Genomic DNA, 55,858 nt, shown 5'->3' on the forward strand with positions numbered 1-55,858 from the left:
GGAGGCGGCTGTTGCCACCTTGCTGGCCGGCGTGCACGATGGCCGCTTCAAGACGCAGGCACCGGCCATGTTCCGCCTGCGCATACAGTTGGCCGACGTGCTGCAGCAGGCACTGATGCTGGAACTGCAGGCGATGGGCGGGCGCGCCTACCTGAACGCGGAACAGCAGGGCTTTGCCCGCCGCTGGCGCGAATCGTCGTTCATCCCCATCGTCACCCCCAGCCTGACGCAATTGCAGGCAGCCTTGCAGCTGTTCGACAGCCAGCAGGCTGCCAAGGCAGCGGGAGCGCCGGCATGAACGTTGCTGATTGGGCCTTGCAGGCGCAGGACCTGAGCTACGCCTATCCGGGCACGGCACCCGTGTTCCAGCATGTCTCGCTGGGCGTGCGCAAGCGCGAAATCGTCTGCCTGCTGGGCGGCAGCGGCTGCGGGAAATCGAGCCTGCTGCGCGTGCTGGCCGGCTTGCAGCCGCCATCGACGGGCGCGATCCAGTTTCTCGACGCCCCCATGCGCGAACCGGACCCGCGCAGCGCCCTCGTCTTCCAGCAGGCCAGCCTGTTGCCGTGGCTGAACGTCACGGGCAATACCGGTTTCGGCCTGGACTTCAAGCACCAGCCGCAGCTCACGCGCGAAGCGCACCAGGCGCGCGTGGCGCAAGCCATCGAAGCGGTCGGTTTGAAGGGCCGCGAAAAGCTGTATCCGTCCGCGCTGTCGGGCGGCATGGCGCAGCGCGTGGCCTTGGCCCGTGCGCTGGCGCGCGAACCGGAACTGCTATTCGCCGACGAACCGTTTTCCGCGCTCGACGCCATCACGCGCGCCGAGATGCAGTCGCTGCTGGTCGACGTGGTGCACCGCTGGCATACGGCCGTGCTGCTCGTCACGCACGATATCGATGAAGCGATCCTGGTGGCCGACCGCATCTTGCTGATGGGCGGCAAACCGGGCAACATCGTGCGCGAATGGCCCGTGGCCATCGCCCAGCCGCGCATCGGCCACAGCGCCGAGGTGATCGCCCTCAAGATGGACATCCTCGACGCCCTGCAGGCGCTGCAAAAGCAGGATCAAACGCCCGCCTTTGCTCCCCACTAATCGACCGGAACTTTCCCATGACATTCGAAGATCAAAACAAACCCCTGCATATCTGCGCCTCGTCCGATTGCGACTGCGGCCTGACACGGCGCGACTTCCTGCGCATGTCGGCCCTGGCCACGGCCAGCGTCGCTTCGCCGCTGCTGTTCGCCGGCGACGCCATGGCCCAGCAAGGTCCGAAAGGCGACGACCAGCCGGTGAAAATCGGCTACCTGCCGATTACCGACGCCACCCCGCTGCTCGTCGCCCACGCCCGCAAGCTGTTTGAAGCGGAAGGCTTGCAGGCGGAAACGCCGCGCCTGTTCCGTAGCTGGGCGCAGATCATCGAAGCCTTCGTCGCCGGCCAGGTCAACGTCATCCATTTGCTGTCGCCGGCCACCCTGTGGGTGCGCTACGGCGCCAAGTTCCCCGCCAAAGTCGTCGCCTGGAACCATGTCAACGGCTCCGCGCTGACGGTGGCCAACGAGATCAACAAGGTCTCCGAGCTGGGTGGGCGCACGGTCGCCATCCCGTTCTGGTACTCGATCCACAACATCCTGCTGCAGCAAATCCTGTCCTCGAATGGCCTGACCCCGGTCACGCGCGCGCGCAACGCCACCATCAAATCGAATGAAGTCAACCTGATCGTGCTGGCGCCGGCTGAAATGGTCTCGGCCCTGGCCAGCAAGTCGATTGCCGGCTACATCGTGGCCGAGCCGTTCAATGCGGCGGCGGAAAACGCCGGCATCGGCAAAATCCTGCGCTTCTCGGGCGACGTGTGGAAAAACCATGCGTGCTGCGTCACGTTCCTGTCCGAGCGCGACATCAACACGCGTCCCGAATGGGCGCAGAAGGTGACCAACGCCATCGTCAAGGCGCAGCTGTGGACGCGCTCGAACCAGGTCGACACGGCCAAGCTGCTGTCGAACGTGGGCGAGCACCGCTACACGCCGCATCCGCTACAGGTGCTGACCAAGGTGCTGGCCACCACCGATTACGCGAGCTACGAAAAGCAGGGCCTGATCGTGCACAAGAACTGGCAGCAGCGCTGCATCGACTTCCAGCCCTATCCATTCGCCTCGTACACGGAAGAACTGGTGCGCGCCATCGGCCGTACCAAGGTCGAAGGCGACACGCGCTTCCTGGCCAATCTCGATCCGAAATTCGCCGCGCGCGACCTGGTCGATGACCGCTTCGTGCGCAAGGCCATCACCGCCGTGGGCGGCCCGGCTGCCTTCGGCTTGCCGGCCAACCTGCTGCGCAGCGAAACCGTGGCGGTCTGACGATGGCAAAGAAGTTGTTCACGAAGTTCGGCCTGCCCCTGGTGGGGTTGGCCTGTGCCTTGCTGTTGTGGTCCATGGGCGTGACGGCACTGGAGAAATCCACGCCCATCGCCACCGCCTTCGCGCCGCTGCCCACGGCGCTGGCGTTCCGGGAAATGCTGGGCGGTTCGGATATCTGGCTGCACGTGGTACTGAGCCTGCAAAGGGTAGCTGTCGGCCTGGGACTGGCGATCATCATCGGCGTGCCGCTGGGTGTGCTGGTGGCCATGTCGAAAAGCTTTTCCGGCGCGGCCATGCCGCTGTTCCAGCTGCTGCGCATGATTTCGCCGTTGTCGTGGATGCCGATTGCCGTGATGGTGCTGGGCGTCGGTGACGCGCCCGTGTACTTCCTGCTGACGTTTGCGGCCGTCTGGCCGATCCTGCTCAATACGGCGGCCGGCGTGGCGCGCCTCGATCCGAACTGGCTGCTGCTGGCGCGCAGCCTGTCGGCCACGCGCAGCGAGATCGTCTTCAAGGTGATTTTGCCGGGCATTACGGCCGATATTCTGACGGGCGTGCGCCTGGCCATCGGCATCATCTGGATCGTGCTGGTACCGGCGGAAATGCTGGGCGTCTCGGCCGGCCTCGGCTACTTCATCCTCGACACGCGCGACCGCCTGGCGTATTCGGAACTGATGGCCGCCATCGTGCTGATCGGCATACTCGGTTTCATCCTCGACTACCTGGCCCGCGCCGCGCACGCGCGCTGGCTGCATGTGAAGAACTAAGCGGCCTTGTCCAGCGGCAGCGCAGCGGCCACCGCCGCCTGCGTTGCCGCAGCCAGTTCGCGCCGGTGCGCGTCGGCCGTAGCAACGCAAGCCAGGCAGGTCAGACGCGCCGTGATGGGCGGGCCGCTCAAGATCGCCACCATGCTTTGCGCAAAGCTCATCTCGCCGATGAAATCGACGGCGTGATGCAAGGCCCCCTTGTCATCCACATATACGAGCGCGAACGGCTGCACCGGCACTTGCGCGTCGATGGCCGCCTCGAACAGGTTGGCGTGAAACGGCAAAATCTGCCCTTGCGCGGCGGTGGTACCCTCGGGGAAGAACGCAATGCGCTCGCCCGCCGTCAATTTATCCACCAGGCCCTGGAAGATCAGACGCAGGTCACGCTTGCTGCCGCGCGAAATGAAGATGGTGCCGGCGCGACCCGCCAGCCAGCCGAGGATCGGCCAGGCGCGGATTTCGGCCTTGGCGACGAAACGGCAGGGATGGACGGCATTGATGACGAAGATGTCGAGCCACGAAACGTGGTTCGCCACCACCATCGCATGCGCGAGGGCCGGCACGCTGTCGGCAGGCTGCTCCACGTGCACGCCGCAGATGTCGAGCAGCTGCGTCGACCAGCGGCGGATGCGCCGGTTGCGCCCGTCCAGGTCCAGCCAGGGGAACAGCACCGCGCTCTTGGCCATGCCGCAGCCCAGGTGAATGGCGATGCGCGCGAGGCGGTAGGTAAGCAGAAGTTTCAAATGACACCAAGAAATTAAATAAGGCTCTCAACCCCAAGCAAAATCTGGGGTCAGACCCGGCGGGTCTGACCCCGGCTTCGACACCTTCGCTGGTGCACTAGCTACAATTAGCGTTGAAACGCCACCTGTCCGGCCACGATGGTCGCCTTGACGATGCCGCTCAGCTCATAGCCGAGGAAAGGCGTGTGCTTGCCCTGGCTGGCCAGCGACGCCGACGACACGGTCCAGCGCGCGGCGGGATCGAAGACGCAGATGTCGGCCGCTTCGCCCACGGCCAGGCTGCCGGCCGGAATACCGGCGACACGCGCCGCATCGGACGTCACCTTGGCCACGGCGCGCGCAAGCGGACGGGCGCCCGCTTGTGGCTGCGCCAGCGCATAGTCGTCGACCCATTTCAGGGCCAGCGACAGCAGCAGTTCCAGGCCCGTGGCGCCCGGCGACGCTTCGCCGAACGGCAGCAGTTTTTCATCATCGTCGACGGGCGTATGGTCCGAGCACATGGCGTCCACCGTGCCGTCGAGCAGACCGGCGCGGATCGCATCGCGGTCGCGCTGGCTGCGGAACGGCGGCGTGACGCGCGCGTTCGAATCGAAAAAGCCGATATCGGCGTCCGTCAGGTGCACATGGTGCACGCCCACGTCGCAGGTGACGGGCAAGCCTTCGGCCTTGGCAGCGCGGATCAGTTCCAGGCCCGCGCTTGAGGAGATGCGGCACAGGTGCACGCGCGCGCGGCTGGCGCGCATCAATTCAAAGATCGTGTGCAGGGCGATGGTTTCGGACATCACGGGCACGCCGGACAGGCCCAGGCGCGAGGCCAGCGGACCACTGTGGGCGATGCCGCCACGGCCGATATGCGGATCTTGCGGGCGCAGCCAAACGGTGTAGCCGAAGGTGTTCGCGTACTGCATCGCGCGCAGCAGCACGGTGGTGTCTTCGATTGGTTCCTCCGCCTGCGCGAAGCCGATGCAGCCCGCTTCCGTCAGTTCCGCCATTTCCGTCAGCGACTTGCCTTTCAAGCCCATGGTCAGCGCGCCCAGCGGGTGCACGTGGGCCTTGTTCTGCGTCTTGGCGCGGTATTTCAGCATTTCCACCAGGCCAGGCTCATCTAACACCGGGTCGGTGTCCGGCGGGCACACCAGGCTCGTGACGCCACCTTGCAGCGCCGCCTGCAATTCCGATTCCAGCGTCGCCTTGTATTCGTAGCCCGGCTCGCGCAGGCGCGCGGACAGGTCGACCAGGCCGGGGGACACCACCAGGCCAGTCGCGTCAAAGGTGGTATCAGCCTTGAAACCGGCCGGGGCGCTGCCCACGGCCAGTACTTTGCCGTCGGCGATAAACAGGTCTTGCAAGCCATCGATGCCGTTGGCAGGGTCGATCAGGTGGCCGTTCTTGATATGTAGTGTCGTCATGCTCGCTTACTCGTCCTTGGGCTATCAGCCCTGATTACCAGCCAAAATACTCATCACCGCCATGCGCACGGCGATACCGAACGTCACCTGCGGCAGGATCACCGCCTGCGGACCGTCGGCCACGGCCGAATCGATCTCCACGCCGCGGTTCATCGGGCCCGGATGCATGACGATGGCGTCCGGTTTCGCCAGCGCCAGGCGCTCGGGCGTCAGGCCATAGCTCTTGAAATATTCCTGCGCCGAGGGCAGCAGCGCACCGCTCATGCGTTCATTCTGCAGGCGCAGCATGATGATCACGTCCACGCCCTTGAGGCCTTCATCCATGTTGGTGAAGGTGCGCACGCCCATTTGTTCCAGGCCGCCCGGCAGCAAAGTGTGCGGGCCGATGGCGCGCACTTCCGGCACGCCCAGCGTGGTCAGCGCGTGGATGTCGGAACGCGCCACGCGGCTGTGCAGGATATCGCCCACGATGGCCACCGTCAGGTTGGTGAAATCCTTCTTGTAGTGGCGGATCGTGTACATGTCGAGCAAGCCCTGGGTCGGGTGCGCATGGCGTCCGTCACCCGCGTTGACGACGTGGACGTGCGGCTGCTTGGTGTCGATCAGGTGCTTGGCGATCAGGTAGGGCGCGCCCGACTGCGCATGGCGCACGACGAACATGTCGGCATGCATGGCCGACAGGTTGTCGATGGTGTCGAGCAGGGACTCGCCCTTGCTGGCCGACGAGGCCTGGATATTGAGGTTGATGACATCGGCCGACAGGCGCTTCGAGGCGATCTCGAAGGTGGTGCGGGTGCGCGTGGAGTTTTCAAAGAACAGATTGAAAACGCTCTTGCCGCGCATCAGCGGCACCTTTTTCACATCGCGGTCGGAAATGCCGACGAACGAGGAAGCGGTATCGAGGATGTGGTTGACGATAGACTTCGGCAGGCCTTCAATCGTCAGCAGATGTTGCAGTTCGCCGTGTTTATTCAGTTGCGGATTAAGCATGGTGGGTATCTAGGGTGAGCGTGAATTTTCCATCGTCGGTTTGCTTCAGGACCAGGGCCTGGCCCGCCGACACGGCAGTGAAGGCAGCCACGAAATCGGCGGCTACCGGCAGCTGGCGCTCGCCGCGGTCGACCAGGGCGGCCAGCATGATCTTGGCCGGACGGCCATAGTCGAACAATTCATTGATGGCCGCGCGCGTGGTGCGGCCCGTGTACAGCACATCGTCGACCAGCAGGATGGTGGCGCCGGCCACGTCAAAACTGATTTGCGTCGGCTTGACGTCGGCATGCAGGCCCTTCTGGGCGAAGTCGTCGCGATAGAACGACACATCGAGCACGCCCAGGCGGTCGACCAAGTTCAGGTCACGCGCCAGGCGTTCGGCCAGCCAGGCGCCGCCCGAGTGGATGCCGACGATGGCCACATTGGGGATGCCCGCCAGGCCGCTCTGCACCTGCTGCAGCAAGACCGCGTACAGGGCCTCGGCGTCGAGTTGGGAAGGATTCGTAGGATGCGGCATAGAGTTCTTAATCATTCAGGATTGGAGGCTAAGGTCAGATTAATAATTCGCGTCGAAATACTGTTGCAGGATAATGGCGGCGGCGCGGTCATCGATGACTTCGCCGCGTTTGGCGGCGATGACGGCCGAGGAATAACGTTCGTCGACCAGTTCCACGGGCAGGTTGAAGCGGCCATGCACCTGGTTGGCGAAACGGCGGCAACGCGCGCTCATCTCGTGTTCGGTGCCATCCGGATGGCTGGGCAAACCCACCACGATGCGGCTCGCGCCCCACTCCTTGATCAGGCTATCGATGGCGGCAAACTTCGGCTCATTCGCCGTGGCCGTGATCACGCTGAGCGGCTTGGCCTGGCAAATCATGCTATTGCCGATGGCCACGCCGATGCGTTTCAAGCCGAAATCGAAGGCGAGGATGGTGTCGATGGCGTCACCGCTCATGCGTGTCCGGCTTCCGACGCCAGCATGAGAGGATCGATGCCGAGCAGCTTGATGGCCGCCACGTAACGCTGCTCGATAGGGAAGTCGAACAGGATGTCGGCCGAGGCACCCACCGTCAGCCAGCCGTTGCGGCCGATCTCGTCTTCCAGCTGGCCCGGGCTCCAGCCCGAGTAGCCGATCGAGACCAGCATGCGCTCGGGACCATCGCCCTTGGCGACGGCTTCGAGCACGTCGATCGAGGTGGTAAACGCGATTTCATCGGTCACCGTCAGCGACGAGGAATAGTGCGCGCCCGGCGTATGCAGCACGAAGCCGCGGTCGTCCTGCACGGGACCGCCGAACATGATCGGCTCGTTGATGATGGGCGTGTCGCTGCCAGCCGCCAGTTTCAGGTCGATGCGGTCGAACAGCACTTCCATGGTCATGTCGGTGGGTTTATTGATGACGACGCCCAGCACGCCGTTTTCATTATGTTCACAAACGTACACGACCGTACCGCCGAAGATCGGATCTTGCATGGCCGGCATCGCAATCAGGAAATGGTTGGCCAGATTCAAGGTGGATGAACCGGTCGCAGCCGGCTCTCCCATACCCTGCATCAAACGATGCCCTGGTAGAGTCTGGTCGATTTTACTCTTTTTCATACGCGATGCTCTCTCTGTGGGCTTGCTGGCAAGTCTCGCTTACCCCGCTATCGTACGCCTGGCGCAAGCGGCCGCGAATGCTGGGCGGCGCGCACCGTGTTGCCAGGCGCTATTCTTGTTATGTTGTAAATTAATGATCAATTCGCTTTGCCTGCCGACGCATTTCAATGCCAATTGTAAAATTGATTGCACAATCGCTGTCGCACATAAACCACCACGAACATACCCGCTAGTTTACACTGAATTGCCGCCGCAGCGACGCCAAAGGCGCGACGCGCGCGGCCATAAAGCCCTGTTGGCGGCAAAAAATGGCCTATCTTTGACCCTGAACACGCAAAATAATGACAATCAAGACTTCCCTGGTGTGGTTCCGGCGCGATCTGCGCGCATTTGACCATGCTGCATTGCATCACGCCCTGCGCCAGAGCCAGGCCGTACATTGTGTCTTCGTATACGACACCGCCATCCTGGCAATGCTGCCGCGCCGCGACCGGCGGGTCGATTTCATCCATGCCAGCGTGGCCGAACTGGCCGACGAGCTGCGCCAACTGGGCGGCGACCTGATCGTGCTGCACGCGGACGCCGCCGAAGCCATCCCACGCCTGGCCGCCGAGCTGAACGCCGACGCCGTGTTTGCCAACCACGACTACGAACCGCAAGCGATCACCCGCGACACCAGGGTGGCCGCCGCGCTCACGCACGAAACGCGCCTGTGGTTCAGTTTCAAGGATCAGGTCATCTTTGAAAAGGACGAAGTGCTGACGCTCTCCGCAAAGCCGTACACCGTCTACACGCCGTACAAGAATGCCTGGCTGAAGAAAATGCGCGCCGAACCGGGCTGCCTGGCGCCGCTCGATATCGAACCGCACGCGGCCAGCCTGGCGCCGCCGCGCAGCGGCACGCCGGCCCCGCTGCCCACCTTGGGCGAGCTGGGTTTCGAGGCCAGCAACCTGGCCGAACTGGCTATTCCCACCGGCATGTCGGGCGCCAGCCGACTGTTCGAGGATTTCCTGCCGCGCCTGGCCCGCTATGACGTGGCGCGCGATTTCCCTGCCCTGAAGGGGCCGTCCTACCTGTCCATGCATCTGCGCTTCGGCACCGTATCGCTGCGCTACCTGGTGCGCACCATCGTCGACCTGATGGACCGGGGCGGTGGCGGCGACGGCGCGCCCGTGTGGCTGGCCGAACTGATCTGGCGCGATTTCTACGCCATGATTTTGTACCAGAACCCGCATGTGGAAGGCGGCGCCTTCAAGCCGGCCTACGACGCGATCGCCTGGGAAACAGGACCCGAGGCCGATGCCGCCTTTGCTGCCTGGTGCGAGGGACGCACCGGCTATCCGCTGGTGGACGCGGCCATGGCGCAGCTGAACCAGACGGGCTATATGCACAACCGCCTGCGCATGGTCACGGCCTGCTTTTTGATCAAGGATCTGGGCATCGACTGGCGCCGCGGCGAAGCGTATTTCGCGCTGCACCTGAATGACTTCGACCTGGCCTCGAACAATGGCGGCTGGCAATGGGCCTCGTCGTCCGGCTGCGACGCCCAGCCCTACTTCCGCATCTTCAACCCCATCACGCAATCGGAAAAATTCGATGCCGGCGGGCGCTTCATCCGCCGCTACCTGCCACAGTTGAAGGCGCTGGGCGACAAGGAAATCCACGCGCCCTGGCTGGTGCCGCGCATGCTGCTCGAGCAAAAAAACATCGTGCTGGGACGCGACTATCCGGAGCCGCTGGTGCAGCACGACGAGGCGCGCAAGGAGACGCTGGCGCGCTATGCGGTGGTGAAGGTGGTGGCGTAATCCGGCCGGTGGTGGCGCCGGGTTACGCCACGCCGTCGGCCAGCAAGCGCCCCACTTCCGCCAGCAATTCCTCTTCCTGGAACGGCTTGCCGAAATACGCATTCACGCCCAGCTCGAACGCGTGCGCGCGGTGCTTGTCGGCGCTGCGCGAGGTGATCATGATGACGGGGATGGCGCGTGTCTTGTCGTCGCTGCGCACATTGCGTGTCAGGTCGAAACCGTCCATGCGCGGCATCTCCACGTCGACCAGCAGCAGGGCCGGCATGGCAGCCGGTTCCAGTGCATGCAACTGCTCCAGCGCATCGAGGCCATCCTTGGCCAGCAGCACCTGGTAGCCTTCGCGCTCGAACAAACGCTGCATCACGCGGCGCACCGTCAGCGAATCGTCGACCACCATCACGCGCACGGCTGGCACGGCCAGCGCGCTGGAGGCGGCATGCTGCTCGCTGCTGGCCAGCGCGTATTGCGACAGCAGTTCCGGATGGTGTTCCAGGTGCTGCGCCAGCGCCACCGGATTGAGGATCAGCACGATGTCGCCCGTGCCCAGCACTGTGGCGCCGGCGATGCCCGGCATGCGCGCCAACTGCGGCCCCACATGCTTGACCACGACTTCGCGGTTACCCACCACGTCATCGACCTGCAGCGCCAGCCTGTCATTGCCATTCCTCAGCAGCAGCACCGGCGCATGGCGCTGCGTGGCCTGCGCCGCCGGCGTCTCGCCCAGCATGGTTGACAGGTGGTGCAGCGCCAGCGACTGCCCGTGCGACTCGACGCACCCGGCTGCCCGCACCTGCTCCAGCTGCTCGCCTTTCAGGTGCAGCACCTGCTCCACCAGCACCGATGGCAAGGCATACGTCTTGCCGTTCGCCGCCAGCAGCACCACTTGGGTCACGGCCAGGGTCAGCGGCAAGTGGATGGTGAAGCGCATGCCCTGGCCCGCCTGCGTCAGCGTTTCCACACGCCCGCCCAGGGCCAGCGCTTCGGAGCGCACGATGTCCATGCCGAAACCGCGCCCTGCCAGTTCGGTCAGGCTGTCGGCGGTGGAAAAGCCGGGCGTGAAAATCAGTTCGGCCGCCTGCGCGTCGGTCAAAGGTGCATCCGTCGCCACCAGGCCGGCGCCGTGCGCCTTGGCGCGGATACGCTCCAGGTCCAGCCCCGCGCCGTCGTCGGAAAAGGCGATTGCCACTTCATTGCCCTGCTGGCTGACCTGCACCAGCAGCTCGCCCGTCTCGCTCTTGCCCGCAGCCAGGCGCGCCTCGCGCGGCTCGACGCCGTGCACGATGGCGTTGCGCAGCAGGTGCTCGAACGGTGCCGCCATGCGTTCGAGCACGCTGCGGTCGATTTCCACGCCGCCGCCGCGGATGTCGAGGTTGACGCGCTTGTCGACTTCCTTGGCGCTTTGCCGCGCCACGCGGAACAGCCGTTCGGCGATGCTGGCAAACGGCACCATGCGGATCTGCATCAGGTCGCGCTGCAGCTCGCGCGTCAGGCGTGCCTGCAGCACCAGGTCGTCCGTCACCGCGTCGACACTGAGGCTGAGGTTTTCATGGAACGAGGCCACGTCGTTGACGCTTTCGGCCATCATGCGCGTGAGTTCCTGCAGGCGCGTAAAACGATCGAATTCGAGCGGATCGAATTCGCGCTCGCTGCCGACGGCCATGCGCGAGGCGATCTGCGATTCAGCCTGCATTTCCACTTCGCGCAGCTGGCGCCGCAGACGCGCCAGGTTGTCGGAAAACTCGGACAACGAAGCGCCCAGCACGCCCACTTCATTTTCCATTTTAGAGCGCGTGATCGACACTTCGCCGGCCTGGTTCACCAGGCGGTCGAGGATGTCGGCGCGCACGCGCACCAGCGCAGCCTTCGGTTCGGCGGCCGGCGTATCCTCCATGCCCGGCAAGGGCAGCAAGGGCTGCTGCAGCTGTTCGAACAGGTGCAGCGCATGGTCGTAGTGGGCCAGCAATTCCTCGAAGGCCTGCGGCGTGGCGGTGCCAGCGTGCAGCATGTTTTCGATATGCGTCTCGATTTCATGCGCATGCTGGCCCAGGCGCATGGCGCCGGCCATGCGTGCGCTGCCCTTGACCGTGTGCAGGGTACGCAGCAGCATCTGCGCCTGGCCGCTGTCGTGCGGCTGTTGCTGCCAGCTGCGTAGCGCCTCGCCGATCTGCGGCAGCAGGTCGGCGCCCTCTTCCAGAAAGACGGACAATAAATCGAGGTCGAGTTCATCGCTGATGCCGGCGCTGGCCGCCAGCAGCGCGGCCGCATCGGCCGGGAGGATGGCGGGCGCCGGCGCTTCCGGCGCCGCGTGTTCCAGCTGCGGTGCGTGCTCGAAACCGGCGTCGAACAGGTCGTCGCTGGCACCGCTGTCCTGCATGGGCGCCGGCACTTCAGCCGCAGCGGGCTGCAGCGCGTCGGCGACGATGCTCGCATACGCCGCCTCGAACAAGGTCTCGAGCTGCGGCAGAGGGACTTCGGCGAGCTGCTCGGCAGGTTGCGCCGGCGTGCCGACGATGCTGGCGTAAGCGGCGGAAAACAGGGCGTCGAGCCGCTCTTCCGGGCTCTCGCCGGGCGGCGCCGTCAATGCACGCCACAGGGTATTGAGCGCTTCGATCAAGTCTGGCTGCGATGGCGCCAGGTCGCCCAGTGCAAACGCCTGCAGCATTTGCGCGATGCGCTGCGTGGCTTGCTCCAGCACGTCGTGCTGTTCGGCGCGCAGGCCGGCCAGCGGCGGCACCACCGTTTCGATCACGGTTTCCAGCGCGTGCGCCAGGTCGCGCAGGGACTGGAAACCCACCGTGCCCGACGTTCCCGCCAGCGTATGCACGGCTTGCAGCGCCTCCGCGCTGACGGCACGCTGCTCATGGCGCCATTCACCGAAGTCGCGCGTCAGCACGCGCAGCAATTCATCCGTCTCGGCCAGGTAAATGTTGTACAAGGGCAGGCTGATGCGCAGTTCACCAACGTGCTTGAGGTTATCGTCAGGCGCATCGTGGGCGGCGGGCGCCGTGGCGGACGGAAAGCCGATCACATTGCCGTTGCTGGCCAGCGGTGCCGCAGCAGCAGCAGCAGCAGCAGGGCGAGGCTTGCGCAGTTCGAACGGACCGCCTTCGCGCACGCGCTCGGCCGCCGCCAGCAGCATGCCGGCCTCGCGCTCGCGCCCTGCGCCGCCTTCCAGTTCGGCCACCCATTCGCTGAGCTGGTACCAGCCGTAATTGAGCAAGGTAAACAGGTCATCGCTGACAGGGCGCGCTTCTGCCAGCCAGGTATTCATGACACGCTCGATGGCGCCGGCCGCCTCGGCAAACTGTGCCAGGCCGATCATGCGGCTGCTGCCTTTCAAGGTATGGAAAGAGCGGCGCAGCATGGCCAGGTGGTCGCCGCTGGCGGCCTGCTCGCGCGGCAGGGCCAGGGTGGTGTCGATAAAGGCCAGCACCTCGCGCGCTTCGGCCATAAAAATGTCGAGCATCTCCGCGTCGACATCGGTCGCGGCCGGCGCGGCATCCATGCCGGCAGGCGCGGCGGGCGCCAGGGCCTGGTCGAGCAAGGGCACCGGCACGGCGCCGGCGGCGGCGACTTTTTCAAATGGCAGCGCGCGGAAGGTGCCGGCGGCGGCATCGAAGTGGAAACGCCCGCTGGCCGCTTGCGCGTTGCGGCCCAGCATATCGACAAAAAATCCCAGCGCGCTGACATTTTGCGCGATCTCGTCAAGCGCCCCGGCGTGCGCCTCCGCCTTGGCTGCCGTATTGGCGTCGCCAGAGGCCAGCTGCCGCACAGCCGCATCGACCTGCAGCACGGCGGCGCGGGCGTCTTCCTGTCCCAGTCCCGCCAGCTGCTGCTGCAACTGTTCCAGCATGGGCGCGACGCCATCCAGGGCCCCCGCCGTCCCAGCACCCGCTGCACCCGCTGCATCCGCGTAGTATGCGTTGAGCACCTTTTCCACCTGGCGCAGGCCCGTCTTCATGTCCTCGGCCAGCGCGGCGATGGTCTGGCCCTGCTCGATCTGGCGCGACAACTCGCCAGCGGTGACGGGCGGCGGTGCTTCGCCAGCGAGCAGCGCCTGCAGGCGCGCAGCGATGGTTTCCGCATTGCCGGCGAAATCGTCGGGCAGGCGGCGCACCTGCTCCAGCCCCGTATCGGCAAACAGCAGCGCCATGCCGATTTCATTCTCCAGCGCCGCACTGCGCCCGCTGGCCACGGCTAGCCGCGCCACGGCCGCGCATTCGCGCAGCAGGCTGGCCAGGGCTGGCTGCCGCAGAATGTCGGTCTGTGCCGCCACCTGCTGCAAGGACTGTTCGAATGCGTCGCCCAGGGCGGGATCGAGGTCGGCTTGCGCCAGACGGCTCCAGCTGGCGCGCGCCTGCGCCAGGGCCGTGCGTGCGCCTTGCAAGGCTTCCTGGTCGACCTGGCCGTAACGCCGTGCCTCCACGTCGGCGGGCACCATGCCTTCCAGCGCGAAGGCGGCACGCAGCTGGCGTGCCTCCGGCGTCGGCTCGGTGGCGGCGGCGATGAAGTACAGGGCGTCGCGCAGCATCGCTTCGGGCAGGCTGGCCGTGCCCTGCGCCAGGCGGCGCAATTGCAGGTTGATCAGGCCGAACAGCTGTTTGACGTTGAGCGTGCCCATGCCCTCGCCGCTGGCCGCCAGTCCCGCAAACGCCTGCATGGCGAACCAGAAGGTACGCGCCGGCGCTTCCTGCTGCGCGTCGGCCACCAGAGTCAAGGTGGCATGCAAGTCACTGGCGTGCTGGCGCCGCGCCGCCTCATCCTGCGCTTTCAGAAAGGGCAGCAAAGACTTTTCAAAGCGCCCGCGCCAGGCTGGATAATCGGCTGCCGGCGGCGATTCCGCCAGCGCGATGGCATGCCCTTCCAGCATCGCTGCAGGCGGGAAAAACAGGTCGGCCGGGTGGATGCGCTCGGCGCCCAGCATGGTTTGCAGGTCGCGGTAATAGGGAAACAAACGCGTCGGCTGCGGCGGCGTGCCGGCCACCAGGTCTTCCAGGTATTCGGTCAGGGCCTGATACAACCGGGCGACGATCTGCGCATGGTCGAGCGTGTATTCCAGGCTGCCGTCGCGAAAGCGCGCCAGCGCCTGTTCCGCGCCATCCGTCAGCAGGCTGGCACCGGCCACGTCCACCATCACCAGCGCACCATGCGCCTGGTGCAGATGCGAGCGCGCATGCTGCAGGGCCGTGGCGCGTTCCTCGCGCTCGCGGCCACCCGCCTCGAACAGCGCTGTTTTCGAGCGGCCCAGCGCTTCGCGGATTTCCACCATCACCCACGACAAAGGTTCGCTGTCGAACGGCTTGAACTGCTGCGGACTATCAGGTGTGCTCATGCATGCCTCGGTAAAGAAATCGTAGCGCAAAAATCGGTACGCACAACACGCAGCGCCAGGACTGGCGCTGCGTTCAGGCGGCGACGCGGAAGCGCGACACCGAGTTTTTCAGTTCCTGCGCCAGCATCGACAACTTGTGGATCGACTGCGCTGTTTGCTGCGTGCAATCCTGGGTCTGCTCCGTCACGCTCAGGATATGCTGGATATTCAAGGCCACGCCGCTGGCCGAACCGGCCTGCGTGCCGGTGGCAAACGAGATGCCCTGAATCAGTTCAGCCAGGTGTTTCGACACCTGGCTGATGTCGTTCAAGGCAGCGCCGGCCGCGTCGGACAAGTGTGCGCCCTCGACCACGCCGTGCGTGGATTTTTCCATCGCGCGGGTGGCGTCCTGGGTATCGGCCTGGATGGTACGCACCAGCGCGCCGATCTGCTTGGCGGCCGCCGCCGAGCGTTCGGCCAGGCGCTGCACTTCCTCGGCGACGACGGAAAAGCCGCGCCCCGCTTCGCCGGCCGAGGCGGCCTGGATGGCGGCGTTCAGCGCCAGCACGTTAGTCTGCTCGGTGATGTCGGAAATGAGCTCGGTGATTTCGCCGATTTCCTGCGACGATTCGCCCAGGCGCTTGATGCGCTTGGAGGTATCCTGGATCTGCTCGCGGATTTCATGCATGCCCTTGATGGCGTTTTCCACTGCCGTCGCCCCCTGCTGCGCCGCCGCCACCGACTGGCGCGCCACGTCGGCCGAGACACTGGCCGACTTCGACACGTCGGTAATCGCATTGGCCATCTTGACCACGGTGGCGCTGACGCCCTGGATTTCACGCGACTGCTGCTGCGAAGCGATCAACAGCTTGCTGGAGATGCTTTGCGCCTGCGTCGAGGCGCGGTTGACCTGTTCGGCCGTCGCCGTCACCCGCCCCACCAGGCCGCGCAATTCCTCCACCGTGTAGTTGACGGAATCGGCGATGGCGCCCGTGATGTCTTCCGACACGGTGGCCTGCACCGTCAGGTCACCGTCGGCGACCTTCTGCAATTCGTTCATCAGGCGCAGAATGGCCGCCTGGTTCTGCTCATTCCTGGCCTTCGCCACTTCCTCTTTTTCCTGCGACTGCAGGCGCAGGATTTCCGCTTCCTGGCGCCGCCGCTCGGCGTCGCGCGTGCGGTTGACGGAGTCCTGCAGCAGCACGCGGCCGATACCGGCCGCAGCGATCAGGGTCAGCAACACGCCGCCGACCATCATCCAGAAGGCCGTACCCAGCGTTTCCTGGTTCACGTGGTACATCTGCTGCAGCAGGGTCAAGCGCTGGCGCAGGTCTTCGTTCTCGTTGAAGATCAGCTGTTCGGCGCTTTTCGCCGAACTGAATTTGTCCAGGCGGTCGAGTATCGACGAGACCAGCTTTTGGTAAGTGTCAAAACTGCCCTTCAGCGCGACGAGCCGGTCGCGCAGTTCGGCATCGCGCGTGGGCGCCAATTGCAGCGCCACGCTGCCATTGAGCAAGCCTTCGACAGCAGTGCGGAAATACGTCGTGTCGCGCCCCAGAGAAAATGCCGTTTCCGAGCTGATGCTGCCCGACGACAGGAACTCGCTGGCACTGCGGCTCATGCGCTGGCTCAGCATCATCAGGCGGCCGATGACGGCCAGGTCGCGCGCGTTGCCGCCGCGCTGCACCTTGAGCGCCGCGATTTCCTCCGTCTGCGCCAGCAGCGCCGGCGACAGCGCGTTCAATTGCTGCAAGGTCTTGTCGAATTCACCCAGCTCCGTTTTCAGGCGCAAGATGGTGCTGGCCGCACGGTCGCTGCTGGCCCACTTCTTGCGCGCGTCGGCGACCGCCGCCAGCAGGCCGGAACGCGACTCGCCGATATCGCGGCCGTGATACGTCCCGCCGCGCAGCATCAGGCGGAAATCCTGGTTCAGTTCATTGCGGCTTTCCTCGAGCTGGCGGAAGGCTTCCGGATTGCCTTGCACGGCGTTCGGCGCAGCCTTGCCGAGGCGCTGCGAATGCATCAGCGCGTCGCTGGCCAGCTGCGTCTGCGCCGAGGCGATATTGCCGCTGCGCGTATTGAGGCCGACGAACAGCAGGCTGGCGGCCAGGCTCAGGGCCATCACCGTCGACAGGATGCTCAGCTGCTTTTGCAGCGGCAAATGGCCGATCAGCGGCAGCTTCAAGTCGCTGACGGGTGCTTGGGCCAGCGACTTGCGCCGTCCCAGCGCGTCGCGCAGGCGCAGCGGCAGGTCGGCCGCCGCCGCTGGCTCGCCGGCAGCATGTTCCGCCTCAGGCATGCTGGCGGCCAGGATAGGGGAATTGGCACCCATCAGCAAATATCCTTGTGGTCGGCGAGGCCGCCAAAACCGGCATCGAGGAAGCGCTCCGTTTGCGCCAGCTGCGCCAGGTCCAGGCGCAGCCACTGCTGCCCTTCGCTGTCGCGCAGCGTTTGCGCCGCCCACGATGGGAGCACACCCTGCGCCGCATCGTGAACGCGCACCGATTGCAGCGTGCGCAGCTGCCGCAAGCCCAGCACGCGTTCGACCAGCACAGCGCAATTGAGGCCCAGGCGGGGAGAAAAGGTGATGATGCGGCAGTGATTGCCAGGCGTGCAGGCCGGTTCGCCCATGTAGCGGGCCAGGTCGACGACCCCCGTCAGGCGTCCGCGCATGGCCGCCAGGCCCAGGTACCAATCCTGCGCCAGCGGCACGCCCTGGATCTGCACCCCGGCAGCGATGACGATTTCACCGAGCTGCGTCAGGTCGAGCAGGCACGGCCTGCCTCCGAGCATTACGCCCAGTTCCTTGCGCGCTGCCAGCGCGCCGCTGCGCGCGGCCTGTATCCGCTCGATCAATTGCAGCTGATACTGGCGCAAGCGCCCCTGCCGCGCGCCCGTCTCGAAGGAGGACATGGCGGCAGCGGCAGGCGAAAAGGCCGCGGTGGACACGCCGTTACCTGGCATCGTTTGCATTCTCAGGAAAGCGCGGCGATCTTGGCCAGCAGCTCGGCTTCGAGCACCGGCTTGACCAGGTAATCGCGCGCGCCCTGGCGCAAGCCCCAGATGCGGTCCGTTTCCTGGCTCTTGCTGGAGCAGATAATCACCGGCACGTCCTGCAGTTCGGGATCGCGCGCAATCGCGCGCGTGATCTGGAAGCCATTCGCACCGGGCATCACCACATCCATCAGGATCAGGTCGGGCCTGGCCTGCTTCAGTTGCGCCAGCGCGTCGGCGCCGTCCTGCGCCGTAAAGACGGCATAACCGGCACGCACCAGCATCTCGCTCAGGTAGTAGCGTTCTGTCGCCGAGTCATCGACGATCAGAATTGTGTGTATGGCCATCTGCTTCCTTGCTGCGTTGTCAATCAATAAAAACACTTACTCAAAATGCCTGGCCAGGTGCAGCCGCACGGCCTCCAGCAGCGCCTCGCGCGCCAGCGGCTTGGCCAGGCAGGCGCTGGCGCCTGCCATGGCGCCGCGCGCGCGGTCGAACAAGCCTTCCTTCGACGACAGCATCAGCACCGGCGTGGCGTGATACGCCGCGCTGGCCTTGATCAGCGCGCAGGTGCGGTAGCCGTCCAGGCGTGGCATCACAATGTCGCACACGATCAGCGCCGGCTGGCAATCGGCGATCTTGGCCAGGGCCTCGAAGCCGTTTTCCGCCACCACCACGCGATAACCTGCCTCGCGCAAGACCTTTTCGGCCGCGCTGCGGCTGGTGGCGCTGTCGTCGATGACCAGTATTATGGCGCCGGCGCACACGGCATCGGACGCTGCCTCGGGCAGGATTGGACACGACATGTAATTATTCGACAATCTTTCATACCATAGCACAGGCTGCCGCGATACCTGCGTGCGGCAGCACCATCCCGGGGATCTGGATTAAATTAAAGCGCCACCATCTCGAAATCATCCTTGCGCGCACCGCATTCAGGACAGGTCCAGTTCATCGGAACATCGGCCCAACGCGTGCCGGGAGCGATGTCTTCGTCGGGAAGGCCGGCCGCTTCATCATAAACCCAGCCGCAAATTAGACACATCCACGTTTGGAATTGCTGCGTTGTTTCGTTGCTACTCACGTTCTGCCACCCTTCAATCAAGTAAAATGCTGAATTAGGTATCTTAATCTACCCGCCGTGCAAAACCAAACTTCTCCTCTCATATTAAGCTTCGGCGTGTCCGATCCGGTCGGCGCGATCGGCATCCAGGCCGACCTGGCCACGTTTTCAGCCTTCGGCTGCCATGGCCTGTCGGTCACCACGGGCCTGTTGATCAGCGATACGGCCCGCGTGGAAGACGTGCAAGCGGTCGACCCGGACTGGGTTTCCGACCAGGCGCGCGTGCTGCTGGAAGACATGTCCGTCTCGGCCATCAAGATCGGCGCCCTGGGCAGCGTGGAAAACGTCACTGCCATCGCCGAAATCGTCTCCGACTATCCGAACGTGCCGCTGATCCTCGATCCCTTCATTTCGGCGCTGCCGGAACAGGGCATGGACGACGAAGACATCCTCACCGCCGTGCGCCAGCTATTGATTCCGCAAACGACCTTGCTGGTGCTCTCGCCGGTGGAGCTGGAGCGCCTGGCCGAAACCTGGCGCGACGCCGACCCGGACGACACCCTGCAAAACGACGTCGATTACCTGGTAGCCTTGGGCTGCGAATACGTGCTCGTCACCGGCATGCCGGCCGACGCCAGCAAGTCCGGCACGGGTGAAGGCAAGCTGCGCGCCAATACCCTGTTCGGCGAGGACGGCGTGGTGCGCCACGACCAATGGCAGCACCTGCCGGGCATCTTCAACGGCGCCGGCAGCACCCTGTCGGCCGCGGCCACCGCCCTGCTGGCCCTGGCGCAAAACGAAGACGATGTGCCGCAGGTGGTCGTGGCGGCGCAGGAATTTACCACCGGCGCGCTGGCCCACGCGCAGCGCCACGGCATGGGCAAGCTGGTACCGAACCGGCTGTTCCGGCAGCAGCGCCAGCGCGACGCCCAATAATTCTGTAGCAGACCAGACAGACGACACAGGCAACGATCCACTTTCAAGGCACGATTATCATGACGACGACTTCACAGAACGACATCCTGTTTGCCCGCGCACAAAAAACCACGCCAGGCGGCGTCAATTCGCCCGTGCGCGCCTTCCGCTCCGTCGGCGGCACACCGCGCTTCATCACGCGCGCCGAAGGCCCGTATTTCTGGGATGCGGACGGCAAGCGCTATATCGACTACATCGGCTCGTGGGGCCCGGCCATCGTCGGCCACGCCCATCCGGAAGTGGTGAAAGCGGTACAGGATGCGGCCGCGCTGGGCCTGTCGTTCGGCGCGCCGACCGAAGGCGAAGTGCTGATGGCCGAGGAAATCACGCGCCTGGTGCCGTCGATCGAGCAGGTGCGCCTGGTGTCGTCGGGCACGGAAGCGACCATGAGCGCCCTGCGCCTGGCGCGCGGCGCCACGGGACGCGACAAGATCGTCAAGTTCGAAGGCTGCTACCACGGCCACGCCGATTCGCTGCTGGTGAAAGCGGGCAGCGGCCTGCTCACCTTCGGCAACCCGACCTCGGCCGGCGTGCCGGAAGATTTCGTAAAACACACCCTGGTGCTCGACTATAACAACGTGAAGCAGCTGAAGGACGCCTTCGACAGCTTCGGCGCCGAGATCGCCTGCGTGATCGTCGAACCGGTGGCCGGCAACATGAACCTGGTCAAAGCCACGCCAGAATTCCTGCAGGCGATGCGCGAGCTGTGCACGCAGCATGGCGCCCTGCTCATTTTCGATGAAGTCATGTGCGGCTTGCGCGTGGCCCTGGGCGGCGCGCAGGCGCTGTACGGCATCAAGCCCGACCTCACGGCGCTGGGCAAGGTAATCGGCGGCGGCATGCCGGTGGCGGCCTTCGGCGGCAGCGCCGCGCTGATGCACCACATGGCGCCACTGGGCGCCGTCTACCAGGCCGGCACCCTGTCGGGCAACCCGGTCGCCGTGGCGGCCGGCATGGCCACCTTGAAACTGATCCAGCAGCCAGGCTTCTACGAGCAGCTGGGCGCCACCGCCAAGCGCCTGGCCGAAGGCTTGACAAGCGCGGCGAAGGAAGCGGGCGTGGTCTTCTGCGCCGACTACATCGGCGGCATGTTCGGCATTTATTTCAGCGCCACGCCACCGACCAGCTACGCGGAAATGATGGCGGGCGACCGCAGCAAGTTCAACGCCTTCTTCCACGCCATGCTGGACGAAGGCGTGTACTTCGCGCCCGCCGCCTTCGAGGCCGGCTTCGTCTCGGCACAGCACGATGATGCCGTCATCGACGCCACCATCGCCGCTGCGCGCAAGGTGTTTGCTAAATTAGCTTAAGCGCAGTCAGACGGTCGCGGTGTCCAGCACCGCGGCCACCAGAGCCGGCAGCTTGGCCATGTCGTTGAACACGGCATGCGCGCCGGCCGCCTTCAGGCGCGCTTCCTGGCCGGCGGCGATATGCCCGCCGCCGATGAATCCCAATACCGTCATGCCCGCCGCCACGGCGGCCGTCACGCCCGTGACGCTGTCTTCCAGCACCAGGCACTGGCCCGGTGGCACGCCAAAGGCGCTCGCCGCCGCCAGATATACGCCCGGATGCGGCTTGGCGTGACCGACCAGGTCAGGCGTAAATACGCGTTGATGGAACAGCGGCGCCATGCCAGTGCGCTCAAGCGCCGACAGCACGCGCGCGCTGACGCTGTTCGAGGCCACGGCCTTGGGTAAGGGGATGGCGGCCAGCGCCTGGGCCACGCCCGGCACGGCGCGCAATTGCGCATCGCAGGCCGCATCGACGGCGTTGCCGATGGCCATGATCTCGTCGGCCGGCAATTGCGGCAAGCCCAGCTCCTTGTAGATATCCTGCATCAGCGGCACCAGGCGCTGGCCCAGGCGCGGCTCGATCAAGCCTTGCAGGGTAACGCCCTGAGGCAGATTCGGCAGGCGTGGTGCCAGCAATTCCAGCAGCGCTTGCAGGGCCACGGCTTCGCTGTCGATCAGCACGCCATCGCAGTCGCTGATCAGATGGGTAAAGCGCAGTGGGGTGGTGGCGGTATCAGGCATGGACTCTCCAGAAGACAACGGTGACGGGAAATGCGGCGGCCAGCCGGCCAAGGCAGGCATCGCAACGATCATAGGTGGAACAGGCGGACGCTACCACGCAGAAAACGTCTGCATGACGATACTTTTCTGCAAAGGGCAAACTACGGGGGAAAGAATGGGGCGCCAGGCAAGCGGCTACGCGCAAATACCAATTCAATACCACGCAATACCAATGATTATCGCTGATTTTTGAATTTGCTGCGCTCGCCTTGAAATCCGGGACGCGGGAGCGTCCCGGCAAGAGGGCTTATTTCAGCCAGCCACGGTGGCGGAAGTACAGGAACGGTGCGATGGCGCTGGTGATCATCAAGCCCCAGGCCCACGGATAGCCGAACGACCACTCCAGTTCGGGCATCAGCTTGAAGTTCATGCCGTACACGCTGGCGATCAGCGTTGGCGGCAGGAAGGCCACGCTGGCCACCGAGAAGATCTTGATGATCTTGTTCTGGTTGATGTTGATGAAACCGACGGTGGCATCCATCAGGAAGTTGATCTTGTCGAACAGGAAAGAGGTATGGCCATCGAGCGATTCGATATCGCGCAAAATCTGCCGTGCTTCCTCGAACTGCTCGGAATTCAATAAGCGGCCACGCATCAAAAAGCTCACGGCGCGGCGCGTATCCATCATGTTGCGGCGGATACGGCCATTCAAATCTTCCTCATGGGCAATCGCGTTCAGCGCTTCGGCCGCGTGCGCATCAGTAAATTCCTTTTGCAGCACGCGCGTGCTGACTTCTTCCAGGTTCTGGTAGATGCCTTCGAGCACGTCGGCCGAATATTCTGCATCGGTGGCGTACAGGTCGAGCAGCACGTCCATGTAGTCGGCAATCGAGCCTGGCCGCGAGCGGGCGCGCATGCGCACCAGGCGGAACACGGGCAGGTCGTCCGTATGCATGGAAAACAGAATCTTGCGCGCCAGAATGAAGGCCACGGTGATGACGCGCGAGGGACCGTCGTCTTCTTCACGCAGAAAGTCGGTGCGCAGATGCAAGTCGCCGTTTTCCGCTTCGTAATAGCGGGCCGACGCTTCAATATCCTTGACTTCGTCTTCGCCCGGCAGGGTGACGTTGTAGATGGCCTTGACCCAGGCCCGTTCATCATCGGTGGGGTCGGTCAGGTCGACCCACACCGGTTCGGCATTTTCGAGGTCTGCGCGGCTGTCGATCGGCACCTGGTTGAGCCGGCCATTCTGTAATACAAAGACATTGATCATGCGCGCTCTCAGCCGGATGTGGGGTTATCGTGATGTGCTGGCGCTGGCGCCAAAAATGAAAACAGCGCAAGTGTACCCGCAAAGGCCTTTTCACGACCACCCCCGGCAGCGCTTTTTCACGGAAAAAGTGCGGCGTTGCACCAAGGGAGACGATTAAGATGCTGCGCCGCAATAGTGCCAATCAGGCAGCTTTGACTTTATGCAAATAAAGCCGGCTGCCATCAAGGCAATTCCGCCGCCCCCATGCGGCGCAGGATGACACTGGTACGCCGGTTCAGATAGCCCGTATCGCGGTGACGGTCGTAAAAGCGGGGATTCGGCAACATCACGGCCAGTTTCGCCGCCTGCGCCGTACTCAGGCCCGCCGCGCTGACATGGTAGTAGTGGCGCGCGGCCGCTTCGGCGCCGAAGATGCCCGTGCCAAACTCCACCACATTCAAATAAATTTCAAAGATGCGCTGCTTCTCCATCAGGCTTTCCAGCATATACGTGATGATCAGTTCCTGGCCCTTGCGCACATAGCTGCGTGAACCGGACAGGAACAGATTCTTCGCCAGTTGCTGCGTGATGGTCGAACCGCCCGCCACGACCTTTTGTTTTTTGCTATTTTTCTCATATGCCTTTTGCAAGGCTTCCCAGTCCACGCCTTCGTGTTCGGAAAAATTCGCGTCTTCCGAAGCGATGATGGCCCGTTTCAGGTTGTTCGAGATGCGGTTGTATGGCACCCACGTCTGCTTGATCGTGGCATTCGGATTCTTGTCCTGCAAGACGGACAACTGTTCGCGCATGAAGGCCGTGCTGGATGGATTGTGGTCGATCCACCACCAGATTTGCAGGAAGAAATACAGTTGCACGACGACAAAGGCCAGCACGGGCACGATGAACAGCCACTTGATCCAGCCGTAGCGGCTGCCGCCTCTACCTTTTTGCGCGCCCTTCTTGCCGCCGCTCACAGGCTGCCCCGCAATTGCGCCAGCAAGTCCTGCGTCTGCGGCCGCACGCCGCGCCACACGTAAAATGCTTCGGCCGCCTGCTCTACCAGCATGCCCAGGCCATCGCGCACCTGCGCGCCATGCTGCGCGGCAAAGTCCATGAAGACGGTGGGCTGGGCGCCATACATCATGTCCAGCGCCAGCGTGCCACTGCCAAAAACACTGGGCGGCACGGGCGGCAAGTCACCCGCCAGGCTGGCCGAGGTGGCATTGATGACGATATCGAAGACGCCGTCCGCCTGCGCGAAGCTACCTGCGCGCAGCTGGGCAGCGTGACTCGCCGCATCCGCGAACTGCGCCACCAGCGCCTCGGCCGTGGCCACTGTGCGGTTGGCAATGAACACTTCCTGCGGCGCCTGCTCCAGCAAGGGCAGCACCGCGCCGCGCGCTGCGCCGCCCGCGCCCAGCAGCAAAATGCGCTTGCCGGCGATGGCCACACAAGCGTTGCGCACGATGTCGGCCACCAGGCCCGCGCCATCGGTATTGTCGCCAAGAATGGTCTCGCCCTCGAAACGCAGGGTATTGACGGCACCGGCCGCTTGCGCGCGCGGCGTCAGGACGGTGGCCAGCGCACACGCATCGAGTTTGAAGGGCACCGTCACATTCGCGCCCTTGCCGCCCTCGGCAGCAAACGTGCGGGCCGCCAGGGCAAAGCCATCGAGCGGCGCCAGCCGGCGTTCGTAGACGATGGGCTCGCCCGTCTGCAGGGCAAACGCGGCGTGGATCAGGGGGACTTGCTGTGGGCGATGGGATTGCCGAAGACGCAATATTGATCAGGATTCATTTCTTGCTTGTTCAATTGCTGCCGCCAGTCAGGTTAGCTTCCATTTTTTCTTCGCGCGTAAATTTGAAACGGGTGATGACGACCCACAGATCATCTTTATCACTTGACAACATATTCGGTGGGAAACGGCCGAACGGCGCCGAACGGCGCACGATGGCCAGGGCGGCCGCGTCCAGCGCCGGGTTGCCCGAGCTTTTCTCCACGCGGGCGCCGCCTTCCTTCTGGTAAATCGTGCCATCCTGGAAGATAGGGATGTAGACGACCAGTTCGCCATATATCTTGCGGCCATTCTTTTGCGGGAAATTCAGGGTGCCGATTTCCTCGATACGCTTTTGCAGGGTCTTGTAATACATGGCATAGCCGACCTCCTGCGTGCTGGGCGTAATAAAAGTCTTGCGCGGACGTTTATTCTGGTCTTCCACGGTCTGGCTGATCTCGGCCGCCATGCGCGCGATGGCCTTGCTGCTTTCCATCAAGTCCGAACCGGACGCCAGCGGATTGGGTTTGTCCTGTTCCGTGACGGGCGCGGCGCGGTAGGGCGTCGGCCTGGCCGCCTGTGTCAGCAATTCCTGCTGTTTTTGTTCCAGTTCGGCAATGCGCCGGGCGCTGGCCTTGACGCTGTCGCCCTCTTCCACCTTGCGCATGTCGGGCAAGGGCGACTTGGCGCGGCCCTTGTCGGCCTGGCCACCGCCATCGAGGTTGGCTTGCGCCAGAGCATCGGCCTTCAGCGGTTTGTTCGCATGCTTGGCGTTGACCAGGATCACTTCCAGGCCGGGATCGGTGGCGACGGCGCGCTGCGGCGCCGGGGCGACAAAATGCATCGCCAGCAAGGCGCCGTGCGCCAGCAGCGATACCGCCACGGCAATCATCAGGAAACGATACTCTCGGAAAGACTTCACGCGCAACCCAGTTCCTTACAACACACGATACAAGATGGCTGAATTCTACGTCAAAGGGCGTTGCCGGCAACAGTTTTCAGCACCGCCCTGGTGGCCTGCCTGGCGCCTTACTTGACCTCGGGCTCGCTGACCACGTCTTCACTGGCCAGTTCCGCCACTTCCGCATCGGCATCGCTGACCTGGTTCGCCGCTTCCGGCGCCGCTTCCACCGCGCCGGCGTCACCCGCATCTTCTTCGTAGTCGAGCTCGGCATCGGCCGCCGCATCGGGCACGGCGGCGATTTCCAACAGGCGCGCTTCAATGCTCAGGTCGACTTCATCCCAGCGCAGCAAGTCCAGTTTCACCTGGGCGCCGCGCGCCACCGATGGCATGCCCGGCAGCTTGATGACGAGCGGAATGTCGACCAGGCGCAGGATTTCATCTTTCAAGACGACGGCATCGACCTGGCGCGCGTTTTCCTGGTGCAGCCAGCGCAAGCACCAGTAGCGTTCCATGTTCGACTGGAAATCGCCATACGCGGCATACGCGGCGTCGAAGGCCGAAACGATGGCGAACAAATTCGCATCGCGCGGCTTGAATGGCGCCACCAGCGGCGCCGTCACGCCATGCTCGGCGCAGGCGATGATTTGCCACTGGTTCACCAGATCCGTGTAGCGGCGCAAGGGCGAGGTGCTCCACGCATATTGATCCACACCCAGGCCCTGGTGCGGCGCCGCATGGGTCACCATGCGCACCTGCATCTTGGCCGCCCAGCTATTGCCGCTGCCGCCGCCCTGGCTGCGGTAGATGCCCGGCACGCCATGGTCGTGCAGCATCTTGCCCCAGGTACTGTTGGCAAAGATCATCAGTTCGGCGACGATCTTGTCCAGCGGCGCGCCACGCTTGCGGCGCGCCACGGTGACGATATCGTTTTCCACATAAAAGTTGAAATCGACGCGGTTATTCTGTTCCGGCTTCAGGCCGAACGCTTCGCGCTTCTTCATGCGGCCCTGTTCCAGCTGCTGCGCCCATTGCCACAGCACGGCAAAATCGGCCTTGTGCGGATACTCGCCTTCGCCGCTGGCCAGGGTTTCCTCGTTGACCAGGTCGTCTAACTGGTTATGCCGCAAATTGCTGGCGATCGGCACCAGTTCGGCGCGCGTCTGCGTGCTGATGACCGCCCAGTCGGCTTTCGGGTCCAGGGTGGCGTACAGCGACAGGGCCGGGCACGTCGTGCCTTCCGCCAGCGTGAAAGCATTCACGATTTCGTCCGGCAGCATGGTGATCTTGTCGCCCGGCATGTAGACGGTCGACATGCGCTGGCGCGCCATCTTGTCGATCACGTCTTCCGGGCGGATGCCCAGGCCCGGCGCGGCGATGTGGATACCCACTTTCACGGTGCCATCGGGCAACGGCTGCACGGAGAAGGCATCGTCGATCTCGGTGGTGGTCACGTCGTCGATCGAGAAGGCGGCCACCTCGGCCAGCGGCAGCTTGGCCGTCACGGCGGGCACGGGCACGCTGGGGAAGCCGGCACCTTTCGGGAAATTTTCAAAGAGGAATTTCGACAGGTGCAAGTCTTTCGGCGAAGCAATACCGCCAACGGCCAGCATCAGGCGCGGTGGCGTCGTGTGCAATTCTGTGCACGCCGCTTCCAGCGCCTTGTATTCGATGGTGTTCTTGTCCGGTTTGAACAGCAGTTGCAGCACCATGGGCTGCATCGAGGCAGGCAAGCGGTTCTGTTTCAGCTCTTCCACATAGCTTGCCTGCACCAGCGCCTGCTGCTTTTTCTTTTCGATGCCGGCCAGGGCCGCCTTCAGCGACGCTTCCGGCGCCGCCTTGTAGCGGCCACGGCCCTTCTTGTAGAAATACACGGGCGCCGAATGCAGGGCCAGGATCAGGCCGGCCGCTTCCGGCGGCAACGGTGCGTGGCCGAAATACTCGGCGCCCAGCTCGGCAAAGCCGAACTCGTCTTCGCCCGCCACTTCCCACAGGAAATCGAGGTCGATCTCGGCGGCAATGCTCTTGGCCTGTTCCAGCAGCTCGGCCGGGGCCGGCTTTTCATACTGCAGCAGCACATCCTTGACCTTGACCTTGGTGCGCTTGCCGCTGGCCATTTCCACTTGATACGCTTCACCCGCTTGCGACAGGACCGTGCCGACCTTGAAATCGCCGGATTCTTCAAAAAATAGATTCATTGTTATGCTTTGTTTATTAATGTGTCGGTTGTAACGGTGCGAGCGAAGGACGTCAACTCCAGCACCGCCGGCAAAAATACTTCGGTTACCAGCAGCAATCCCTGGTGACGCTGATACAGGCAGCGGCGGGCAAAAAACAGCGCCTGTTCGTCGACCCGCTGCCCTTCCCGTGCCAGCGCTGTCTGCGCCCGCTGCACCAGCGGGTGGCCGGCGCGCAAGCGGGCAAATTCAAGGGTACCGCGCCGCACCATGCGGTCACCGAACAGGGTCGTGCCCAGCGATCGCTCGCCCAGCGCGGAAAACAAGGGCCAGTCCGTGGCCGTCGCCTGCATGGGCACGACGGTATGGCCAAACACGGCCGGTTTGTTATCACAACGCAACAGCACTTCGCGTTCCCATACCCGGCCCGCGCGGTGCAAACCAATGATGGCAGCCTCGTCGTTCAAACAACGTGCCGTTTCCTGATGCAAACATTGCACGCGAAATGCCTGGCTATGCGCTTTCAGCTTGGCCGTCAGCGAACCGCCGCCCGTCAGCCAGTGACGCAAGGCCGGTGGTGCATTGACGGCATTTACGTGCGCATGCCATTGCGCCTGGCGTAGCGAACCCGGCCTCACTGGGCGGCGTCCGCATCGATGCCGCAAAAGGCCAGCACGGGCGCCAGGTAGTCGGCAAATTCGCTGATGCCATGGTCGCTGCCGTCGATGACGCACTGTTGCGCCCCCTGATAATGCGCCAGCATGTCGCGGTAGTCGAGCACTTCATCGCCGGTGGCGGCAATCAGAAAGTAACGTTGCGGCTCAGTAATTTTCGCTACGGCAAACGCACGCAGTTCGTCGATATACTCGCGCTTGAACTCGAATGGCTGGTCCGAATGGAACTCGGTCGTCACGCCCACATGCTGTTCCAGGTCGATCAGCGGCACGATGGCAGGGTTCAGCAGCACGGCGCGGCAACCGAGCTGCTCGGCCAGCCAGGTGGCGTAATAACCGCCCAGGGATGAGCCGATAATCGTCAGCTCGGCCGGCGCCACGTCTTTCACCAAAGACAGGGCCAGCTCGATGGCCAGCTTGGGCGAGGCCGGCAATTGCGGGCACAGCCATTCATCTGCGCGGCCCAGCGCCTGCATCTGCGCGGCCAGCAGGCGCGACTTCATCGACAGCGGCGACGAGCGGAATCCATGCAGGTACAGAATCATCGGCCCAGCGCCTCCAGCAACTTCTGGTGCACGCCGCCAAAGCCGCCGTTGCTCATGACGACGATCTGGTCGCCGGGACGGGCGCTGGCGGCCACGGCGGCCACCAGGGTATCGATGTCTTCATACGCGCTGGCAATCTTGCCCAGCGGCGCCAGCGCGTCGCCCAGGCTCCAGCCCAGCGCCGCATGGCTGCCGTAACCGAAGACCAGGTCGGCATCCTTCAGGCTGCCGGGCAGCGCATCTTTCATGGCGCCCAGCTTCATGGTGTTCGAACGCGGTTCCAGCACGGCCAGGATGCGGGCGCTGCTGCCGATTTTTTGCCGCAGGCCGCCCACGGTGGTGGCAATGGCCGTCGGGTGATGCGCGAAATCGTCGTACACGGTAATGTCGTTGACCACGCCGCGTACTTCCATGCGCCGCTTGACGCTCTCGAACGTGGCCAGCGACGCGCAGGCCTGGGCCATCGGTACGCCCACATGGCGCGCGGCGGCGATGGCCGCCAGCGCATTGCTGCGGTTGTGCTTGCCCGTCAGCGCCCACGCCACATGGCCTTCCTGCTGGCCATTGAAATATACGTCGAAGCTGCCATCGGCGTGCTCTTGCAGTTGCCAGTTAGCATCTTGGCCAAAACTTTCCTTTTCACTCCAGCAACCACGCGCCAGCACGCGCTGCAGCGACGCTTCGTCGCCATTGAACACCAGGCGGCCGATGCCGGGCACCGTGCGCACCAGATGGTGGAATTGCGTCTCGATCGCGTGCAGATCGGGGAAGATGTCGGCGTGATCATATTCCAGGTTATTCATGATGGCCGTCTTCGCGTGGTAATGCACGAACTTGCTGCGCTTGTCGAAGAAGGCCGTGTCGTATTCATCGGCTTCGATGACGAAGAAGTCCGACTCGGCGCTCTTGCCGTCGACTTTGCCGCTGAGACGGGCGGAAATGCCAAAGTTCATCGGCACGCCACCGATCAGGAAGCCCGGCGCATAGCCCGCGTCTTCGAGTATCCAGGCCAGCATGGCCGAGGTGGTCGTCTTGCCATGCGTGCCGGCCACGGCCAGTACCCACTTGTTGCGCAAGATGTGTTCGCCGATCCACTGCGGGCCGGACACGTACGGCAGGCTGCGGTTGAGGATTTCTTCCACCAGCGGGTTGCCGCGCGAGACGACATTGCCAATCACATACAAATCCGGGTTCAGCTTGGTTTGTTCGGGATCAAAGCCCTGGATCAGTTCGATTCCCTGCGATTCCAGCTGGGTGCTCATCGGCGGATACACGTTGGCATCGCAACCAGTAACTTTATGGCCGGCTTCCTTGGCCAGCACGGCCAGGCCGCCCATGAAGGTACCGCAAATGCCGAGAATATGAATATGCATGTGATCAGTGCGAAAGGTGCACGCTTAAGTAAGTAAGACGGTGAGATAAAAAAGAGCAAGTGTGGGATTTTACCTGACGCCATGACTTTTTCCGCTTCGGAGTATCATCTCGCTCATGACGAACGATGCATTTGACGATAGCGCGCAGCTGCGCCAGGAAATCGCCGCCGCTGCCGCGCGCCTGGTGGCGCAGGATGGCGCCGACTATGGCAGCGCCAAGCGCAAGGCGGCGCGGCAAGTCCTGGGCGACGCGCCCAGCCCGCCCAACGTATTGCCCGATAACGACATGATCGAGGAACAGGTGCGGCAATACAATGCCCTGTTCCTGCCCGACAGCCAGCCGGCGCGCCTGTTCCAGCTGCGCACGATCGCGCTGCAGGTCATGGAAGCGTTGCAACAGTTTCATCCCCTGCTCAGCGGCCCCGTGCTCAACGGCACGGCCGGCCCCCACGACGAGATCTATTTGCAGCTGTTTGCCGAGAGCGCCAAGGAAATCCACATCTTTCTGCTGAATAAAAATGTCGTGCTCGACATGTCGGAAAGCCCGCATTTCAAGGGAGCGCGTTATGATGCGGTCGAGACAGCCAGTTTCTTGTGGAGAAACGAAGGCGTGCACGCGGCCATGTATGAGCTCGACGATATGCGCGGTGCACTGAAAGCCAAGGCGGACGGCAAAGTGCTGCGCACCGACATCGCCGGGCTGCGCAGCCTGCTGGCCGCCAGCCTCGCCGATGGCGTGCCGGCTGCCGACTAACATTGATATAGATAAAGTTATGACAAAAAAGAATTGGATCGGCTGCGCCATCGTGGCGCTGATGTTCGGCGGCATGGGCGCCTACGTGGGCTTGAGCAAGGAAAAAGCGAAAGCAGCGGGACCGCTGACGACCACCATCGCGCCCGGCGCGACGGGTCCCGTCAACGAGCTGTATGCGCTGTCCCTGCCGGACGCGGCGGGCATCACGCAAGCCTTGTCGCAATGGAAAGGCAAGAATTTGCTGGTGAATTTCTGGGCGCCGTGGTGTCCGCCTTGCGTGGAAGAAATGCCGGAGTTATCTGAAGTACAAGGCCACTATGCGGCAAAAAACCTGCAAGTGATCGGTATCGGTATCGATTCGGCCAGTAATATTGCCACTTTTGCCAGCAAGGTCAAGATCGCCTATCCTGTGTATGTGTCCGGTCTGAGCGGCACCGACCTGTCGCGTCATTTTGGCAATGCCACCGGCGGTTTGCCCTTTACGGTGCTGATCGGCGCCGATGGCGAAGTCAAAAAGACCTATCTGGGCCGCTTGAAATTTGATCAGTTGCGCGCCGATCTGGATAAATTGTAAATTCGGAGCGTGCTTTTTTCTCTTGCCAATGCGTATCTTTGGCGGCAAAATGCGGAACTTTCGCTAAAACGGTCTTCCATACATGGCAAAAAACCTCCTTCTGCTCAACGGTCCCAACCTGAATTTGCTGGGAACGCGCGAGCCAGAGGTCTACGGCGCCAGCACCTTGGCCGATATCGAGCAGGCAGCAATGGCGCAAGCCATGGCGGCCGGTGCCGACCTGATCTGCTTTCAAAGCAACCATGAAGGCGCACTGATCGACCGCATCCATGCCGCGCGAGCGGAAGGGATCGATGCCATCGTCATCAATCCGGGCGGCCTGACCCATACCAGCGTTGCCTTGCGCGATGCGCTGGCCGGGGTCGCCATCCCGTTCGTGGAAGTCCATATCTCGAATATTTATCAACGCGAAACGTTTCGACATCACTCATTTCTCAGCGCGATCGCGCAGGGGACGATCTGCGGGCTAGGTATCGATGGATATCGGCTTGCCATCGACTTTGCACTTAAAAAACGTTAATCTACGCGATCTGCACGTATTTAGCGCGGCGATAGGTTCTGGACATCACCGCATCACTCATAAAACAAACTACATTCCTAGGGGTTTTACATGGATCTACGAAAACTCAAGACCTTGATCGACCTGGTCGCCGAATCGGATATCGCAGAGCTGGAAGTGACCGAAGGCGAAAGCAAGGTTCGCATCGTCAAATCGTCGGCCATGCCGCAAAACCAGATGGTCATGATGCAGCCGCAAGGCATGCAAGCCCACTACCAGCCAGCCGCACCAGCCGCGCCTGCGCCAGCGGCCGCAGTCGTCGCCGCCGAGCCTACGGGCTATGTGGTCAAGTCGCCCATGGTTGGCACCTTCTACCGCTCCTCCGCTCCTGGCAGCGCCGCCTATGTTGAAGTGGGCTCGGCCGTCAAGGAAGGTGATACCCTGTGCATCATCGAAGCGATGAAGCTCCTGAATGAAATCGACTCCGATAAAGCCGGTGTCGTGACCCAGATCCTGGTCGAAAACGGCCAGCCGGTCGAATTCGGTCAACCCTTGTTTGTGATCGGCTAAAACCCAGTCCACACGGCCGGCAACGGCCGTTTGCAGTTTTAGCCCCTCACACTTGTTGTTTCGCCGGCTCGCCGGCTCTCACAGACATACGCGAACCTACCATGTTTGAAAAAATCCTGATTGCCAACCGTGGTGAAATTGCCCTCCGTATTCAGCGCGCCTGCCGCGAAATGGGCATTAAAACGGTTGTAGTCCACTCCGAAGCCGACAAGGACGCAAAATACGTCAAGCTGGCCGACGAATCCGTTTGTATCGGCCCGGCACAGTCGGCCCTGAGCTACCTGAACATGCCCGCCATTATCAGCGCCGCTGAAGTGACGGATGCACAAGCGATTCACCCAGGCTATGGCTTCCTGTCGGAAAACGCCGACTTTGCCGAACGCGTCGAGAAATCGGGCTTCGTCTTCATCGGCCCGCGCTCCGAATCGATCCGTTTGATGGGCGACAAAGTGTCGGCCAAGCAAACCATGATCAAGGCCGGCGTACCGTGCGTGCCCGGCTCGGAAGGCGCGCTGCCGGACGATCCGAAAGCGATCGTCCAAATTGCCCGCAAAGTCGGCTACCCGGTCATCATCAAGGCTGCCGGCGGCGGTGGCGGACGCGGCATGCGCGTGGTGCACACGGAAGCTGCCCTGATCAACGCCGTGTCGATGACCAAGACGGAAGCCGGTACGGCTTTCGGCAACCCTGAAGTGTATATGGAGAAGTACCTGGAAAATCCGCGCCACGTGGAAATCCAGATCCTCGCCGACGAACACAAGAACGCCGTCTGGCTGGGCGAGCGCGACTGCTCCATGCAGCGCCGCCACCAGAAAGTCATCGAAGAAGCACCAGCGCCAGGCATCCCGCGTAAACTCATCGAGAAAATCGGCGACCGTTGCGCCGAAGCCTGCCGCAAGATCGGCTACCGCGGCGCCGGCACGTTTGAATTCCTGTACGAAAACGGCGAGTTCTATTTCATTGAAATGAATACCCGCGTGCAAGTGGAACATCCCGTCACCGAGATGATCACCGGCATCGACATCGTGCAAGAGCAGATCCGCATCGCCGCCGGCGAAAAACTGCGTTTCCGCCAGCGCGACGTCTTGCTGTCGGGCCACGCCATCGAGTGCCGCATCAATGCCGAAGATCCGTTCAAGTTCACGCCATCGCCAGGCAAGATCGTCTCGTGGCATGCGCCGGGCGGCCCTGGCATCCGCGTCGACTCGCACGCCTACGCCGGTTACTACGTGCCGCCGCACTACGACTCGATGATCGGCAAAGTGATCGCTTACGGCGCCACGCGCGAGCAAGCGATCCGCCGCATGCAGATCGCCCTGTCCGAAATGGTGGTCGAAGGCATCAACACGAACATCGCCTTGCACCGCGAACTGATGATCGACGCGCGCTTCATCGAAGGCGGCACCAACATTCACTATCTGGAACAGAAACTGGCCGACATGCCGGACCTGGGCAAGAACCTGAATGGCGGCAGCCCCAGCATCGCCAAGAAATCCGAAATCAAGGCGGACGCATGAGCTGGACAGAAATCGTCATCGAAATCGCCCGTGACAACGCCGAGGCCATGTCCGACGCGTTGATGGAAGCGGGTGCCCTGTCGGTCTCGGTGGAAGACGCCGATGAAGGCACGGATGCCGAGCAGCCTCTGTTTGGCGAGCCCGGCATGGAACCGAAGGAAGCGGCGTGGGAACGCAGCCGCGTGGTGGCGCTGACCGACGTCGATGCCGACCAGGCCGCCATCGTGGCTGCCGCCGCCGCAGCGGTCGGCATGGTGGAAGTTCCCGCCTTTACCATGCGCCCCGTGGAAGAGCAGGACTGGGTGCGCCTGACCCAGTCGCAATTCGCGCCGATTCACATCGGCAAGAATATCTGGGTCGTGCCCAGCTGGCACGAGGCACCGGATCCTGACGGCCTGATCCTGGAACTGGACCCGGGCCTGGCCTTCGGCACGGGCAGCCATCCGACCACGCGTTTGTGCATGGAATGGCTGGAAGCCAATCCCGCTCCTGGCAAGAGCGTGCTCGACTACGGTTGCGGCTCCGGCATCCTGGCCATGGTGGCCAAGAAGCTGGACGCGCAAACCGTGGTCGGTGTCGATATCGACCCGCAAGCGATCGAATCGGCTGGCTTGAATGCCGAACGCAACCAGTGCGAGATCGAATATTTCTTGCCAGACACGTTTGCCACGTCGGCACACGCCACGGCCAAGTTTGACATCGTCGTCGCCAATATCCTGTCGAGCCCATTGATGCTGATGGCGCCCATGCTGTCGGGCCGTGTTGCCGCCGGCGGCGCCCTGATCCTGTCCGGCGTGCTGGCACGCCAGGCGGAAGAAGTGGCCGCAGCCTACGCACCGTTCATCGAACTGGGTGTGTGGGCCGAGCAAGATGGCTGGGTGGCCCTGCATGGCCGCCTGGGCAGCACGCAAGCGCCTGCGCCCCGCGCGGAAGGTGCATAAGCACAGCAATGGCCCTCGCCACCAAATGCCCCCATTGCAACACGATATTTCGGGTCGCTGCTGACCAGTTGAAGTTACGTGGGGGCATCGTGCGCTGTGGCACGTGCAGGGAAGTCTTTGACGGCAATGCCGCGCTGGTCGATCCAGCTGCGGCATCGCCGTTTTTAACGTCCGGCCCCAGCGCTGCCGCCGCGCTGTCGACCACGTATCCGGCCGACACCAGCCTGCCGTCCGCCACGGACGACGAACCCATCTATTCCCTCGACTTCGACACCTCGTTCGACCCGTTCGGCATCTTGCCGGCAACGGCGCAGCTCAAGGATGATGCAGACGATGGCGACCACATCGAGCTGGACCTCGACGTCAGCCTGCCTGCCGAAGCGCTGGCTGACGCGCCTGTCGCCGCCCCTGTCATGCCACCGGCCGAGCCGCCCGAAGCGCCGCTGCCCCAGCCGATGGCGCCGTTCAAGCGCCGCCAGGTCGATGACGCCCCCGCCTTCGCCACGTATTTGCGTGACAGCCGCCGCGAACCGAGCCTGGAAACGGTGGCAGCCCCAGTAGTCCCAGCCGAAAAAGTCAGCCTGGACAAGCCCACCCCCGCGCGCCGGGAACCCACGCTGGCCGACCACTCTTTTGACGCGCTGCCCGCCGCCCCCGTTGCGCCGGAGCCAGCCGAAGAGCAGGACGACTGCGTCCTGCCGCCGGCCGACGACGAACCGGCCTTTGTGATCCAGGGCCGGCGCCGCGAACAGAGCGGCAAGGCCTTGCGCGCGGCCATGGCCATCGGCTCGGTGCTGCTGCTCCTCCTGTTATTGCTGCAAGTGATGACCACCTTCCGCAATCCGCTGGCGGCGCAGTTTCCGCAGTGGAAGCCGACCCTGGTCGCGCTGTGCAAGCTCAGTGGCTGCCAGGTCGACTTGCCGGCGCAGATCGAGGCGCTGTCCATCGAACAGGGTGAATTGCAAACCATCAAGGAACACACTTTTTCCTACGTCTCGCTGCTGCGCAACCAGAGCCGCAGCGTGCAGGCCTGGCCCAGCATCGAACTGATCCTCAATGATGCGGACGACAAGCCCGTGCTGCGCCGCGTCATCGCGCCGCGCGACTACCTGCCGGCCACGATCGATGTGAGCAAGGGCTTTTCTCCCCGCTCGGAACAAACCATCAAACTGTATTTCACCTTGGACCAACTCACGGCGTCTGGCTACCATATCGCCATCTTTTACCCTTAACCGACACTATCATGACCAAAACATCGCTGATCTGCGGCTCGCTCGCCACCGACACCATCATGCAATTCCCCGGCCGCTTCGGCGAATCGCTGCTGGCCGACCAGTTGCACAAGGTGAACGTCTCCTTCCTCGTGCCCACCATGCGCACGGAGTTCGGCGGCTGCTCGGGCAACATCGCCTACAGCCTGAAAATGCTGGGCGGCGACCCGCGCATCGTCGGCGTCATGGGGCAAGACAGCGCCGCCTACCTGGAACGCCTGCAAAAGCTGGGCATTTCCACCGCCAACATCCTGATCAAGGCCGACAGCTACAACGCGCAGTGCTTCGTCACGGCCGATGCGGACAATAACCAGATCAATGCCTTCCACCCGGGTGCCATGTCGTTTGCGCATGAAAATCCGATCGCCAATGCGGGCCCGGCCAAGGTTGCCATCATTTCGCCCGACGGCGACCAGGGCATGCTCAAGCACGCCGCCGACCTGGCAGAACTGGGCATCCCTTTCATGTTCGACCCGGGTCAACAGTTGCCACGCTTCAATGGCGACCAGTTGATCGACTTCATCAACAAAGCCACGTATGTGTCGGCCAACGACTATGAAATGGAAATGTTGATGGAACGTACGGGCTTGACCCTGCCGGAGATCGCCAGCCGCCTGGACGCGCTGATCGTCACGCGTGGCGAAAAAGGGTCGGAAATCTATACGGACGGCAAGCGCATCGACATTCCTGTCGTGGCTGCCAAGGAAGTGCTGGACCCGACCGGTTGCGGCGATGCCTACCGTGCCGGCTTGCTGTTCGGCATCACCAACGACCTGGGCTGGGAAACCAGCGGCCGCCTGGCCAGCCTGCTGGGCGCGATTAAAATCGCCACGCAGGGCGCGCAAAACCATGTGTTTACACCAGAAAGCATCGCCGAGCAGTTCGAAGCGGCATTTGGTTACCGCTATTAATCCATCGAAGCCCGAGTAAGGCTGGGGTCGGACCCTGAGGGTCCGACCCCAGTATCTGCATTTGGGGTTCTGGCAAGCAGCCAGACCCCCCTCTCGTTTTACCTCAGCACAATAATCATCCCCACCAGCACTTGCGCGATCTGCAACAGGATCAGCGCTACCAGCAGCGACAAGTCCAGGCTGCCGACCAGCGGCACGACCTTGCGGATAGGACGCAGCAGCGGCTCGTTCAGGGCCCGTACAAACGGCGCCAGCGGCGCATGCGGGTTGACCCAGCTGAAGATGGCTTCGATGATCAGCAGGGCCATGAAACCATAGAGTATCCATTGCAGGAAGCGTTGCAGCGACTTGAGCAGCACCACTTCGACTGGTTGACCAGAAATAAACAGCACCGAGCTGGCCAGCAGCACGATCAGGAAGGCGCCGATCAGGCTGGCCCAGTCATACCCGCCCACGCCCGGCACCACGCGGCGCAGGGGGCGCACCAGCCAGTCGGACAATTGAAACGTGAATTGCGCCACCGATGAAGGGGGCCGCACGCGCACCGCCTGCATCCAGAAGCGCAGCAGCAATACGCCGCCCAGCAAGGTGGCAATGGTATCAACGATCAATGTAAGGATAACGATCAGCACGACTAATTCTCCAAAAAAAAACCGCTGTGTGATTGAGTCACACAGCGGCGTGTTGCCTCATCCAGGCACCCGTATCGTTGAAATTACGATGGGCGGGTGCTGGTTGGGAATGGCCAGGCTGCAGCCGGTGCCAACACGGTTTTTGCTACAGGTGCGATAGGTGCCGATGGCTTGGCGACAGGCGCTGCCTTCTTCGGTGCGGCCTTTTTAGGCGCGGCCTTCTTGGCGGCTGGTTTGGCGACCACGGCGGCAGGTGCCGCTGCTGCCGGTGCCGCTGCCACGACTGGCGCTGCGGCTGGCTTGGCGGCAGGTTTCGCTGCGGCTTTCGCTGCTGGCTTGGCTGCTGGCTTGGCTGCTGGCTTGGCTGCAGGTTTCGCTGCAACCTTGACGACAGGTTTCGCTGCTGCTTTGGCAACCGGTTTGGCGGCTACTTTAGCTGCTGGCTTGGCGGCAACTTTCGCTACCGGCTTGGCTGCTACCTTGGCCGCTGGCTTGGCCGCAGCTTTGGCTGCCGGCTTCGCTGCTACCTTGGCGGCTGGCTTGGCGACGACTTTTTTCGCTGCTGGCTTGGCCACTGCTTTGGCGGCAGGTTTCGCTGCGGCTTTCGCTGCTGGCTTGGCTGCTGCTTTGGCTACCGGCTTGGCAACGGCTTTTTTCGCTGCTGGCTTGGCGGCTGGCTTGGCTGCCGCTTTTGCTGCTGGCTTCGCTGCTACCTTGGCCGCTGGCTTGGCTGCAGCTTTTGCTGCTGGCTTCGCTGCTGCTTTGGCGGCCGGCTTGGCTGCTGCCTTGGCGACGACTTTTTTCGCTGCCGGCTTGGCTGCTGCCTTGGCGACCGGTTTGGCGGCAGGTTTCGCTGCGGCTTTTTTCACTGCTGGCTTGGCTGCTGGTTTTGCTGCGGCTTTGGCCGCTGGTTTTGCTGCGGCTTTTGCTACTGGCTTGGCGGCCGGCTTGGCAACAGCTTTTTTCGCCACTGGCTTGGTTGCTGCCTTGGCGGCAGGTTTCGCTGCCACTTTCGCGGCTGGCTTGGCTGCCGGCTTGGCTGCCGGCTTAGTTGCCGGTTTTGCTGCTGCCTTGGCCGCCGGTTTCGCTGCGGCTTTGGCTACTGGCTTGGCTGCCACTTTTGCTGCAGGCTTGGCTGCGGCTTTGGCGACTGGTTTGGCGGCTGGTTTGGCGGCTGGTTTCGCTGCGGCTTTGGCAGCTGGTTTAGCGGCAACCGTCTTGACTGCGGCTGCCGGCTTCTTCGCGGCAGGAGCAGCCTTGGCGGCTGGTTTCTTTACTTCTGATTTCTTAGCGGCTGTTGCCATTTGTCTCTCCTTCATCTGAGATGAGAAATTTAAGCTACAAGATTTAAACCCGTCCGACCCACCACAGGGATAGGCCAGGCGAATTATTCATCGGCACAAACGGTCGTTTGCGCTAATGAATTCGGCACCAGCTGAACTGCTGCAACTCCTCACGTTTGCAGCACTTCAGCCATCGTCGGTGCCACCCTGCTTTATCTCGCAGCTGGTGGCAAAGTCTGAATTCGGTCATTCGTTTTCGATGCCGTGCGTTTTTTCGCTCCTCGCATCGCGCTCGCCACAACACCTATGCGTCAAATAAAAAACCGCCATGCCTGAAAAAATTCGGGCACGGCGGCAGACGAAAACGGTGTGGTTTTGTGCATATCCGTGTAAATCTGTATCCCTGTTTTGCGAGCTTTTTTCGCTACCGCGCTGGTTAAAAAACCCCGCATTCTAACGCTCGCATTTGCAATCTCATAAAGTACACGAAAACCTTGTCAATGCGCAACCGGCACGACACGTTTTCGCCCGCTTTTTTGCACGTTACGCGTGCTATCGCACAATCGCGCGGCAAATGCTGCCGCCAGCGTCTCCGGAAATGATTTTTTGGGCCTGCCATGCGGCCCTTCGCGGCAGGCGAAAATCCTGGCGCAAGCCTCTTCGCAGCGCTGCATGAAGCATGCTTTTTTTCCGCCGCCACGCACGCGAAAAAAAAGCGCCGTCACGATGACGGCGCTTCTTGGCGTAGCCTGAAAAAGGACTATTCCCAGTTCAGCGCACCACCCGTTTGGTACTCGGTCACGCGCGTCTCGAAGAAGTTGCGTTCCTTCTTCATGTCGATCATTTCGCTCATCCACGGGAACGGATTTTCCTCTTGCGCGAACAGCGGCTCGAGGCCGATCTGCTGCGCGCGGCGGTTGGCGATGAAGCGCAGATAGCCCTTGAACATCGGCGCGTTCAGACCCAGCACGCCGCGTGGCATGGTGTCTTCCGCGTACGCGTATTCCAGCTCCACGGCTTGCATGAACAGCACTTTGATCTCTTCGCGGAATTCGGCCGTCCACAGCAGCGGATTTTCCATCTTGATCGTGTTGATCAAGTCGATGCCGAAGTTGCAGTGCATCGATTCGTCGCGCAGGATGTACTGGTACTGCTCGGCAGCACCCATCATCTTGTTCTGGCGGCCCAGCGCCAGGATCTGCGTGAAGCCGACGTAGAAGAACAGGCCTTCCATCAGGCAGGCAAACACGATCAGGGATTTCAGCAGCTTCTGGTCGTTTTCCACCGTGCCGGTGGTGAACGCGGGGTCGGTCAGCGTGTTGATGAACGGGATCAGGAATTCATCCTTGTCGCGGATCGACTTGACTTCGTTGTAGGCGTTGAAGATCTCGCCTTCGTCCAGGCCCAGCGATTCGACGATGTACTGGTAGGCGTGCGTATGGATCGCTTCCTCGAACGCCTGGCGCAGCAGGTACTGGCGGCATTCCGGTGCCGTGATGTGGCGGTAGGTGCCCAGCACGATGTTGTTGGCGGCCAGCGAGTCGGCCGTCACGAAGAAGCCCAGGTTGCGCTTGACCAGGCGGCGCTCGTCGTCCGTCAGGCCGTTCGGGTTTTTCCACAGCTCGATATCGCGCTGCATGTTCACTTCCTGCGGCATCCAGTGGTTGGCGCAGCCGGCCAGGTATTTGTCCCACGCCCACTTGTACTTGAACGGCACCAGCTGGTTGACGTCCGTCTTGCCGTTGATGATGCGCTTGTCGTCGGCATTCACGCGGCGCGCCACTTGCTCGGCGTTCGCTTCGGACGGCTCGGCACCGGCCGCCAGGTTCAATTCGGTATTTCCCAATGGCGCTTGCTGCGCCGGACGCGGCACAGCTGCCGACGTGGTTTCATCATCCCAGGACAACGACATAATATTCTTCCTTTCCATGCCGGCGAGCCGGCGATCCGCAACAGGCCCGTTGTATCGGACAATGCGGACATTAACAACATTGAATCAGCCCAGCAGCGCTGGGCTGACAACTAAAATTTTACTGGCAGGCTTCGCACTCTTCGAAACCGTCATCCCCTGGGCGCAGGTAGCAAGCTTCGCCATCGGCGTCGTCCGCTGCAGCTGCCACCACGGGCGCCACCACGGCGGCAGCGGCTGCCGCCACGACCGCTGCCTGGGCGCTTTGCGCGCTGGCCGACATGCCGCCATCGACTGCCACGGCGTTCAGGGCACCCGTCTTGGAGGTCGATTTCTCCATGTGGGTAGCGGCGATGGTACGCAGGTAGTAGGTGGTTTTCAGGCCACGCAGCCATGCCAGCTTGTAGGTCTCGTCGAGCTTCTTGCCCGACGCGCCAGCCATGTAGATGTTCAGCGACTGGGCCTGGTCGATCCACTTCTGGCGGCGCGAAGCCGCTTCCACCAGCCAGCTTGGCGATACTTCAAAGGCGGTGGCGTAGATGTCGCGCAAGTCTTGCGGGATGCGGTCGATCTTCACCAGCGAACCGTCGAAGTACTTCAGGTCGGAGATCATGACTTCATCCCACAAGTCGCGCGCCTTCAGGTCGCGCACCAGGTAGCCGTTGATCTCGGTGAATTCGCCCGACAGGTTCGATTTCACATACAGGTTCTGGAACGTCGGCTCGATACAGGCCGATACGCCGATGATGTTCGAAATCGTCGCCGTCGGGGCGATCGCCACGCAGTTCGAGTTGCGCATGCCGAACTTGGCGATGCGTTCGCGCACCGGGGTCCAGTCCATGGCCGACGAGGAATCGACTTCCAGGTAGCCGCCGCGCTCTTCGGCCAGCAGCTTCACCGAGTCTTGCGGCAGGATGCCACGGTCCCACAGCGAACCAGCATACGATTCATAGCGGCCGCGTTCTTCGGCCAGTTCCGTCGACGCCAGGTAGGCGTAATAGCACACCGCTTCCATCGAGGTGTCGGCAAAGCTGACGGCGGCATCCGAGGCGAACGGAATGCGCATCATGTGCAGGCAGTCCTGGAAGCCCATCACGCCCATGCCGACCGGACGGTGGCGCATGTTCGAATTGCGCGCCTTCTCGACCGCGTAGTAATTGATGTCGATGACGTTGTCGAGCATGCGCATGGCGGTGCGGATGGTCTTGGCCAGCTTGACGTGATCGAGCTTGCCTTCCTTCATGTGCGCCGGCATGTTCACGGAACCGAGGTTGCAGACGGCGATTTCGTCAGGACCCGTGTTCAGCGTGATTTCCGTGCACAGGTTCGAGCTGTGGACGACGCCGACGTGCGACTGCGGGCTGCGGATGTTGCAAGGATCCTTGAACGTGATCCATGGGTGGCCCGTTTCAAACAGCATCGACAGCATCTTGCGCCACAGGTCCAGCGCGGCGATCTTCTTGAACGAACGGATTTCGCCGGCGGCGGCCTTGGCTTCGTAGCCCAGGTAAGCCTTTTCAAAGGCCTTGCCGACCAGGTCGTGCAAATCTGGCGTTTCGGATGGCGAGAACAGGGTCCACTCGCCTTTTTCCATGACGCGCTTCATGAACATGTCGGGAATCCAGTTCGCCGTGTTCATGTCGTGCGTGCGGCGGCGGTCGTCGCCCGTGTTCTTGCGCAGGTCGAGGAATTCCTCGATGTCCATGTGCCAGGTTTCCAGGTAGGCGCAGACGGCGCCCTTGCGCTTGCCGCCCTGGTTGACTGCCACGGCCGTGTCGTTGACCACTTTCAGGAACGGCACCACGCCTTGCGACTTGCCGTTGGTGCCCTTGATGTGGGCGCCCAGGGCGCGCACTGGCGTCCAGTCGTTACCCAGGCCGCCGGCGTACTTGGCCAGCAGCGCGTTGTCCTTGATGGCGTCGTAGATGCCTTCCAGATCGTCCGAGACGGTGCTCAGGTAGCACGACGACAGCTGCGAACGCAGGGTACCCGAGTTGAACAGGGTCGGCGTCGAGCTCATGAAGTCGAACGAGGACAGCAGATTGTAGAACTCGATGGTGCGCGCTTCGCGGTCCGCTTCGTTCAGCGACAGGCCCATGGCCACGCGCATGTAGAACGCCTGCGGCATTTCGATGCGCACGTCATGGATGTGCAGGAAGTAGCGGTCATACAGCGTTTGCAGGCCGATGTAGCCGAATTGCAAGTCGCGGTCGGCAACGATGGCCTTGGCCAGGCGTTCCAGGTCGAAACTGGCAAGTACCGGGTTCAGCAGATCGTTGGCGATGCCCTTGGCGATATATTGCGGGAAATACGTCAGGTACTCGGCAGCAGCGGCCGCTTGCGGCACTTCCTTGCCGAACACTTCCTTGCGCACCGTGTGCAGCAGGATGCGGGCCGTGACCTGGCTGTAGGCCGGATCTTTTTCCATCAGCGCGCGCGCCGCCAGGATGGCCGACTTGTGCAGCTCTTCGACGGGCACGCCGTCGTACAGGTTCTTCACCGTTTCAGCCAGGATGGCGTCGGCATCGACGTGCTTTTCCAGGCCGGCGCAGGCGGCGTTGATCAGGTCGCGCACTTCCTGCATGTCCAGCAGGCGGCGCACGCCGTTGTCAGTGACGTTCAGTTGCGGTGCGGTCACTTGCGCGGAAGCGCCCAGCGCCTCCTTCTGCAAGCGGCGCTCTTCCATGTGCTTGGCACGGTACAGCACGTAGGCACGCGCCACGTCGTGTTCGCCCGAACGCATCAGCGACAGTTCCACCTGGTCTTGCACGTCTTCGATATGGAAGGTGCCGCCACCCGGATGGCGGCGCACCAGCGCGGCGACGACGCCGTCGGTCAGTTGCGCCACCAGTTCGCGGACGCGTGCCGACGCGGCGCCCTGGCCACCGTTAACGGCCAAAAACGCCTTGGTCATGGCGATGGCGATCTTCGAAGGCTCAAATGCCACCACCGCACCGTTGCGGCGGATGATGCGATAGTCGCCCAATGCCGCGCCGCTGCTCGCCACGCTATTGGCCGCGCCTGGCGCTGGCGATACTGGCGTTGGATGGATGGAAATATCTTGTGGTGATTGCATTGAAGCTCCCGTTGTCAGCTAAAGTCAGCCTGCAGTTTTGCTGCCGCGTGTGTTGTTGAATAGAACGCCCGATGGTCAGGGTTTCCTCAGGTATTTGTTGCTAAATAGTAAATAATATACAGCCAAAAATCAGACGGCCAACCTGTACAGCCCGGCTGGCGCGAAACACGATCAAGGGTGATGAAACGCCAGTTCCCGTTGCCGTATAAACAAACAGGGTAGCTTTGGCAATAATTCTGAAAACGTCTGTGATGGCACTACATATAGTCTTTAAATCCAAGTTATGCACTAATTGTAGTGCCCATCGAAAGGCGATGCAATAGTTTTCCGGCATCCGCCAGCGTAATTTTTTGTATTTTCATATACGATTTCGGTTGACTTTTCAGGGCACGGATGGAAAGCCCAATCCCCGCGTAGTAAGCGCTAACGCAGGCTGCCCGCGCATAGTTTCCAGCCAGCATACTTGATAAAAATGCCAGTCAAAAAACGGCCCCGGATCCGTCTTCCTGCCCGGCGCAATGTGCGCGTGGCCGCGCACCTGGGACAGCCCGTAGCGCGCTACCAGTGCCGCCGTCAGCACCGCCAGCACATGGTATTGCCGCGGCTGGAAGGGCACATCGTCCGCGCCTTCCATTTCGACACCGATGGAATAGCCATTGCACTGCGGGCGCCCTTCGAACATGGACGCGCCGGCATGCCAGGCACGTTGATCAGTAGAAACATATTGCAACAGCGCACCATCGCGCCGCACAAAAAAGTGCGCCGACACCTGCAAGCCACGCAGGTCGGCGAAAGAAGGATCGGCATTATAGTCTACCCGGCCGGTAAACAAGTCCGACACATGCGGTCCGCCGAAGTGGCCGCCCGGCAAGCTGATGTTATGGATCACCAGCAAGTCGACTTGCGCACCGTCCGGGCGCGCATCGTAGTATTGGGAGTCATAGCGCAGCGCGCCGTCGCACCAGCCGTCTTCATCTATCGTCCATGCTGTCATCAAGGTAACGCTTCCTGTATCGTCAATTTCTGCATGCGGTAACGCAGCTGGCGCACGCTCAGGCCCAGCTGGCGCGCCGCCCGTGCGCGGTGATAGCGCGCCTGCACCAGCGCCAGCATGATCATGTCGCGCTCGGCCTGGCGTAAATACATGTCCAGCGGCAAGACGGGCGGCACGCCATATGCCGCCATGCCGGGCAAGCACAGTTGCCGCTCCGGCAATGCCGGCGGCGCCCGCAGCGGCATGCCGCCCGCCGCAGACGGCAAGGCCAGCGCGTCGAGCGCAATCACGCCGCCATCGGCAAAGGCCAGCGCCCGCTCCAGCATATTTTCCAGTTCGCGCACATTGCCGGGGAATGCATACGCGGCCAGGGCCGCCAGCACCGGCGGCGCCAGGCTCACGGCCTGGTGTGGCGCCAGACGCGCCAGGATCACCTCACATAATACCTGCAGATCGCCGCGCCGCTCGCGCAGCGGCGGCAGCGCCAGCTCGATCACATTCAGGCGGTAAAACAGATCCTGGCGAAACGTGCCGGCGGCCACGCCGCGCGCCAGGCCATGCTGGCTGGCGCACAGGATGCGCACGTCGACGGCCTCGTCAGTACTACCGCCCAGCTTGCGCACGCGCCGCTCCTGCAGTACGCGCAACAGCTTGACCTGCATGGCCAGCGGCAGATCGTCGACTTCATCGAGCAGCAAACTGCCGCCATGGGCCGCCTGGAACAAGCCCTGGCGCTCATGCAGCGCGCCCGTATAGGCGCCCTGGCGGCAGCCGAAGAATTCGGCCTCCATCAACGTTTCGGGAATCGCGCCGCAGTTGACGGCAATAAAAGGGAAGCTGGCGCGCGCACCCTGCGCATGGATGGCGCGCGCCGCCAATTCCTTGCCCGTGCCCGATTCGCCGCGAATGGCCACCGGCGCGCCACAGCGGGCGATGCGGCCGATCTGCGCACGCAGCGCCTGCATGGGCAGGGAGTTGCCGCTCAGTTGAGGCGCCGGTGGCATGCCGGCGGCGGTCACGGCATGCGGGCTGAGGCTGGGACGGGACATGGGACGCGCCTTTCTGCAATGGCGGCGACGAAGCGCCTGCCGCAGATGCTACGCCGGACGCAGGCGGGACGACGTTACGATACGGATGAGCAACGCGCGCGAACTGCCGGCCGGCCCTTACAACGTGGCATGCGCGTGGCTGCAGTAATCGTGGCCCTTGGCTTGCACGTTTTCCGAGGCCGGGTAGTACACGCCGCAATGGGCGCAGCACAGCATCAGCTCTGCATCCGGCAATTCCTGTGGCCGGCCCGGCGGCGCATACGGGTTCGGCTGCTGTTGCTGCTGCGCGCGGGCGCGCTGCTGCATGCCCCGGATCTTGCTGCGGATAGCAAACAGCACCAGGAACACCAGCGCCAGCCAGAATAAAACACGTGTCATGCGAATCCTCGGTGTAAAACCACTTCCAGTACAAAACGGCTGCCGACATAGGCCAGCAGCAAGGTGGCGAAACCGGCCAGGGTAAAACTCAGGGCCGTCTTGCCGCGCCAGCCGCGGAAGCGGCGCCCTGCCAGCAGCGAGGCAAACAACAGCCACGACAGCATGGTAAACACCGACTTGTGATCCCAGGTCAAGGCCTTGCCAAATAATTGTTCGGAAAACACGATGCCCGACAGCACGGTCAAGCTGAGCAAGATAAAACCCAGGCCGATCATGCGGAACAGCAGCTTTTCCATCGTCAGCAGGGCCGGCAGCTGGTCCAGCGCGCTGCCGATGAAGCCGCGGCTTTCGCTGCGCGTATGCAAACGCGATTCCTGCAGCGCCATCAGCACGGCGTGAAAGGCGGCAATCGTCAGGGTGCTATAGGCCAGCACGGCCACGGCAATATGCCAGCCGAAGACGGCCGACTTGCCTTCCATGCTGACCTGGCTGCCAGGAAAGGCCCAGGCCAGGCCGATGGCGATGACGGCGCTGGGCATGACCATGCGGCGCAGTCCATCCAGACTGAAATTGCGGTTCTCTATCCAGTAAGCGCCCACCGATACCCACAGCGCGGCCGACAGCATGGCGGAAAAGCCGAAGCGCAAGGTGCCCGGCGCCATCAGGTCGAACCACAGGGTGGCGGCGTGCGCCAGCCAGGCGACGCCGGTCAGGCCGGCAATGAGCCGGGCACGGGACGAGGGAAGCACCGCGCACGCCGCGTACAACAGGGCGGCGATAAGAAAGAAATAGATCTGCATAGTTTAAGTTTACACCATAGCCGACAAGCGCGATTCAAGCGACAGCCCGGGTGACAGGCATTCCGCCGCCAGCCAATGCTGCAAGCCTGCCATGATATCGCGCCTGAGGCGCAACGGGGTAGCGCACCCTCAAGATTTCGGTATTCTTTCTACCGGCACACTTTTTCCACGGCACAACCACGTTGCCATCCTGATTAGCCAGTCCTATAATTATGTCCACATAGCAATATTCATCCACCCTAAGGCCACCGTCCCCCGCCATGCTTTCCTTCAGAAAAATTACCTGGACCTGTCTCCTGCTGGCCGCCTGCACTGTATTAAGCGGTTGCATGAAAAATGCGCCTTCCCAATCCACGTACGAAGAATATTTCCGCACCTCGATTCAAAGCTATGACCTGTACAAGGACTACTTCGAGATCGCGAAACTGGAAAAGCTGAATGGCTGGAAAGAGAACGAACAGTACGAAATCAAGGGCTCGGCCATCCTGCGCGCCAAGGTGGGCTACCTGGAACTGCTGGCCGACGTGGCCGACAAGCTCGAGACGCAGGCGAAGACGGATGGTTCCGTGGGCATGACCATGGGTCTGGGCCTGATGGCGCGCGGCATGAGCGGCGAAAACAAGGTTTTCCGCGACTTCTGGGCGCAGCAGCAGGAAAAGAAAGCGATTCCCGCGCCGCTGCTGACCCGCCAGGCGGCGATGACGGCCGAGCGCTTCGAAAACCTGCTGCAATGGTCGGACCAGATCGTACAGGACAATTACGGCGCGATCATCAACCGCCAGCTCAAGAAAGGCGATGAACTGACGCGCATCTATACACTGAGCTTCCGGCAGACGGAAAAAGGCTGGATGGGCTTTAACGCCCGCTAAGGGCGCTGCACATAAAAACCTCCGGACCATCGTTGGCACGGAGGTTTTTTTGATGGTTTTACTGATTTACTTCACATTCAGGCTCTTTTTCGCCTGTTCCAGCAAGTCCGTCTTGACCCAGTCCTTGGCCACGGGCGGCTTCGTCATGCGGCCCACGCCCGTTTTCACCATCACATCGGTGGTCACCTGGATATGCTCGGGCGAGATGTCGTACGAATACGGCGAATTGCTGATCGCGTCGTCGAAGTCATCCTTCGTGATCTGGCCGCGGAACACGACTTCGCGCACATACTTTTCCGCCGTCGCCTTGTTGTCGATAAAGGTCTTGGTCGCTTCGACGAAACAGCGCATGAATTTTTCCGCCACCGGGCGACGTTCTTTGTAGAACTTTTCCGTCATCACCATGGTACGCACGGGTTCGCCGATCGGCGTGTCGTACGGTTTCAGGATTTCTGTACCAAAACCTTTGTTGATCGCCTGCGACGATTGCGGTTCCGACTGCATCATGGCGTCGATATTCTTGCCCATCAGCGCCTGGTTCAAGTCGGCGTAGGCCAGGAACACCAGTTGCACGTCCTTGCCCTTGGTGTCGGCATACGTCAGGCCCGCTTGCGACAGCTCGGCCAGCAGCAGCACTTCCTGGATGCCGCCGCGCGTCACGCCCACGCGTTTGCCCTTCAGATCCTTGACGCTGGCAATCTTTTGCCCCACGCCCCCCACCAGGCGCGCGCCGCCCTTGGCAAAGCCGGCCACCACATAGATGGGCGCGCCGCCGGCACGGCCGGAAATGGCCGCTTCGGACGCCGTCGCACCCACGTCCAGTTCGCCCGCGATAATCGCCTGCATCACATCGAGGCCCTTGGCAAAGATATGCTCTTCGACCTTGATGCCGCACTTGGGCGCGATTTCCTTGATGTACGACACGGCGCCGTAGTGGGCGAATTTTAAATTACCCAGGCGCACGACTTCCTGTGCCTGTGCCTGGACGGCACCCATGCCGAACGCCAGCATGAGGGCGGCGGCGATACCGGTCTTCAAGATTGATTTTTGCTGCATCGGGTTCTCCTGTGGTGGTTGGTGTGTGCCCGCGAGGGCAAGACTACGCGAAACACTGCTTTTTATTATGAAGAGATAGTACCGTGTGTTGAGCCAGGAGCAATCTTTTTTATTTCACGATGCAACATATGCCCAGTATGACGACATACATAAAGCACGGCACATCACACAACGCCCACCGTCAAAGCGGAAACAAGTTCTGCGCGATGAAGTCCACGAATACCCTGAGCTTCGGCGAGAGATGTTTGCTGGAGGGCCACAATATGCGGAATGTGGTGCAGTCCTGGTTGTAGTCGTCCAGCACCGTGACGAGTCGGCCTTCGTCCAGCTGGCGACGCACGGCGATGTCAGGCACACAGGCAATACCGAGACCTTGTTCGGCAAAGCAGATCTGCGGGTCCAGCGAATTCGTTACCATGCTGCCCGGCAGATCCAGGGAGAGGAACTGACCGTTCCTGCTCAGCGGCCATGCGTCCATTTTGCCCGTCGTGGGATAGCGGTACAACAGGCAGGCGTGGTTGACCAGGTCTTCAGCTTGCTGCGGCAGTCCAGCTCGCTGGAAATAGCTGGGAGCGCCGACGATAACTCTTCGATAAGCGCCGAGCGTCCGTGCCATCAATCGGGAATCGCCGGGTTCTCCAGTACGGATCACGGCATCGAAGCCTTCTTCGATCACTTCCACCAAGCGATCCGAGCAGTCGATGTCCAGCGCGACAGCGGGATAGCACCGCTGGAAGGCCGCCAGCTTGGGCATGAACAAGGTACCGAGCGATGGCAGACTGATGCGCAGCTTGCCATGAGGGGCGCTTTGCGTTTGCAAGAGTTCGGCTTCGGCCAACTCCACCTCGCAAAGGATACGGCGGCAGCGCTCCAGGAACAACGCACCTTCCGATGTCAGGCTGATGGTGCGCGTAGAGCGGTGGAACAGACGCACCCCCAAGCGTTCCTCCAGCCGCGCGATGGCCTTGCTGACGGCTGATGCAGAGATGCCCAGCTGCTGCCCGGCCGCAGTGAAGCTGCGGGCCTCCCCCGCGCGTACGAAGAGATCAAGAGAACCAAGATTTTCCATTTATGCCCATCAATTAATGACGGCTATGTCACATATATTGTTCACTGTAGCCTATTTTTCTTTTGTTGGTAAGCAGGCAGCATACGTACTGATATTCCATAAAGAACCAGAACGACTTCAACTTGAGGAACTTAGTTTATGCATCAGACAACAACATCTGCTCAGCACAAGAGCGCCGAGCGATTACCCTTGGGTGGACTGCTTGCCCTGGCAATGGCAGCCTTTGTCACGCTGCTGACCGAGATCATGCCGGCCGGATTGCTTTCTTCCATTGCGCAAGGCTTGAGCGTCTCTGAAAGCCTGGCAGGTCAGTTCATTACCGCCTACGCGGTGGGTGCGCTGGTCGCCGCTATTCCGGTCACTGCGCTTACGCAAGGCATGCGGCGGCGTCCGTTGCTATTGACCGCGATCTTTGGTTTTGCGCTTGTCAATCTCGTCACCGCGCTTTCCGGTAGCTATGGCGTCTCTCTGCTGGCGCGCTTCTTCGCCGGTGTCTTCGGCGGAATCGTCTGGACCCTCCTGGCTGGATATGCGGTGCGCATGTCGCCGTCCCATCTCAGCGGGCGGGCGATTGCGATATCCGGTGCCGGCGCGACCATCGCTTTGGTGCTCGGTGTACCGCTCGGAGCGCTGCTTGGCCGCGCCATCGGCTGGCAAGGCGCGTTTGGCCTGATGAGTGCCCTGGCACTCTTGCTCATGGTGTGGATCATTGCCGTCGTCCCCGACTTCCCTGGCCAGAGCAAGGGCAGCGCCAAGCTCTTTCCAGCATATTTTTCAAGACCGGTATTCGCGCCGTGCTGTTCGTTGTCTTCACCTTCGTTGTTGCCCACAACATTCTCTACATCTATATTGAGCCATTGCTCGCGCCTTCGGGCTTGTCAGCGAACGTGGAGACCATCCTGTTCGTCTTCGGACTGGGTTCGATCATCGGCCTATGGTTCGTCGGTGCAATGGTCGATCGTCGGCTGCAATTTCTTGCCGTGGCAAGCGTCATGGTCTTCGCCGTTGCATCCCTGCTGCTGGGTCTTTGGGGCGACCTTTCGCAGGTGGTCTACCCCTCTGTCGCGGTATGGGGCATCGCTGTCGGCGGCTTTGCCACGATCACTCAAACAGCCTTGTCGCGCTTTGCCGGCGAGTCTGTTGATGTGGCGCAATCGATGTACACGACGGGCTGGAACACGGCGGTGGCCAGCGGCGGCGTTGTCGGTGGCATTTTGCTTGATCGCTCAGACGTGGCGTCGTTCGCATGGACCGTTATCGGATTTCTCGGCGTCTCATTGCTGGGTACCGTCTTCGCCATGAACAAGGCGCTGGCAAGCAGGCATTGAAGCGGAGGTTGATACGTGCGGCCCCACAGCTCGGCCTTGACGCCGGCGCCATGCCTGGCCGCGATGGCAAGCATGGCGCCGGCGTTTTTACAACACCTACTGGCCGGCCAGCGCCACCACCGGATCGAGTCCCGACGCCTTGCGCGCCGGCATGAAGCCAAACACCAGCCCCGTCACCACGGCGCAGGCAAACGCGCCGGCGATGGCGGAGAGCGAAAAGATCACCGGCACGTCCCATGCCAGCAGCAAGCCGGCTACCGTCACGCCGACCACGATGCCGGCCACGCCGCCCACCACCGACACAAGCACGGCTTCGGTGAGGAACTGGCGCAGGATGTCGCGCCGGCGCGCGCCCGTCGCCATGCGGATGCCGATTTCGCGCGTGCGCTCGCGCACCGTCATCAGCATCACGTTCATGACGCCGATGCCGCCCACCACCAGCGAGACGGCCGCGATCAGGCTGAGCATCATGGTCATGTTGTCCTGCGTCCTGGCTTCGGCGGCGATCGACGCGGCCGCGTTGCTGATGCCATAGTCGCGGATGCGGTGGCGCTCGAACATGGTGGCGTCGACCGCCGCCTCCACTTCCGTCACGCGCTTGACGTCGGCCACCGCCAAGACCGTGTACGTCGGCTCGCGCTGGCCGAAGACGCGGATGCCGGCCGTGGAAAACGGCAGCAGCAGCACGTCGTCTTCATCCTTCTCGCCCGTCAGCGCGCCCTTCGCGCTCATCACGCCGATCACCTGGAAAGGCACATTGCCGATCAGGATGCTCTGCCCCACGGGGTTGGGCACGTCGGGCATCAGTTTTTCGGCCAGGTGCGCGCCCAGCACGGCCACGGTGGCCATTTCGCGCTCGTCTTCTTCGGTAAAGAAGCCGCCCTTGGCCACCGGCCAGGTCTGGATCTGCGGCAGGGCCGGCCCCGTGCCGCGCACATAGGTCTGCACGTCGAGGTTGCCGTGGCGTATCACCTTGTTGCCCGTGACATTCGGCAGCACGTGGGTGATGCCCGGTACGTCCTTGAGGGCATCGAGGTCGGCCAGGGTGATGCTGCGCCCGGGGATGCGCGAGCTTTCGCCGCGCGATGCCATGTACAGCAAATTCGAGCCAAACGCGCCTAATTGGGCCATCACTTGCTGGCGCGTGCCCAGGCCGATGGCCAGCATGACGATCACGGAAGCGACGCCGATGACGATGCCTAGCAGGGTCAATCCCGTGCGGAAGCGGTTGATCCACAGCACGCGCCAGGCGGCGCGCGCCGCGTCCAGCAATTCCGTGCCCAGCGATGCGCCTGTATCGTGGGCGGCGCGCGACATGTCCAGCGGCGGCAGGGCCGCCGACGTGGCGGGAATGGCGATGGCGCCCGAGTCTGCGATGATTTCGCCGTCGCTGATCTCGATCACGCGGCGCGCCTGGGCCGCCACCTTGCGGTCATGCGTAATGAGGATGATGGTGTGGCCCGCGTCGGCCAGTTCGCCCAGCAGGGCCATGACTTCGGCGCCGCTGCTGCTATCTAAGGCCCCCGTCGGTTCGTCGGCAAGGATGATGCGCCCGCCATTCATCAGGGCGCGCACGATCGACACGCGCTGTTGCTGCCCGCCCGATAATTGATTCGGCCGGTGATCGAGCCGGTCGCCAAGGCCCAGGCGCTTGAGCAGCGCTTCGGAACGGGCGTGGCGGGCGGCGGCCGGCATGCCCGCGTACAGGGCCGGCACTTCCACGTTCTCGCGCGCCGATTCGGTGGCGATCAGGTGATAACCCTGGAAGACGAAGCCGAACGCCTCGCGCCGCAGCCACGCCAGTTCATCGGGATTCAGGCTGGCCACGTCCTGGCCGGCGAAGCGGTAGGTGCCGTCGCTGGGGCGGTCAAGACATCCCAGCAGATGCATCAGCGTCGATTTGCCGGAACCGGACGCGCCCACGATGGCGACAAATTCGCCGGCACCGATGGACAAGGTCAGGCCGCGCAGCACTTCCACGGCCGGCGCGCCGTCGTGGCCGCCGTAACGCTTGCGGATGCCGGCAAGTTCAATCAGCGGCGCCGGCTGGCCAGGTTCTCCGGCTTGCCCCAGCGACCTGGCTTCGCTCATGGCACTCATAACTGGAACCTGCTGGCGCCGCTGCTGGCCGGCTGCTCGCCCGTGACCAGCAATTCACCTTCGCGCAAGCCTTGCAGCACTTCCGCGCTGAGGCGGTTGCGTACGCCCACGGTAACGGCGCGCGTATCGACCTTGCCGTCCGCATCCATTACGCGGGCCGTGAACTGCCCCGGCTTGGCGCCCTCTTCCGTCGATGGTTTCAGGGCCGGCAAGGGCACGGCCAGTACATTATTTGCAGCTGCCGTGACAAACACCACCTGCGCCGTCATCTGCGGCATCAGTTCGCCATCGGCGTTATCCACGTCGAACAGCACTGTATACAGGATCACCTTGCTGGTCGACGGCGCCAGGGCCGTGCCGGCGGCGGAACCACCGGGCACTGGCGGCGCAGGCAGCACTTGCCGCACCTTGCCGCTCCAGCGCCGCTGGTCGCCGCCCAGGGTGGTGAAGTACACGGGCATGTCCGGGCGCACGCGGCGCACGTCCGCTTCCGACACTTCCGTCCACACCGTCATGGCCGACAGATCGGCGATGCGCAGGATGTTCGGCGTCTGGTACGTGGCGTTCAGGGTTTGCCCTTCTTTCGCGTCCAGGCCCACCACCTTGCCGGCCATCGGCGCATAGATGCGCGTATAGCCCAGGCGCGCCTCGTCCGCCTTCAGGCTGGCCTGGGTCTGGTCTATCTGCGCCTTCAGGTGGTCAATCTTGGCGCCGGCCGAGGCCAAGGTGGCTTCGGCCGTTTCCAGGTCGGCCAAAGGCGTCGAGTCGAACTTGGCCATCTGCTTCTGGCGGCCATGCTGCTGGCCCGCCAGGCGGTGCTGCGCCTGCTGATCGGCCAGCTGCGCGCGCAAGCCCGCCAGGGCGGCGCGGCCCGCGTCGACCGTGGCTTGCTGCACGCTGGGGTCAATCTCGGCCAGCAACTGGCCCTTTTCCACGGCGCTGCCCGGCTGCACGTGCAAACGCGTGATCTGGCCCGACACCTGCGCGCCCACGTCGACATAGGTTTGCGGCTGCAGGGTGCCGATGGCCGTGACGCTGGCCTCGATATTGCCGCGCTTGACGGGCGCCGTGTCGAACACGGTGGCCGGGCCGCGCGTGGCCCACAGTGCACCGGCGCCTAACAGCGCCAGCAAGACCGCGCCGCCCAGGATGCGGGCGCGGCGGGAAGGCAGGCGGGCCGCCATCAGGAAACCGCCTTCAATACATTCAAAACATCAATCGGTGTCGCCAGGCGTAAAAAATGCATCGGTCTATCCTTGAAAATGGCGGTGATCATCACCGCAGAAACGTCACAAGCCCTGCCAGCGCGGCGACGGCTGCCAGCAGGGAACTACGAAACAGCAAGCGGGGGGCATACGGCAGCAGCAGGGCCACCAGCAGCGCGCCCGCACCGATGAAGCCCAGCCAGGCGACCACACCGACGGTGGCGCTCCAGCCGGCCACGCAAGGCCAGATGGCCAGCGCCAGCAGGATGGCGCCGGCCAGTTGCAGCGCGCGCCGCACGTTCGGCGCCGCGTCCCTGCCCCAGACCTGGCCATGGTGGCGGTCCATCGCCAGCGACAG

General features: G+C 62.8%; 53 protein-coding genes and 2 pseudogenes (2 of these 55 cut by a window edge). 21 read left to right on the plus strand and 34 right to left on the minus strand.

The window, feature by feature from the left end; genetic code table 11:
• The 4 genes in view from CNX70_RS25280 to CNX70_RS25295 are tightly spaced (at most 17 nt apart) and all read left to right on the plus strand, a layout consistent with a single transcriptional unit that may run on beyond the window.
• Window positions 1-298: the final stretch of an acyl-CoA dehydrogenase family protein gene (locus CNX70_RS25280; protein ID WP_096237805.1), read on the plus strand. Its footprint begins 788 nt before the window's first position; only the last 298 of its 1,086 coding nucleotides appear in the window; its start codon lies off the left edge, out of view; its stop codon occupies window positions 296-298.
• A complete protein-coding gene (locus CNX70_RS25285; protein ID WP_096237806.1) occupies window positions 295-1,089 on the plus strand; it encodes an ABC transporter ATP-binding protein in 795 nt (264 codons plus the stop codon). The genes CNX70_RS25280 and CNX70_RS25285 overlap by 4 nt, the downstream gene beginning before the upstream one ends.
• Window positions 1,090-1,106: 17 nt before the next feature.
• Window positions 1,107-2,351, plus strand: a complete 1,245-nt coding sequence (locus tag CNX70_RS25290; protein ID WP_096237807.1) for an ABC transporter substrate-binding protein — start codon at window positions 1,107-1,109, stop codon at window positions 2,349-2,351.
• A 2-nt stretch (window positions 2,352-2,353) separates the two neighbouring features.
• A complete protein-coding gene (locus tag CNX70_RS25295; protein WP_096237808.1) occupies window positions 2,354-3,118 on the plus strand; it encodes an ABC transporter permease in 765 nt (254 codons plus the stop codon).
• On the opposite strand, the gene CNX70_RS25300 is transcribed toward CNX70_RS25295, so the two are convergent.
• The 6 genes from CNX70_RS25300 to CNX70_RS25325 form a co-directional block, all read right to left on the minus strand.
• Window positions 3,115-3,861: a lysophospholipid acyltransferase family protein gene (locus CNX70_RS25300; protein ID WP_096237809.1), complete on the minus strand. Its 747-nt coding sequence runs from the start codon at window positions 3,859-3,861 to the stop codon at window positions 3,115-3,117. The two genes, CNX70_RS25295 and CNX70_RS25300, sit on opposite strands and share 4 nt — an antisense overlap.
• A gap of 107 nt (window positions 3,862-3,968) precedes the next feature.
• Window positions 3,969-5,270 (minus strand): dihydroorotase, encoded by a 1,302-nt coding sequence (locus CNX70_RS25305; RefSeq protein WP_096237810.1) that lies wholly within the window; start codon window positions 5,268-5,270, stop codon window positions 3,969-3,971.
• Window positions 5,271-5,294: 24 nt separating this feature from the next.
• On the minus strand, window positions 5,295-6,260 hold the full coding sequence (locus CNX70_RS25310; RefSeq protein ID WP_034746695.1) for an aspartate carbamoyltransferase catalytic subunit: 966 nt from the start codon (window positions 6,258-6,260) through the stop codon (window positions 5,295-5,297).
• Window positions 6,253-6,777: a bifunctional pyr operon transcriptional regulator/uracil phosphoribosyltransferase PyrR gene (pyrR, locus tag CNX70_RS25315; protein WP_096237811.1), complete on the minus strand. Its 525-nt coding sequence runs from the start codon at window positions 6,775-6,777 to the stop codon at window positions 6,253-6,255. The genes CNX70_RS25310 and pyrR overlap by 8 nt, the downstream gene beginning before the upstream one ends.
• A 39-nt stretch (window positions 6,778-6,816) precedes the next feature.
• Window positions 6,817-7,215 carry a Holliday junction resolvase RuvX gene (ruvX, locus tag CNX70_RS25320; RefSeq protein WP_232730726.1) on the minus strand — a complete coding sequence of 133 codons (399 nt, stop codon included), beginning with the start codon at window positions 7,213-7,215 and terminating at the stop codon, window positions 6,817-6,819.
• A complete protein-coding gene (locus CNX70_RS25325; RefSeq protein WP_096237812.1) occupies window positions 7,212-7,814 on the minus strand; it encodes a YqgE/AlgH family protein in 603 nt (200 codons plus the stop codon). Before CNX70_RS25325 ends, ruvX begins: the two co-directional genes overlap by 4 nt.
• Before the next feature lie 386 nt (window positions 7,815-8,200).
• Here CNX70_RS25325 and CNX70_RS25330 point away from each other — a divergent pair, with 386 nt between their 5' ends.
• On the plus strand, window positions 8,201-9,664 hold the full coding sequence (locus CNX70_RS25330; RefSeq protein WP_096237813.1) for a cryptochrome/photolyase family protein: 1,464 nt from the start codon (window positions 8,201-8,203) through the stop codon (window positions 9,662-9,664).
• 22 nt (window positions 9,665-9,686) lie between these two features.
• On the opposite strand, the gene CNX70_RS25335 is transcribed toward CNX70_RS25330, so the two are convergent.
• The 6 genes from CNX70_RS25335 to CNX70_RS25360 form a co-directional block, all read right to left on the minus strand.
• Window positions 9,687-14,996 (minus strand): Hpt domain-containing protein, encoded by a 5,310-nt coding sequence (locus CNX70_RS25335; RefSeq protein ID WP_167389720.1) that lies wholly within the window; start codon window positions 14,994-14,996, stop codon window positions 9,687-9,689.
• A 73-nt stretch (window positions 14,997-15,069) separates the two neighbouring features.
• Window positions 15,070-17,307 (minus strand): methyl-accepting chemotaxis protein, encoded by a 2,238-nt coding sequence (locus CNX70_RS25340; RefSeq protein WP_096237815.1) that lies wholly within the window; start codon window positions 17,305-17,307, stop codon window positions 15,070-15,072.
• Entirely contained in the window at window positions 17,307-17,924 is a 618-nt protein-coding gene (locus tag CNX70_RS25345; RefSeq protein ID WP_341865536.1) for a chemotaxis protein CheW, read from the minus strand. Before CNX70_RS25345 ends, CNX70_RS25340 begins: the two co-directional genes overlap by 1 nt.
• A 26-nt stretch (window positions 17,925-17,950) precedes the next feature.
• Window positions 17,951-18,316 carry a response regulator transcription factor gene (locus CNX70_RS25350; RefSeq protein ID WP_096237817.1) on the minus strand — a complete coding sequence of 122 codons (366 nt, stop codon included), beginning with the start codon at window positions 18,314-18,316 and terminating at the stop codon, window positions 17,951-17,953.
• Window positions 18,317-18,352: 36 nt separating this feature from the next.
• On the minus strand, window positions 18,353-18,775 hold the full coding sequence (locus CNX70_RS25355) for a response regulator (protein ID WP_096237818.1): 423 nt from the start codon (window positions 18,773-18,775) through the stop codon (window positions 18,353-18,355).
• An 86-nt stretch (window positions 18,776-18,861) separates the two neighbouring features.
• On the minus strand, window positions 18,862-19,014 hold the full coding sequence (locus CNX70_RS25360; protein WP_010401308.1) for a rubredoxin: 153 nt from the start codon (window positions 19,012-19,014) through the stop codon (window positions 18,862-18,864).
• Between the two features lie 96 nt (window positions 19,015-19,110).
• Here CNX70_RS25360 and thiD point away from each other — a divergent pair, with 96 nt between their 5' ends.
• Together thiD and hemL are read left to right on the plus strand one after the other, a co-directional pair.
• Window positions 19,111-19,968, plus strand: a complete 858-nt coding sequence (gene thiD, locus CNX70_RS25365; RefSeq protein WP_071075533.1) for a bifunctional hydroxymethylpyrimidine kinase/phosphomethylpyrimidine kinase — start codon at window positions 19,111-19,113, stop codon at window positions 19,966-19,968.
• A 59-nt stretch (window positions 19,969-20,027) separates the two neighbouring features.
• Window positions 20,028-21,317 (plus strand): glutamate-1-semialdehyde 2,1-aminomutase, encoded by a 1,290-nt coding sequence (hemL, locus tag CNX70_RS25370; RefSeq protein WP_096237819.1) that lies wholly within the window; start codon window positions 20,028-20,030, stop codon window positions 21,315-21,317.
• Window positions 21,318-21,323: 6 nt separating this feature from the next.
• Here hemL and CNX70_RS25375 read toward each other — a convergent pair whose 3' ends face one another.
• Entirely contained in the window at window positions 21,324-22,040 is a 717-nt protein-coding gene (locus tag CNX70_RS25375; protein ID WP_096237820.1) for an HAD family hydrolase, read from the minus strand.
• On the opposite strand from CNX70_RS25375, the gene CNX70_RS28425 reads away from it, so the two are divergent.
• A complete protein-coding gene (locus tag CNX70_RS28425; RefSeq protein ID WP_157751270.1) occupies window positions 22,039-22,272 on the plus strand; it encodes a hypothetical protein in 234 nt (77 codons plus the stop codon). The genes CNX70_RS25375 and CNX70_RS28425 overlap by 2 nt on opposite strands.
• 54 nt (window positions 22,273-22,326) lie before the next feature.
• Here CNX70_RS28425 and corA read toward each other — a convergent pair whose 3' ends face one another.
• A complete protein-coding gene (gene corA / locus CNX70_RS25380) occupies window positions 22,327-23,292 on the minus strand; it encodes a magnesium/cobalt transporter CorA (RefSeq protein WP_034746658.1) in 966 nt (321 codons plus the stop codon).
• Between corA and CNX70_RS28430 the strand changes: the two genes are divergently transcribed.
• Window positions 23,291-23,449: a hypothetical protein gene (locus CNX70_RS28430; protein WP_157751272.1), complete on the plus strand. Its 159-nt coding sequence runs from the start codon at window positions 23,291-23,293 to the stop codon at window positions 23,447-23,449. The two genes, corA and CNX70_RS28430, sit on opposite strands and share 2 nt — an antisense overlap.
• Window positions 23,450-23,513: 64 nt before the next feature.
• Here CNX70_RS28430 and mtgA read toward each other — a convergent pair whose 3' ends face one another.
• From mtgA to mpl, 7 genes and pseudogenes are all read right to left on the minus strand, one after another.
• Entirely contained in the window at window positions 23,514-24,260 is a 747-nt protein-coding gene (mtgA, locus tag CNX70_RS25385; RefSeq protein ID WP_425269259.1) for a monofunctional biosynthetic peptidoglycan transglycosylase, read from the minus strand.
• Window positions 24,242-25,068: pseudogene (aroE, locus tag CNX70_RS25390) on the minus strand (shikimate dehydrogenase). Before aroE ends, mtgA begins: the two are co-directional and overlap by 19 nt.
• 11 nt (window positions 25,069-25,079) lie before the next feature.
• On the minus strand, window positions 25,080-25,937 hold the full coding sequence (locus CNX70_RS25395; RefSeq protein WP_096237822.1) for a TonB family protein: 858 nt from the start codon (window positions 25,935-25,937) through the stop codon (window positions 25,080-25,082).
• A gap of 137 nt (window positions 25,938-26,074) precedes the next feature.
• Complete coding sequence (locus CNX70_RS25400) at window positions 26,075-28,144, minus strand: ribonuclease catalytic domain-containing protein (RefSeq protein ID WP_096237823.1); 2,070 nt, start codon at window positions 28,142-28,144, stop codon at window positions 26,075-26,077.
• Window positions 28,145-28,146: 2 nt separating this feature from the next.
• Window positions 28,147-28,761 (minus strand): chorismate--pyruvate lyase family protein, encoded by a 615-nt coding sequence (locus CNX70_RS25405; RefSeq protein WP_096237824.1) that lies wholly within the window; start codon window positions 28,759-28,761, stop codon window positions 28,147-28,149.
• Window positions 28,758-29,342, minus strand: coding sequence for a YqiA/YcfP family alpha/beta fold hydrolase (locus tag CNX70_RS25410; protein WP_096237825.1), 585 nt, complete (start codon window positions 29,340-29,342; stop codon window positions 28,758-28,760). The genes CNX70_RS25405 and CNX70_RS25410 overlap by 4 nt, the downstream gene beginning before the upstream one ends.
• Window positions 29,339-30,715: a UDP-N-acetylmuramate:L-alanyl-gamma-D-glutamyl-meso-diaminopimelate ligase gene (mpl, locus tag CNX70_RS25415; RefSeq protein WP_096237826.1), complete on the minus strand. Its 1,377-nt coding sequence runs from the start codon at window positions 30,713-30,715 to the stop codon at window positions 29,339-29,341. Before mpl ends, CNX70_RS25410 begins: the two co-directional genes overlap by 4 nt.
• Window positions 30,716-30,830: 115 nt before the next feature.
• On the opposite strand from mpl, the gene CNX70_RS25420 reads away from it, so the two are divergent.
• The 8 genes from CNX70_RS25420 (at window position 30,831) to CNX70_RS25455 (ending at window position 37,752) form a co-directional block, all read left to right on the plus strand.
• Window positions 30,831-31,469, plus strand: a complete 639-nt coding sequence (locus CNX70_RS25420) for a hypothetical protein (RefSeq protein ID WP_096237827.1) — start codon at window positions 30,831-30,833, stop codon at window positions 31,467-31,469.
• A gap of 19 nt (window positions 31,470-31,488) precedes the next feature.
• Complete coding sequence (locus tag CNX70_RS25425; protein ID WP_096237828.1) at window positions 31,489-32,043, plus strand: TlpA family protein disulfide reductase; 555 nt, start codon at window positions 31,489-31,491, stop codon at window positions 32,041-32,043.
• An 82-nt stretch (window positions 32,044-32,125) separates the two neighbouring features.
• Window positions 32,126-32,563 (plus strand): type II 3-dehydroquinate dehydratase, encoded by a 438-nt coding sequence (gene aroQ, locus CNX70_RS25430; RefSeq protein ID WP_071075522.1) that lies wholly within the window; start codon window positions 32,126-32,128, stop codon window positions 32,561-32,563.
• 90 nt (window positions 32,564-32,653) lie between these two features.
• Window positions 32,654-33,112, plus strand: coding sequence for an acetyl-CoA carboxylase biotin carboxyl carrier protein (accB, locus tag CNX70_RS25435; protein ID WP_096237829.1), 459 nt, complete (start codon window positions 32,654-32,656; stop codon window positions 33,110-33,112).
• Between the two features lie 101 nt (window positions 33,113-33,213).
• Window positions 33,214-34,629, plus strand: coding sequence for an acetyl-CoA carboxylase biotin carboxylase subunit (gene accC, locus CNX70_RS25440; protein ID WP_096237830.1), 1,416 nt, complete (start codon window positions 33,214-33,216; stop codon window positions 34,627-34,629).
• Window positions 34,626-35,570, plus strand: coding sequence for a 50S ribosomal protein L11 methyltransferase (gene prmA / locus CNX70_RS25445; RefSeq protein ID WP_096237831.1), 945 nt, complete (start codon window positions 34,626-34,628; stop codon window positions 35,568-35,570). The genes accC and prmA overlap by 4 nt, the downstream gene beginning before the upstream one ends.
• An 8-nt stretch (window positions 35,571-35,578) precedes the next feature.
• Window positions 35,579-36,802 carry a DUF3426 domain-containing protein gene (locus CNX70_RS25450; RefSeq protein ID WP_096237832.1) on the plus strand — a complete coding sequence of 408 codons (1,224 nt, stop codon included), beginning with the start codon at window positions 35,579-35,581 and terminating at the stop codon, window positions 36,800-36,802.
• A gap of 11 nt (window positions 36,803-36,813) precedes the next feature.
• Window positions 36,814-37,752, plus strand: a complete 939-nt coding sequence (locus tag CNX70_RS25455) for a carbohydrate kinase family protein (protein ID WP_096237833.1) — start codon at window positions 36,814-36,816, stop codon at window positions 37,750-37,752.
• 98 nt (window positions 37,753-37,850) lie between these two features.
• Here CNX70_RS25455 and CNX70_RS25460 read toward each other — a convergent pair whose 3' ends face one another.
• Both CNX70_RS25460 and CNX70_RS28745 read right to left on the minus strand, forming a co-directional pair.
• The gene (locus CNX70_RS25460) at window positions 37,851-38,384 is read right to left on the minus strand and encodes a YggT family protein (RefSeq protein ID WP_244198954.1); all 534 of its coding nucleotides are present in this window, start codon (window positions 38,382-38,384) and stop codon (window positions 37,851-37,853) included.
• An 83-nt stretch (window positions 38,385-38,467) separates the two neighbouring features.
• Window positions 38,468-39,253, minus strand: a complete 786-nt coding sequence (locus CNX70_RS28745; protein ID WP_208624464.1) for a hypothetical protein — start codon at window positions 39,251-39,253, stop codon at window positions 38,468-38,470.
• On the opposite strand from CNX70_RS28745, the gene CNX70_RS28750 reads away from it, so the two are divergent.
• Window positions 39,222-39,707, plus strand: coding sequence for a hypothetical protein (locus CNX70_RS28750; RefSeq protein ID WP_208624465.1), 486 nt, complete (start codon window positions 39,222-39,224; stop codon window positions 39,705-39,707). The genes CNX70_RS28745 and CNX70_RS28750 overlap by 32 nt on opposite strands.
• 720 nt (window positions 39,708-40,427) lie before the next feature.
• On the opposite strand, the gene CNX70_RS25475 is transcribed toward CNX70_RS28750, so the two are convergent.
• The 6 genes from CNX70_RS25475 to CNX70_RS25500 all read right to left on the minus strand — a co-directional run bounded on the left by CNX70_RS25475 (window position 40,428) and on the right by CNX70_RS25500 (window position 47,873).
• Window positions 40,428-41,579, minus strand: a complete 1,152-nt coding sequence (locus CNX70_RS25475) for a ribonucleotide-diphosphate reductase subunit beta (RefSeq protein WP_096237837.1) — start codon at window positions 41,577-41,579, stop codon at window positions 40,428-40,430.
• Between the two features lie 118 nt (window positions 41,580-41,697).
• Window positions 41,698-44,652 carry a ribonucleoside-diphosphate reductase subunit alpha gene (locus CNX70_RS25480; RefSeq protein ID WP_096237838.1) on the minus strand — a complete coding sequence of 985 codons (2,955 nt, stop codon included), beginning with the start codon at window positions 44,650-44,652 and terminating at the stop codon, window positions 41,698-41,700.
• Window positions 44,653-45,034: 382 nt separating this feature from the next.
• On the minus strand, window positions 45,035-45,646 hold the full coding sequence (gene ampD, locus CNX70_RS25485; RefSeq protein WP_096237839.1) for a 1,6-anhydro-N-acetylmuramyl-L-alanine amidase AmpD: 612 nt from the start codon (window positions 45,644-45,646) through the stop codon (window positions 45,035-45,037).
• Complete coding sequence (locus tag CNX70_RS25490; protein ID WP_096237840.1) at window positions 45,646-46,695, minus strand: sigma 54-interacting transcriptional regulator; 1,050 nt, start codon at window positions 46,693-46,695, stop codon at window positions 45,646-45,648. Before CNX70_RS25490 ends, ampD begins: the two co-directional genes overlap by 1 nt.
• 117 nt (window positions 46,696-46,812) lie before the next feature.
• Window positions 46,813-47,073: a PP0621 family protein gene (locus CNX70_RS25495; protein ID WP_071075508.1), complete on the minus strand. Its 261-nt coding sequence runs from the start codon at window positions 47,071-47,073 to the stop codon at window positions 46,813-46,815.
• On the minus strand, window positions 47,070-47,873 hold the full coding sequence (locus tag CNX70_RS25500) for a cytochrome C assembly family protein (RefSeq protein ID WP_096237841.1): 804 nt from the start codon (window positions 47,871-47,873) through the stop codon (window positions 47,070-47,072). The genes CNX70_RS25495 and CNX70_RS25500 overlap by 4 nt, the downstream gene beginning before the upstream one ends.
• A 329-nt stretch (window positions 47,874-48,202) precedes the next feature.
• Here CNX70_RS25500 and CNX70_RS25510 point away from each other — a divergent pair, with 329 nt between their 5' ends.
• Window positions 48,203-48,742, plus strand: coding sequence for a hypothetical protein (locus tag CNX70_RS25510; RefSeq protein WP_096237843.1), 540 nt, complete (start codon window positions 48,203-48,205; stop codon window positions 48,740-48,742).
• A 66-nt stretch (window positions 48,743-48,808) separates the two neighbouring features.
• Here the strand turns inward: CNX70_RS25510 and CNX70_RS25515 are convergent, their stop codons facing one another.
• Together CNX70_RS25515 and CNX70_RS25520 are read right to left on the minus strand one after the other, a co-directional pair.
• Window positions 48,809-49,753 (minus strand): ABC transporter substrate-binding protein, encoded by a 945-nt coding sequence (locus CNX70_RS25515; protein ID WP_425269260.1) that lies wholly within the window; start codon window positions 49,751-49,753, stop codon window positions 48,809-48,811.
• Window positions 49,754-49,979: 226 nt separating this feature from the next.
• Window positions 49,980-50,867: a LysR family transcriptional regulator gene (locus CNX70_RS25520; protein ID WP_096237845.1), complete on the minus strand. Its 888-nt coding sequence runs from the start codon at window positions 50,865-50,867 to the stop codon at window positions 49,980-49,982.
• Window positions 50,868-51,113: 246 nt separating this feature from the next.
• Between CNX70_RS25520 and CNX70_RS29030 the strand changes: the two are divergent.
• A pseudogene (locus tag CNX70_RS29030) lies at window positions 51,114-51,617 on the plus strand (MFS transporter); the annotation flags it as partial.
• A gap of 44 nt (window positions 51,618-51,661) precedes the next feature.
• Entirely contained in the window at window positions 51,662-52,195 is a 534-nt protein-coding gene (locus CNX70_RS29035) for an MFS transporter (RefSeq protein WP_244199211.1), read from the plus strand.
• 96 nt (window positions 52,196-52,291) lie between these two features.
• Here the strand turns inward: CNX70_RS29035 and CNX70_RS25530 are convergent, their stop codons facing one another.
• The 3 genes from CNX70_RS25530 to CNX70_RS25540 all read right to left on the minus strand — a co-directional run.
• Window positions 52,292-54,286 (minus strand): MacB family efflux pump subunit, encoded by a 1,995-nt coding sequence (locus CNX70_RS25530; RefSeq protein ID WP_096237846.1) that lies wholly within the window; start codon window positions 54,284-54,286, stop codon window positions 52,292-52,294.
• 5 nt (window positions 54,287-54,291) lie between these two features.
• Window positions 54,292-55,479 (minus strand): efflux RND transporter periplasmic adaptor subunit, encoded by a 1,188-nt coding sequence (locus CNX70_RS25535; RefSeq protein WP_096237847.1) that lies wholly within the window; start codon window positions 55,477-55,479, stop codon window positions 54,292-54,294.
• A 91-nt stretch (window positions 55,480-55,570) separates the two neighbouring features.
• On the minus strand, window positions 55,571-55,858 hold the 3' portion of the coding sequence (locus CNX70_RS25540; protein ID WP_096237848.1) for a DUF3325 domain-containing protein. Its footprint extends 54 nt past the window's final position; only the last 288 of its 342 coding nucleotides appear in the window; the start codon falls outside the window, past its right edge; the stop codon is at window positions 55,571-55,573.

The sequence above is a fragment of the Janthinobacterium svalbardense genome, from assembly GCF_002327145.1.
GTDB lineage: Bacteria > Pseudomonadota > Gammaproteobacteria > Burkholderiales > Burkholderiaceae_D > Janthinobacterium > Janthinobacterium tructae.

Excerpts from the sequence above, each read along its gene's own strand:
- CNX70_RS25285 (WP_096237806.1), top strand. The coding sequence starts at position 295 with ATGAACGTTGCTGATTGGGCCTTGCAGGCGCAGGACCTGAGCTACGCC.
- CNX70_RS25290 (WP_096237807.1), top strand. The coding sequence starts at position 1,107 with ATGACATTCGAAGATCAAAACAAACCCCTGCATATCTGCGCCTCGTCC.
- CNX70_RS25295 (WP_096237808.1), top strand. The coding sequence starts at position 2,354 with ATGGCAAAGAAGTTGTTCACGAAGTTCGGCCTGCCCCTGGTGGGGTTG.
- CNX70_RS25305 (WP_096237810.1), bottom strand. The coding sequence starts at position 5,270 with ATGACGACACTACATATCAAGAACGGCCACCTGATCGACCCTGCCAAC.
- CNX70_RS25310 (WP_034746695.1), bottom strand. The coding sequence starts at position 6,260 with ATGCTTAATCCGCAACTGAATAAACACGGCGAACTGCAACATCTGCTG.
- pyrR (WP_096237811.1), bottom strand. The coding sequence starts at position 6,777 with ATGCCGCATCCTACGAATCCTTCCCAACTCGACGCCGAGGCCCTGTAC.
- ruvX (WP_232730726.1), bottom strand. The coding sequence starts at position 7,215 with ATGAGCGGTGACGCCATCGACACCATCCTCGCCTTCGATTTCGGCTTG.
- CNX70_RS25325 (WP_096237812.1), bottom strand. The coding sequence starts at position 7,814 with ATGCAGGGTATGGGAGAGCCGGCTGCGACCGGTTCATCCACCTTGAAT.
- CNX70_RS25330 (WP_096237813.1), top strand. The coding sequence starts at position 8,201 with ATGACAATCAAGACTTCCCTGGTGTGGTTCCGGCGCGATCTGCGCGCA.
- CNX70_RS25335 (WP_167389720.1), bottom strand. The coding sequence starts at position 14,996 with ATGAGCACACCTGATAGTCCGCAGCAGTTCAAGCCGTTCGACAGCGAA.
- CNX70_RS25340 (WP_096237815.1), bottom strand. The coding sequence starts at position 17,307 with ATGGGTGCCAATTCCCCTATCCTGGCCGCCAGCATGCCTGAGGCGGAA.
- CNX70_RS25350 (WP_096237817.1), bottom strand. The coding sequence starts at position 18,316 with ATGGCCATACACACAATTCTGATCGTCGATGACTCGGCGACAGAACGC.
- CNX70_RS25355 (WP_096237818.1), bottom strand. The coding sequence starts at position 18,775 with ATGTCGTGTCCAATCCTGCCCGAGGCAGCGTCCGATGCCGTGTGCGCC.
- CNX70_RS25360 (WP_010401308.1), bottom strand. The coding sequence starts at position 19,014 with ATGTGTCTAATTTGCGGCTGGGTTTATGATGAAGCGGCCGGCCTTCCC.
- hemL (WP_096237819.1), top strand. The coding sequence starts at position 20,028 with ATGACGACGACTTCACAGAACGACATCCTGTTTGCCCGCGCACAAAAA.
- CNX70_RS28425 (WP_157751270.1), top strand. The coding sequence starts at position 22,039 with ATGGACTCTCCAGAAGACAACGGTGACGGGAAATGCGGCGGCCAGCCG.
- CNX70_RS25375 (WP_096237820.1), bottom strand. The coding sequence starts at position 22,040 with ATGCCTGATACCGCCACCACCCCACTGCGCTTTACCCATCTGATCAGC.
- CNX70_RS28430 (WP_157751272.1), top strand. The coding sequence starts at position 23,291 with ATGCGCGCTCTCAGCCGGATGTGGGGTTATCGTGATGTGCTGGCGCTG.
- corA (WP_034746658.1), bottom strand. The coding sequence starts at position 23,292 with ATGATCAATGTCTTTGTATTACAGAATGGCCGGCTCAACCAGGTGCCG.
- CNX70_RS25395 (WP_096237822.1), bottom strand. The coding sequence starts at position 25,937 with ATGATTGCCGTGGCGGTATCGCTGCTGGCGCACGGCGCCTTGCTGGCG.
- CNX70_RS25400 (WP_096237823.1), bottom strand. The coding sequence starts at position 28,144 with ATGAATCTATTTTTTGAAGAATCCGGCGATTTCAAGGTCGGCACGGTC.
- CNX70_RS25410 (WP_096237825.1), bottom strand. The coding sequence starts at position 29,342 with ATGATTCTGTACCTGCATGGATTCCGCTCGTCGCCGCTGTCGATGAAG.
- mpl (WP_096237826.1), bottom strand. The coding sequence starts at position 30,715 with ATGCATATTCATATTCTCGGCATTTGCGGTACCTTCATGGGCGGCCTG.
- CNX70_RS25420 (WP_096237827.1), top strand. The coding sequence starts at position 30,831 with ATGACGAACGATGCATTTGACGATAGCGCGCAGCTGCGCCAGGAAATC.
- CNX70_RS25425 (WP_096237828.1), top strand. The coding sequence starts at position 31,489 with ATGACAAAAAAGAATTGGATCGGCTGCGCCATCGTGGCGCTGATGTTC.
- aroQ (WP_071075522.1), top strand. The coding sequence starts at position 32,126 with ATGGCAAAAAACCTCCTTCTGCTCAACGGTCCCAACCTGAATTTGCTG.
- accB (WP_096237829.1), top strand. The coding sequence starts at position 32,654 with ATGGATCTACGAAAACTCAAGACCTTGATCGACCTGGTCGCCGAATCG.
- accC (WP_096237830.1), top strand. The coding sequence starts at position 33,214 with ATGTTTGAAAAAATCCTGATTGCCAACCGTGGTGAAATTGCCCTCCGT.
- prmA (WP_096237831.1), top strand. The coding sequence starts at position 34,626 with ATGAGCTGGACAGAAATCGTCATCGAAATCGCCCGTGACAACGCCGAG.
- CNX70_RS25450 (WP_096237832.1), top strand. The coding sequence starts at position 35,579 with ATGGCCCTCGCCACCAAATGCCCCCATTGCAACACGATATTTCGGGTC.
- CNX70_RS25455 (WP_096237833.1), top strand. The coding sequence starts at position 36,814 with ATGACCAAAACATCGCTGATCTGCGGCTCGCTCGCCACCGACACCATC.
- CNX70_RS25475 (WP_096237837.1), bottom strand. The coding sequence starts at position 41,579 with ATGTCGTTGTCCTGGGATGATGAAACCACGTCGGCAGCTGTGCCGCGT.
- CNX70_RS25480 (WP_096237838.1), bottom strand. The coding sequence starts at position 44,652 with ATGCAATCACCACAAGATATTTCCATCCATCCAACGCCAGTATCGCCA.
- ampD (WP_096237839.1), bottom strand. The coding sequence starts at position 45,646 with ATGACAGCATGGACGATAGATGAAGACGGCTGGTGCGACGGCGCGCTG.
- CNX70_RS25490 (WP_096237840.1), bottom strand. The coding sequence starts at position 46,695 with ATGTCCCGTCCCAGCCTCAGCCCGCATGCCGTGACCGCCGCCGGCATG.
- CNX70_RS25495 (WP_071075508.1), bottom strand. The coding sequence starts at position 47,073 with ATGACACGTGTTTTATTCTGGCTGGCGCTGGTGTTCCTGGTGCTGTTT.
- CNX70_RS25500 (WP_096237841.1), bottom strand. The coding sequence starts at position 47,873 with ATGCAGATCTATTTCTTTCTTATCGCCGCCCTGTTGTACGCGGCGTGC.
- CNX70_RS25510 (WP_096237843.1), top strand. The coding sequence starts at position 48,203 with ATGAAAAATGCGCCTTCCCAATCCACGTACGAAGAATATTTCCGCACC.
- CNX70_RS25515 (WP_425269260.1), bottom strand. The coding sequence starts at position 49,753 with ATGCTGGCGTTCGGCATGGGTGCCGTCCAGGCACAGGCACAGGAAGTC.
- CNX70_RS25520 (WP_096237845.1), bottom strand. The coding sequence starts at position 50,867 with ATGGAAAATCTTGGTTCTCTTGATCTCTTCGTACGCGCGGGGGAGGCC.
- CNX70_RS25530 (WP_096237846.1), bottom strand. The coding sequence starts at position 54,286 with ATGAGCGAAGCCAGGTCGCTGGGGCAAGCCGGAGAACCTGGCCAGCCG.
- CNX70_RS25535 (WP_096237847.1), bottom strand. The coding sequence starts at position 55,479 with ATGGCGGCCCGCCTGCCTTCCCGCCGCGCCCGCATCCTGGGCGGCGCG.